This window comes from Pantoea sp. SM3 (genome assembly GCF_000963995.1).
Taxonomy (GTDB): Bacteria; Pseudomonadota; Gammaproteobacteria; order Enterobacterales; family Enterobacteriaceae; genus Pantoea; species Pantoea rwandensis_B.
The window spans coordinates 57672-115342 of record NZ_JZRD01000022.1 but is presented as its reverse complement, the minus strand read 5'-3'; the positions used below and the strand labels follow the sequence as shown (position 1 = coordinate 115342).

Sequence of the window (57671 nt, the reverse complement as noted above, 5' to 3'; positions counted from 1 at the left end):
GCGGCACAGTTTAATGACGGCAAACAATTCGTCACACTGCCAAAGCCGGTTGCTGGTGAGCCACAGGTACTGGAGTTCTTCTCCTTCTTCTGCCCGCACTGCTACCAGTTCGAACGCGTCTATCACGTGAGTGATGCCGTGAAAAAGAACCTGCCAGCAGACACTAAAGTGACTAAATATCACGTTGATTTCCTCGGCGGAGACTTTGGTCCTGTTGTGACTCAAGCCTGGGCGGTAGCGATGGCGCTGGGCGTGGAAAGCAAAGTCACTGCACCGATTTTCGACGGTATTCAGAAAACCCAAACCATCACCGATGCGGCTAGTCTGAAAGCCACCTTCATCCAGGCGGCGGGTATCTCGTCAGAAGATTATGATGCAGCGTGGAATAGCTTTGCGGTGAAAGCATTGGTTGCACAGCAGCAGAAAGCGGCGTCCGATCTTAATCTTCAGGGCGTGCCAGCCATCTTCGTGAACGGCAAATATATGGTGAACAACGGCGGTCTGGATACCAGCTCTATGGACAATTTCGTTGCCGATTACGCCAACGTAGTGAAATTCCTGGTTGAGAAGAAGTAATTAAGCGCGAATAAACGCCGGCGATGTCGGCGTTTTACGCCCTTACTGATGACGTAATCATGATATCCCTGTTAACCCTCCGCTTAATATCCACATGGACGATCACCTTTTCAAAAAGGCGCACTTCATCACGGTAAGTTAATAACAAATTGAAAAACAATAACTTTTATCTGTAAAATGATTGCAATAAGCGTAAATAACAATACGTTATGAATTTTACGCACAAAGTTATCCACAGACCGATCCTTGCGATCCACTCCGCGTAACGACGAAAAAGATCCTGACAACCCTGCTCTGATTCAACATTCCTCTCTGGTTGTGGCATCCTTATAGCCCTCATTATCGCAACGAAGAAAATACGAACCTATGGCGCAAATTGCAGAAAATCCCCTGATTCTGGTAGACGGATCCTCTTATCTCTACCGGGCGTATCATGCCTTTCCGCCGCTGACCAACAGTGCAGGCGAGCCCACGGGCGCGATGTACGGTGTGCTCAACATGCTGAAAAGTTTGCTGATGCAGTATCAGCCGAGCCATGTGGCCGTGGTCTTCGATGCGAAAGGTAAAACTTTCCGCGATGAATTATTCGAGCACTACAAATCGCATCGTCCGCCAATGCCCGACGATCTGCGTGCACAGATCGAGCCGCTGCACGAGATGGTCAAAGCGATGGGATTACCGCTGCTGGCGGTGACTGGCGTTGAGGCTGATGATGTGATTGGTACTCTGGCACTGGAAGCAGAAAAGCAGGGCCGTGCGGTGCTGATCAGCACTGGCGATAAAGATATGGCGCAGCTGGTCACGCCGGGCATTACGCTGATTAACACCATGACTAATACCGTATTGGGCCCGGAAGAGGTCGAGCAGAAATATGGTGTGCCACCTTCACTGATTATCGATTTCCTCGCCATGATGGGTGACAGCTCGGATAACATTCCGGGTGTGCCTGGCGTAGGTGAGAAGACTGCACAGGCGCTGCTGCAAGGCTTAGGCGGTATGCAGTCAATTTATGACAATCTGGATAAAGTGGCGGACCTCTCGTTCCGTGGCGCGAAGACCATGGCAGCGAAGCTGGAGCAGAACCGCGAGGTCGCATTCCTGTCCTATCAGCTGGCGACCATTAAGACTGACGTTGAACTGGAACTGGGTTGCGAGCAACTCACCGTCAACGAGCCGGACGTTGAAAAACTGCAGAATCTCTTCGGCCGCTATGAATTTAAACGTTGGATCAGCGATTTACAGGACGGTAGCTGGCTGCAAGGCAAAAAGAGCAATGTGCAGGCACAGAAATCACTGGCTACTGAATCTGCGGTTGAGGCTGTTGAAACAGCCAGCGTGCTGTCATCTGACGGCTACGTCACTATTCTCGATGAGGCAACCTTCGCCGAGTGGCTGCAAAAATTGAAAAAAGCAGAACTCTTTGCCTTCGATCTGGAAACCGATTCTCTGGATAGCTGGAGTGCCAACATTGTCGGCCTCTCCTTTGCGGTTGCGCCGGGTGAAGCGGCTTATCTTCCGGTGGCTCATGATTATCTTGATGCGCCAGCCCAACTGGATCGCAATGATGTGTTGAAGCAGCTAAAACCGTTACTGGAAGACGCTAAATCTGCAAAAGTCGGCCAGAATCTCAAATACGATCGTGGCGTGCTGAAGAACTACGATATTGAGCTGAACGGCATTAAATTCGACACCATGCTGGAATCCTATTGCCTGAGCAGCGTCGGCGGTAAACATGATATGGATAGCCTGGCTTCGCGCTGGCTGAACCATAAAACCGTCACCTTCGAAGAGATTGCCGGTAAAGGAAAAAATCAGCTGACCTTCAACCAGATTGCCATTGAGCAGGCTGCTCATTACGCAGCAGAAGACGCAGACGTCACGCTGCAGCTGCATCTTAAAATGTGGCCGAAGCTGGAGCAGGAAGCGGGTCCCAAACAGGTCTTTACTGATATCGAAATGCCGCTGGTGACTGTGATTTCACGCATTGAGCGCAACGGCGTGTTGATCGATCAAAACATTCTGGCCAAACACTCGCAGGAGCTGACCACGCGTCTGGCGGAACTGGAGTTGAAAGCGCATGAGCTGGCAGGTGAGCCGTTTAATCTCTCCTCCACCAAGCAGCTGCAGACCATTCTGTTTGAAAAGCAGGGCATCAAGCCTACCAAGAAAACCCCTGGCGGCGCACCCTCTACCAGCGAAGAAGTGCTGGCTGAACTGGCGCTCGACTATCCGCTGCCCAAAGTGATTCTGCAACATCGTGGCCTGTCTAAGCTGAAGTCGACCTATACCGACAAACTGCCTTTGATGATCAATCCGATGACTGGCCGCGTGCATACCTCCTATCATCAGGCGGTCACGGCTACCGGGCGTCTCTCATCTACCGATCCCAACCTGCAAAACATCCCAGTGCGTAACGATGAAGGTCGTCGTATTCGTCAGGCCTTTATTGCGGGTAAAGATAATCGCATCGTCGCGGCTGACTACTCGCAAATTGAGCTGCGCATCATGGCACATCTGTCGCAGGATAAAGGCCTGCTGGATGCGTTTGCGCAGGGTGAAGACATTCACCGCGCAACGGCGTCAGAAGTCTTTGGAGTCGCGCTGAGCAAGGTATCAGGTGAGCAACGCCGAAGTGCCAAGGCAATTAACTTTGGCTTGATTTACGGCATGAGCGCCTTCGGTCTGTCGCGCCAGCTCAACATCGGCGCAGGCGAAGCGAAAAAGTATATGGATCTCTATTTTGAGCGTTATCCGGGCGTACTGCGTTACATGGAAGAGACGCGCACTCAGGCGGCAGAGAAGGGTTATGTGGAGACACTGGATGGTCGCCGTCTGTGGTTACCGGATATCAGCTCCAGCAACGCTATTCGTCGTAAGGCAGCAGAGCGCGCGGCGATTAACGCCCCGATGCAGGGCACCGCAGCGGATATTATTAAACGCGCGATGATCGCCGTGGATGGCTGGTTGCTGCAACAGCAGGATGATGCCGTGAAAATGATCATGCAGGTACACGATGAACTGGTGTTTGAGATCCATAAGGATGCGGTTGAGAGTGCCAGTGCGACGATCCGTCAGCTGATGGAGGGCAGCATGAAGCTGGATGTTCCACTGCAGGTTGAAGTCGGAACGGGCGATAATTGGGATCAGGCGCACTAAGAAAACATTGTCGGCGGTATATCCATGCCGCTGACATCGTCATAAGAAAAAAGTTTACTTAATCGGTTCAGCAACGATGTAAAGCCGCTTGTTAAATGCGCATTTTGTAACTGCCTATCGGCTAAGCATTTTTTTAGTAATTAAACTACACGCCTTAAGCCAAAGTGTGACGAACCCGGTAAAAAAGATGTGGAATCCTGAAACTTAACAACAAAAAACCCTTTGTTGGTCAGGAAAAATCAGGTAAAGTTCATCGCGTAGGGTACAGAGGTAAGATGTTCTATCTTTCAGACCTTTTACTTCACGTAATCGGATTTGGCTGAATATTTAGCCGCCCCAGTCATTTATGACTGGGGCGTTTTTTATTGGGCTTTTTCTGAAAAGCGGGTCGTAAACCCGCGCTTCACATTACGCAGAAGGGGCTTCTTCATCTTCTTGCGCCGGTTCCAGTTCACTGAACCAGCTATCCAGTTTCTGACGAACGATATCAACGCCGATCTTCTTGAGTGATGAGAACATCTCTACCTGCACATCACCCATAAAGCCTAATGCTGCCTCACGCACCAGTTTGAGCTGCGCTTTACGTGCACCAGATGCCAGCTTATCTGCTTTGGTTAACAGCACCAGTACAGGGATGCCGCTCTGGACTGCCCACTCAATCATATTCTGGTCGAGATCTTTCAGCGGATGGCGAATATCCATCAGCACCACCAGGCCTTTCAGTGCCTGGCGCTTCTGCAAATATTCAGACAACGCACGCTGCCATTTACGTTTCATCTCTTCCGGGACTTCGGCGTAGCCATAACCGGGTAAGTCGACCAGGGTTTTCCCCTCGACGACCTGAAACAGGTTGATGAGCTGAGTACGACCTGGCGTTTTACTGGTACGCGCAAGGCTTTTCTGGTTGGTGATGGTATTCAGCGCGCTGGATTTGCCTGCGTTAGAGCGTCCGGCAAACGCGACCTCAATGCCCACATCTGCCGGTAAATGGCGAATATCCGGGGCGCTGAGCACGAAGTGGGTCATGTGATAATTCAAAGCAGACAAAGTAAAGCTCCAGCAAAGTGATTCGGTCAATTGGGCTGATTATACCTGTTATGGCGCAAAAGTGCCCGATAGCGTCTTAACGCGCCATTTTGTAAGAGATCGACGATAATTACTGCCAGCCATTACCGATTAATAGAATGTTCACATGTTATATAGTGTAATATTTTCAATAAAATAAGTAGATTTTGAAAATTACCGCTCTAAATTAAAGACATGTCTCACTTGTTCATTTTACTGATTGGTCTACATTTGGTGTCAGTGCACGGCAGCACCCATCAGGATGATGCGCTCAGGAGTGTCGGGGATGACCAGGAGCATGGCAGGATGTGATTCAGGTATGAGTCGGACAAGGAAAAGGATTACTCGCAGGAGCGATGAGGCGAAGGAGCAACCGGGACGTTGAGAGCTGTAAAGGATTTATACCGTTATTCCTTCAGTAGAAGGTGCGAAATAAGGCGATAGCATAGGCTATCGCCTTTTTTCTTTGTCATCTTTCTGCTAGATTTCGCCGCAATTCTATACTGAAGAAAAATCGCCGAGACCGGACACCATGAAGCAACCTGCACCAGCCCAGCGTGGCAAACCTGCTGCTAAAGCCAAACGCAAATCGCGTGAAGAACTGAACCAGGAAGCACGCGATCGTAAACGCGATAAAAAGCACAGCGGCCATAAAGCGGGCAGCCGTGCGAACCCGGAAACCAAAGGCGCTGGCAAAGGCCAGGGTCAGAAAAATGCCGATCCACGTACCGGCAGTAAAAAACCGGTTGCGCTGGTGGCCGATGGTAAAACCGTACCGGAGAAAAAGCCGGTAGCGAAAGCCAAGCCGAAAGCGGAAAAAGTTCGTCTGACGCCGGAAGAAGAGCTGGCGAAGCTGGAAAACGATGAACGTCTGGACACCTTACTGGATCGTCTGGAAAGCGGTGAGACACTCAGCGCTGAAGATCAGGCATGGCTCGATCAGACGCTGGATCGCATTGACGAACTGATGGAAACCCTCGGTATCGCGTTGGATGACGGTGCTGAAGATGAACAAGCCGAAGTCGATATGATGCGCTTGTTAAAAGGCAACTAAGTCATTTTTGATCGGCGTGCGCTTTTGCGCATGCCGCGCTAAACAGGTATTCGCTGATGCTTTGGCCTGGATCAATTTTAGCGCTGCTGCTGACATGTTATCTCCTGTGGTTATTGTTTAAACTTCGTCGCCTGTCGCGTCTGAAGTCGCGTTTACGCCGGCGTACGGCTCACCGCTATCTCTCCTCTTCTGCAACGCGATCCTCTCTCAAACGACGTCACCGTAAGGAGTGAGCATGTCATCGCAGCAGATTGAATGGGACCAGCGGCTGATTGAAAAATACAATTACGCGGGTCCGCGTTACACCTCATACCCCACTGCGCTGGAGTTCAATGAGAACTTTGGCGAGACAAGCTTCCAGTCTGCGGTTGAACGCTATCCTCAACGTTCCCTGTCGCTGTATGTCCATATTCCGTTCTGCCATCGCCTCTGCTACTTCTGCGGATGCAATAAGATTGTGACGCGCCAGCTGCACAAGGCCGATCGCTATCTGGATGTGCTGGAGCAGGAAATTCGCCAGCGTGCGCCGCTGTTTGCCGGACGCCGCGTCACGCAGTTGCACTGGGGCGGTGGTACACCAACGTTTCTCAATCAAGTTCAGGTCAGCCGGCTGGTGGCGCTGCTGCGTGGCCATTTTGATATTGCTGATGATGTTGAGATGTCTATCGAGGTCGATCCACGCGAAATTGAGCTGGAGATGATCGATCATCTGCGCGCTGAAGGTTTCAATCGCCTGAGTATGGGTGTGCAGGACTTTAATAAAGCGGTGCAGGAGCGCGTCAACCGCGTGCAGGATGAAGAGACTATCTTTGGGCTGGTTGAACGTGCGCGTGCGCGAGGGTTCCGCTCAGTGAGCCTGGATCTGATTTACGGCCTGCCGCTGCAGACGCCCGAAAGTTTTGCCTTCACCTTACAGCGAGTCATCGCGCTTAATCCCGATCGACTCAGCGTATTCAATTACGCGCACATGCCGATGCTGTTTGCTGCACAACGCAAAATCAAAGATGAAGAGCTACCTGGTGCGGAACAGAAGCTGCAAATCCTGCAGCAAACCATTGGCACCTTGACCGATGCAGGCTATCAGTTCATCGGGATGGACCACTTTGCTAAACCGAATGATGAGCTGGCCATCGCGCAGCGTGCGGGTGAACTGCACCGCAATTTTCAGGGGTACACCACGCAAGGCGAAACCGAGCTGGTGGGATTCGGTGTCTCGGCGATCAGTATGCTGGGAGACAGTTATGCGCAGAACCAAAAAGAGCTGAAGGCTTACTATGCCAGCGTAGAGCAGAGTGGGAACGCGCTATGGCGTGGTTTGACACTGAGTGACGATGACTGCCTGCGCCGTGATGTCATCAAGACGTTGATCTGCAATTTCTCATTAGATTTTGCGGCAATTGAAGCGCAATGGCCCATCACTTTTGAAGCCTATTTTGCGGAAGATTTAGCGTTACTGGCGCCATTGATGGCGGATGGCTTGCTGGAACAGCGTGGTCGTCGCCTGCAGGTCACAGGAATTGGGCGTTTACTGATTCGCAATATTTGCATGTGCTTTGATCGCTATCTGCGTCAAAAGGCTCGCATGCAGCAGTTCTCGCGGGTGATATAAAAATCAGGGGAGCATCGCGCTCCCCTGGTTCTCACTTATTCCATTCCCAGCTCTTTCAGTTTACGCGTCAGAGTATTACGACCCCAACCCAGTAAACGTGCGGCTTCCTGCTTGTGACCCTGAGTGTGACGCAGAGCGGTGGTGAGCAGAGTGCGCTCCATCTCCGGCTGCGCTTCAGAGAGCAGGTTTTGATGACCGGAACGCAGCGCGCGGTCCGCCCATTGTGCCAGCAGGGTGGCCCAGCTGTCCGGCAGCGACTGCACCGGATTGTCCGGCGTGCTTGACTCAAACAGCTCTGGTGGCAGATCCTGAATCAACACTTCCTGGCCTGCAGCCATCACGGTTAGCCAGCGGCAGGTATTCTCCAGCTGGCGCACGTTACCGGACCAATGCAGACGCGTCAGCGCTGTTTCCGTCTCCGGATGCAGAATCTTCGCCTCAACACCCAACTCACGCGCGGCGACTTGCAGGAAATAACGCGCCAGACGTGGGATATCCTCGCGACGTTCGCGCAATGGCGGCAAGTGCACACGAATCACGTTCAGACGATGGAATAAATCCTCACGGAACTTGCCTTCCTGCACGCGCAGTTCGAGATTTTGGTGGGTTGCCGCGATAATACGCACATCCACTTTCACCGGTGCATAGCCGCCCACGCGGTAGAACTGGCCATCGGCCAGCACGCGCAGCAATCGGGTTTGCACGTCGAGCGGCATGTCACCTATTTCATCAAGAAACAGCGTGCCCCCATCGGCCTGTTCAAAACGGCCCTGACGGATCTGATTCGCCCCGGTAAAGGCCCCTTTCTCATGCCCGAACAATTCGGATTCGATCAGGTCTTTTGGGATCGCCGCCATATTCAACGCGATAAACGGTGATTTGGCACGCGGGCTGTGGCGATGCAGTGCATGCGCCACTAACTCTTTACCGGTACCCGATTCACCATTAATCAGCACGCTGATGGAAGATCGCGACAGACGGCCAATGATGCGAAACACATCCTGCATCGCCGGCGCTTCGCCGATAATGTCCGTAGTCGGGCCGCTCACCGGTTGATTACGCGGCTGCTGCTGCTCCTGATAATGGCTGATCGCACGTTCAACCAGCGCGACCGCTTCATCAATATCAAACGGCTTTGGCAGGTAATCGAACGCGCCTTGTTGATAAGCGCTGACGGCGGCATCAAGATCCGAATGCGCCGTCATAATGATGACCGGCAGCATCGGGTGACGCTGTTTAATCTGTTTCAGCAGCGCCAGCCCATCCATGCCCGGCATGCGAATATCCGATAACAATACATCTGGGGTTTTACTTGAGAGTGCATCCAGCACCTCATTGCCGCTGTCAAATGTCGCGCAGCTCAAACCGGCTCCAGTGAGCGCACGTTCAAGCACCCAGCGGATGGAGCTATCGTCATCGACGATCCAGACTATCCCTCGTTGCATAGAAACCTCACTGGCGAATAGGCAGGTAAACCGAGAATTCGGTGTGTCCTGGCCAACTGTTAAATTCTATTTTTCCTGAATGCTGATCGATCAGGCTGCGGGCAATGGAGAGACCTAAACCGGTTCCTCCTTCACGACCACTCACCATCGGATAGAACAGCGTGTCCTGTAGCTGAGCAGGAATCCCAGGGCCATCATCTTCAATATCGATACGCGCCACCAGACGATAACGGGTGCCGTGCAGCGTCAGCTGAAACGCGGTACGGGTACGGATCACGATAGTGCCGCCTTCGTCACCCAGCGCCTGCAGCGCATTACGCACCACGTTGAGCAGCACCTGTTCAATCTGATCGGGATCGTGTGGCAGTTCGGGCAGGCTCGGGTCGTAATCACGCACCAACGAGACATTGTCCGGCAGCTCCATCGAGACCAGATTCACCACGCGCTCCGCCACCTGATGAATGCTTTGTGTGACGTGCATACCGGGCTGTTGGGGTCCCAGTAAACGATCAACCAGATTACGCAGGCGGTCCGCCTGTTCGATAATAATCCGGGTATATTCATGCAGCGAAGGATCGGGCAGAGCACGCGTTAATAACTGCGCGGCGCCGCGTAATCCTCCGAGCGGGTTTTTAATTTCATGCGCCAGTCCGCGCACTAAATCACGTGCGGCGACCTGCTGAGCATGTTGCAGCTGTTCCTGGCTGAGACGGCGTTGATTATCCATCGGCGCCATTTCCAGCAGGATAAGGCCATCGGGTAGACGCTGCGCGGTCAGCGACATAATGTGCGCGCGGCCATCGACCACTAACGTCACTTCGCTGTCGGTAAAGCCCTGGCCTGCTCCAAGACTCTCGCTCATCACCTCAATATTCAGCGAAAAATAGCCGGTTAATTCCGGTAATGGCGTGCCGAACAATTTGCGTGAGCTTTGTGCCAGTAATTGCTGCGCAGCCGGGTTGGCATAATGGATAACCAAATCGTTATCGACCAGCAAAATACTGTTTATTAGAGAGTTAAGAATCTGCCCCGCGTCGGGCAATGTACCAGTTGCCATACAGCGTTCCTCTGCACTAAATTAGTGCATTATAGCCTTTTGGGACTGAAAACTATCATTCGAACGATGAATTCGCGGTGAAAAAAGCCCATCCGGAGATGGGCTAAAGTTTCCACGGCAACAAAAAAACGTTCAGGTTATTTACGCCGCTAATAAGCGGCGTGAAATGCGCTGAAATTTTTTAAATTAAACGCTGTAGTACAGTTCGAACTCAACGGGGTGCGGAGTCATGCGCACGCGGTCAACTTCTGGCTTACGCAGTTCGATGTACGCGTCGATTGCGTCATCAGTGAACACGCCGCCACGGGTCAGGAACTCGCGGTCTTCGTTCAGTGCGTTCAGTGCTTCTTCCAGAGAGCCTGCAACTTTTGGAATCTCAGCTTCTTCTTCCGGAGGCAGGTCATACAGGTTTTTGTCCATCGCATCGCCAGGGTGGATCTTGTTGATAACACCATCAAGACCCGCCATCAGCAGCGCGGTGAAGGCCAGGTACGGGTTAGCCGCTGGATCCGGGAAGCGTGCTTCGATACGACGTGCTTTCGGGCTCGCAACCACTGGGATACGGATTGAAGCAGAACGGTTACGTGCTGAGTAAGCCAGCATAACAGGTGCTTCGTAACCCGGGACCAGACGCTTGTACGAGTTGGTGGTTGGGTTAGCCAGGGCGTTGATCGCTTTAGCGTGCTTGATGATACCGCCGATGTAGAACAGAGCAGTTTCAGACAGGCCGCCGTACTTGTCGCCAGAGAACAGGTTCACGCCACCTTTTGACAGGGACATGTGGCAGTGCATACCAGAACCGTTATCGCCGAACATTGGCTTAGGCATGAAGGTTGCTGTTTTTCCGTACGCGTGAGCAACGTTGTGCACCACGTATTTGTAGATCTGAATTTCGTCAGCTTTTTTGGTCATGGTGTTGAAGCGGGTAGCCACTTCGTTCTGACCTGCTGTTGCAACTTCGTGGTGGTGAGCTTCAACCACCAGACCCATCTGCTCCATGGTCAGACACATAGCAGAACGGATGTCCTGAGCTGAGTCGACAGGTGGAACCGGGAAGTAACCGCCTTTCAGACCTGGACGGTGACCTTTGTTTCCGCCTTCGTATTCTTTACCGGTGTTCCATGCGGCTTCAATATCATCGATAGCGACGTGTGAACCTGAAGTATAAGAACCGAAACGGATGTCATCGAACAGGAAGAACTCTGGCTCAGGTCCAAACAGCACGGTATCCGCGATGCCTGAAGAACGCAGGAACTCTTCTGCACGTTTAGCAATGGAGCGTGGGTCACGGTCGTAGCCCTGCAGCGTGCCTGGCTCGAGGATGTCACAACGGATGATCAGCGTTGGATCTTCGAAGAACGGATCCATAACCGCAGTGGTCGCATCCGGCATCAGCACCATGTCTGATTCGTTAATGCCTTTCCAGCCACCGATGGATGAGCCATCGAACATTTTGCCTTCTTCGAAGAAGTCAGCGTTAACCTGGTGAGCAGGGATAGTAACGTGCTGTTCTTTACCTTTGGTATCGGTAAAACGCAGGTCAACAAACTTAACTTCGTGCTCGTTCATCATCGAGAGGACGTGTTCAGCGGACATACTTAAACTCTCCTGGAAATGGTCATAATCGTCATGGTGAGAGAACTTCGTTGCCTGGAATGTGTCACGCTTACTGACCACCCCTAACCAAGATCTCGGCAAGCTCTTTTCAACCGTTGTATAACTGTCGTTTTCGCTTGAAAAATATAAAGCGAATTCTGTGCCAACTTTATTACAATGGTAAAAATGGCGCTGTGACGCGCTCTTTCGTGAGTCGGTGACTGCACCAGTATGGATGATGTGCACTAATTTGGTGCTTCACAAATCAATTATCGCCCCAAAAAGGTGCAAAATCCCATCACAGTGCAGATTAATGCACCGTTATTGGTGCTAAAAAACAGCACTAAGAGAAACTTTAAGGGAATACTGTGATCATGTTCAGTCTTTCGCTTAATCCGTGTACAATACCGCGTTATTTCTATAATGCCTGAGGCAAAGCTGTGATCGAAAATTTGCGTAACATCGCCATCATCGCGCACGTTGACCATGGTAAGACCACCCTGGTTGACAAGCTGTTACAACAGTCCGGTACTTTTGATGCTCGTACCGAAGCGACTGAGCGCGTAATGGACTCCAACGATTTGGAGAAAGAGCGTGGGATTACCATCCTCGCAAAAAACACCGCCATCAAATGGAACGACTACCGTATCAACATCGTTGATACCCCAGGACACGCCGACTTCGGTGGTGAAGTGGAACGTGTTATGTCCATGGTGGACTCGGTGCTGCTGGTTGTAGATGCGATGGATGGCCCTATGCCGCAAACCCGCTTCGTAACCAAAAAAGCCTTTGCTCATGGTTTGAAGCCGATTGTAGTCATCAACAAAGTTGACCGTCCGGGCGCGCGCCCTGATTGGGTTGTTGATCAGGTGTTTGACCTGTTCGTTAACCTCGACGCGACTGACGAGCAGCTGGACTTCCCTATCATTTATGCGTCAGCGCTGAATGGTATCGCCGGTCTGGATCACAACGACATGGCAGACGACATGACCCCGCTGTACCAGGCGATTGTGGATCGTGTTTCTCCACCACAGGTTGAAGTTGAAGCCCCACTGCAGATGCAGATCTCGCAGCTGGACTACAACAACTACCTGGGCGTTATCGGCATTGGCCGCATCAAGCGCGGTAAAATCAAGCCGAACCAGCAAGTCACTATCATTGATAGCGAAGGCAAAACCCGTAACGGTAAAGTCGGTAAAGTACTGGGCCATCTGGGTCTGGAACGTATCGAGAGCGCCGAGGCTGAAGCAGGCGATATCATCGCTGTGACCGGTCTGGGCGAGCTGAACATCTCTGACACCATCTGCGACACGCAGAAGGTTGAAGCGCTGCCAGCCCTGAGCGTCGATGAACCAACCGTTACCATGTTCTTTAACGTCAACACTTCACCTTTCTGCGGTAAAGAAGGTAAGTATGTGACTTCGCGCCAGATCCTGGAGCGTCTGAACAAAGAGCTGGTACACAACGTGGCACTGCGCGTTGAAGAAACCGAAGATTCAGACGCATTCCGTGTGTCTGGTCGTGGTGAGCTGCACCTGTCTGTTCTGATCGAGAACATGCGTCGTGAAGGTTTCGAGCTGGCGGTATCCCGTCCGAAAGTTATCTTCCGCGAATTCGAAGGCCGTAAACAAGAGCCATTCGAAAACGTGACCCTCGACATCGAAGAAACCCACCAGGGTTCAGTGATGCAGGCGATGGGTGAGCGTAAAGGCGATCTGAAAAATATGGATCCAGATGGCAAAGGCCGTGTACGTCTCGACTACATGATCCCAAGCCGTGGCCTGATCGGCTTCCGTAACGAATTCATGACCATGACTTCAGGTACCGGTCTGCTGTACTCCACCTTCAGCCACTACGACGATGTGCGTCCAGGCGAAGTGGGCCAGCGTCAGAACGGTGTACTGATCTCTAACGGCCAGGGTAAAGCAGTCGCATTCGCACTGTTCAGCCTGCAGGATCGCGGTAAGCTGTTCCTGGGTCACGGTGCTGAGGTTTATGAAGGCCAGATTATCGGTATTCACAGCCGTTCTAACGACCTGACAGTTAACTGCCTGACCGGTAAGAAACTGACCAACATGCGTGCGTCAGGTACTGACGAAGCGACCACTCTGGTTCCACCGCAGAAAATGACGCTGGAGCAGGCTATCGAGTTCATCGATGATGACGAACTGGTAGAAGTGACTCCGCAGTCAGTCCGTATTCGTAAACGTCACCTGACCGAGAACGACCGTAAGCGTGCGTCTCGCGGCGGTAAAGAGTAAGCGAAACAGTCTGATATTTAAGCCCCGCATCGCGGGGCTTTTTTGTGCCTGCAACCCGCTGCAACGCTCGCTTTGTGAAAGTTGTCCCCGATTCCAGAACGCTTATTTCCTCCTCATCGTACCTGTTCAGTAATGCTTTTTGCCGCTAGAGTGAATGATCCAGGGAATAGAAGGAGAGGCGTCATGCTGTACATCTTTGATTTAGGCAATGTGATTGTTGATATCGATTTTAATCGCGTGCTCGGCGTCTGGAGTGACCTGGGACGTGTGCCGCTGGCGACATTACAAAGTCGCTTCCAAATGGATGAAGCATTCGAGAAACACGAACGTGGTGAGATCAGCGATCCCGAGTTTGCGGCACGTATCTGTGATCAACTGGATATCGCCTTGAGCTATCCGCAATTCACCGCGGGCTGGCAGGCGGTGTTTGTCGGTGTGCGTCCGGAAACGCTGGCGATCATGAACACACTGCGCGCTAATGGCGAGCGTGTGGTGATCCTGTCCAACACCAATCAGTTGCACTTTGAGTTCTGGCCAACGCAATATCCGGAAGTGCAACAGGCAGCCGATCACGTCTATATGTCGCAAGACATAGGCATGCGCAAGCCTGAGGCGCGTATCTATCAATATGTGCTTGAGCACGAAGGCTATACCGCCGATCAGGCGGTGTTCTTTGATGATAATCGCGCCAACATTGATGCGGCCCGCGCTCTGGGGATTGAGAGCGTGCTGGTGGAAGACGCGAAAACTGTGCCGGACTGGTTCGCGAGCCGTCGCTGAGTGGTAACACGTAACCATTTGCGCCATTCGGCGCACGCGTTTTTCCTGTGGGTCAAACTGCTGTGGCGCCGCGTTGATGAAGACAACATGACGACGCAGGCCGGGAATCTGGCCTACGTCTCATTGCTGGCTTTGGTGCCGCTGATCGCCGTGGTGTTTGCGCTTTTTGCCGCTTTCCCGATGTTTTCGGAGATCAGCGTCCAGCTTAAACACTTCATCTTCAGCAATTTTATGCCGGCAGCCGGTGACGTTATCCAGCGCTACCTCGATCAGTTTGTGGCCAACGTCAATAAAATGACAGCGGTGGGGATTGTCGGATTGATCGTGACCGCGCTGTTGCTAATGCACTCGGTGGACAGCGCACTCAATGCGATTTGGCGCAGTACTAAACCACGGCCAATGGTTTACTCCTTTGCTGTCTACTGGATGATCCTGACGCTGGGCCCGATACTGGCCGGTGCCAGTCTGGCCATCAGCTCTTACTTGTTATCGCTGCGCTGGGTCAATGTCACTGGCGTGACCAGCCTTATCGATCAGGTATTACGAATCTTCCCTCTGGTGCTCGCTATCCTCGCGTTCTGGTTGCTCTACAGCATCGTCCCGACGCGCCGTGTGCCAACGCGTGATGCACTGGTCGGGGCGATTGTCGCCGGACTGCTGTTTGAGCTGGGCAAAAAAGGGTTTGCGCTCTATGTTACGATGTTCCCTTCGTATCAATTAATTTACGGCGTACTGGCAGTCATCCCGATTCTGTTTTTATGGGTTTACTGGACCTGGTGTATTGTGTTGTTAGGCGCGGAAATCACCGTCACCCTTGATGACTATCGCCAGCTAAAACAGCAGGAACGCGAAAAAGAACGAGAGGAAACATGATTGCTTTGATTCAGCGCGTCAGTCGCGCCAGCGTCGTGGTGGATGACGCGACGGTGGGTGAGATTGGCGCCGGTTTGCTGGTGTTGTTAGGTGTGGAGAAGGGCGATGACGAACAAAAGGCCCAGCGGTTGTCTGAACGTGTGCTGGGTTATCGCATCTTCGGTGATGAGAACGACAAAATGAACCTGAACGTACAGCAGGCCGGTGGCAGCGTGCTGGTGGTTTCGCAATTCACTCTTGCCGCCGACACCAACAAAGGCATGCGTCCCTCATTCTCAGGTGGTGCCGAACCGGCGGAAGCCGAACGTCTCTATTACCATTTCAGCGAGTGTTGCCGGGCACAGGGTGTGACCACGGCGAACGGTCGTTTTGCTGCCAACATGCAGGTTTCACTGGTGAATGATGGTCCAGTGACCTTCTGGTTGCAGGTGTGAGGTTTTCAGCCGAGCGGCCAGGGATCAGCCACGCAAGCTCCGAACGAGAGAATCACTTTATGTATCATCTTCGTGTGCCGCAAACGGCGGAAGAACTGGATACTTATTATCAGTTCCGCTGGGAAATGTTACGTAAGCCGCTGCGTCAGCCGCAGGGCTCTGAGCGTGATGCCTGGGATGCGCTGGCGCATCATCAGATGGTGGTCGATGAGCAGGGCGATCCTGTTGCGGTTGGCCGTCTCTATATCAATGCGGAAAACGAAGCGGCCATCCGCTTCCTGGCCGTACACCCTTCGGTGCAGGGCAAAGGATTAGGGACGCTGGTGGCGATGACGCTGGAATCCGTTGCGCGTCAGGAGGGGGCGAAGCGTGTGACCTGTAGCGCGCGTGAAGACGCCGTGGAGTTCTTCGCCAAGCTGGGCTATGTCAATCAGGGTGAAATCACCGCGCCACAAACCACGCCGGTGCGCCATTTCCTGATGATCAAACCGGTGGTGACACTGGATGATATCCTGCACCGCGCTGACTGGTGTGGTCAGTTGCAGCAGGCCTGGTACGAGCATATTCCGCTCAGTGAGAAAATGGGCGTGCGCATTCTGCAATATACCGGGCAGAAGTTCGTTACTACCATGCCAGAAACCGGCAACCAGAACCCGCATCACACGTTATTCGCTGGCAGCTTGTTCTCACTGGCTACGCTCACAGGCTGGGGGCTGATTTGGCTATTACTGCGCGAGCGGCATCTCGGCGGCACTATCATCCTTGCCGATGCTCATATTCGTTACAGTAAGCCCATTAGTGGACGTCCGGGTGCGATTGCCGACCTGGGATCACTGAGTGGCGACCTTGACCGTCTGGCGCGTGGTCGTAAAGCGCGCGTGCAGATGGAAGTGGAACTGTTTGGTGATGATGAGCTGGGTGCGGTGTTTGAAGGGGTTTATATCGTACTGCCAGCCGATGCAGATGGTGCATTAGAAGAGGGTGGCTCGGGTGCACGCATTAATTAATGCGTGCAGATTACGTTGTAGCCATCTTCAACCTCAATCGGTAGCAGCGTGAAGAATGGCGCATCGGTGAGCGACAGGTTGTCGCTACTGATACGCGGCATTCCTCGCACCGCAGCCTTTTCTGAAAACCTATTGAACCTGACCCGCATGCATCGTCTGCTGCACCGATTGCGTATCGGTGGTCACTGACACATTCCCCTCAACGCTTTGGCGCAATGGCGCGGCAGCACTCAATGAACCTTTCACCTGCAGCAAAAGATTACTGTTGCCGCTAAGAGGCAACGCAGGCCAGCCCCAGTTTTGCAACACATTGGCTGGCACCGCCTGACCTTTGAGATTCAGTGTCAATGGGCGCTGTGCATCCTGCCCAACGCTCGCGGTGCCCTCCAGCAAACCATTGCCGTTAAAGGCGCTCATTTCTGTCACCTGAATTTGCTGATCGTTAGCATTAAAGGCAATGGAAGGATGGCGCAGATCGGTGCGATTAAACGTTGCTTCCGCCGCGTTAAAGCTCGCTTTACCGCCCCAGATTCCCCACTGATGCTGGCGTGCCAGTAGCAGGTTATCGGCGTTACCATCCAGCGCGGTCATCTGGAATGGGAAAGCAGGGTTGATGTCGATCACCAGATTTCGATTGGCCGTAGCGTGTGTCACCAGCACGCTATCCAGCCATGATGGCAATGCTTGCTGCCAGCGATCGCGCCAGTTCTGCGGTAAGGTATATTCCAGCCCGGCAATGGCTAAATCATTCAGCGTCAGGCGTTTATCGCTGCGCGTCCAGTTGCCGCTGGCACGGATCACGCCATTGGCCCAACGTGAACTGAACTGGGCCAACTCAATGCCCTGCGCCGAGAAGTTGGCATTCACAATCGGATCGTTAAGCTCAAAGCCACCATTAATGAAGTTACCGGCATTCATCGACAGAGAGCCATCATCGCTTTGCCAGTCATCTCCACGCAGCGTGATGTTCTTCAGGGTTAAATCGAGGTCGGTGACAGCCCAATCCGGCCCTTGCAGTCGCGCATCGGTCATATCCAGGCGATTGATGCTCACTGACGGCACGTCGCGCAGCGGATTGAGGAAATCACTCAGATTTTGATGGGTCTGCAGGCGGATATCGTTAAGACGTAGCTGATCAATCTTCCAGTTACCCTGCGTGTCGCGCTCGGCGTTGCCGGTCATCGAACCACGCGCGAGATCGGCCCCAATATTGCTGAATATCATGCGGTGCTGCTTCACACTTCCCTGCAGCAGCACATTGTTGCCCGGAACACCATTCAGCGTCAGCTTGCCTGCACTCATCTGGAACTGTGCATCGCTGCCCAGCATATCCGTCGGGGTCGGTTTCCACGGGATAATTCCGCCATTAACCCGTTCAGCGATCATCGGCAGCATGCTGTGCGGGCTATCAATGCGCACGTTATTCAGTTGCAGGCGATTGGCCTGGATAGGCAGCGTGGTATCGGGCGTCTGATTCGCGAGGTTAATCTCGCCATCACGCACGTCGATGCTATCAAAATGCAGCCAGTCACTGAATTGCACCAGTGCCAGTCCGAGGTCGACGCGCTTGGCCACCAACACCGCTGGCTGACCATCGTGCCCAAAGCTGAAATCATCCAGCATGATGTGCGAGGGAGAAGAAAAGTTATGCTCAATCTTGCTGAGGGAGAGATGCCAGGCGGTCTTGTCACTTACCCAACGGCTAAACCAACCTGCGCCCCACTGGGTCTGCAGCAAGACATACAGGACAACCAGCCCCAGCAGAATCAGCAGCAGTAAGGTAAGGAAAAACTTGCCTAAAAATTTCATCGCATCCATCCATCCCGATATTTATCCGGTAAGAGGTTGTTATGCCTGAATTACCGTTACAGCTCAACAGCCTGGATGTAAAAGCGGATAAATAACAGGCAGGCCGTAGCCTGCCTTAAGGGTTACTTTTCCTGTGGAAAGACGAGGTTAAGCACGATTGCGGTGATACCACCGGCAGCAATGCCTGAGGAGAGCAGGGTTTTCAGCCAGTCCGGGGCGAATTGCAAAATCAGCGGTTGCTGTGAAACACCCAGGCCAACGGCCAGCGACAGTGCGATGATCATAATGGCGCGACGGTTCAGCGGCTCGCGCGAAACGATGCGTACACCCGATGCCGCAATCGTGCCAAACATCACGATGGTGGCACCACCCAGCACTGGCTCAGGAATGTGCTGCACAAAACCACTCACCGCCGGGAACAGACCGAGCACAATCAGCATCAGCGCCACGACAAAACCCACATAACGGCTGGCAACGCCGGTCAGCTGAATCACGCCGTTGTTCTGCCCGAAGCAGGAGTTCGGAAACGTATTGAACAATGCGGATACAAATGAGTTGAGGCCGTTAGCCAGCACGCCGCCTTTCAAGCGCTTCATATACAGCGGACCACTCACCGGTTGTTCTGACACATCCGAGGTGGCAGTAATATCGCCAATGGTTTCCAGTGAGGTCACCATAAACACCAGCATCAGCGGGATCAGCAGGTTCCAGTCAAAACCGAGGCCGTAATATAGCGGTGTTGGTACCGCCACCAGTGGTTGATCGGTGGGCGCGCTGGTGGCAGGTAACATATCCAGCGCCCATGCCAATCCGTAACCGACCGCCATGGCGATCACCAGTGAGGCCACACGCAGGTAGGGATTGCGCTGACGGTTAAGCAGGATAATCACCACCAATACCGCGCCAGCCAGCAGCAGATTTTTTGGCGCGCCGAAAGAGTGATCGCTCATTGCCGCGAAGCCGCCGCCAATCGAGGTCAGGCCAACCTGAATCAGTGACAGGCCAATAATCATCACCACAATGCCGGAAACCAGCGGTGTAATAATACGGCGAGCCAGATGCAGGACGCGTGACAGCACCATTTCGGTACAAGAGGCCACCATCAACGTACCGAACAGCGCGGCCATCATGGTCGGAACATCGGCACCGCCATTTTTCAGCGCCATGCCGCCCATAATCAGCGGTGTCACAAAGTTAAAGCTGGTGCCCTGAATCGACAGTAAACCAGAACCAACTGGTCCCCAGGTTTTGATTTGCAGGATTGAAGCCACACCCGATGCAAACAGCGACATGCTGATAATGTGTTGCGTATCCTGAGCCGGTAAACCCAGCGCCTGGCAAATCAATAGCGCAGGAGTGATGACCGCGACAAACATCGCCAGCAGATGCTGACAGGCCGCAAAGAGGGTTTGCGGTAGCGGTGGACGGTCTTCGAGGCGGTAAATCAGTTCACTCTGTGGACGGGCTGACTGATGAGATTCAGCAGTATTAACGGACATGGTGCGCGTTCTCAATGACAACAAAGGGGCGATTTTAAACGGTTGCGGTGTGAAAGCAATCGTTTGCAATGCCCCTTTTCACTTGCATTGATTTAAAGCGTAAACACGGTACGACTACGGCTATCATCTTCCTGCCAGGCCTGAGCCACTTCACTCAACGGACGCATCTGGAAAGCGACCGAAAAATCACTCTCTGCCGCGGCATTCAACATTTCGCTGATACAGGCAATCAGCTCCGCATCGGATACGCTACCCAGCCCGCTGCCCATTAATGTCAGACCAGATGAGCGCAACAGCTTGCTGTGCAGGGTGATCTCCTGGCCACTCAGCGAGCCGATTTGCACGAAGCGCACCGCTTTCTCTCCCCCCGCAACAGCCGCCTGCATGATATCAAGTGCACTCTGGCCCCACAGGTAATCCAGCACAATATCGATGCCTTCTTTCATCAGTGCGGGCAGTGCGCCGGGCAACTCATCCAGCGTCAGGGTATTGTCCGCGCCTTGGGCACGCAATTGATCCAGTACTTCACGATTGCGTCCGGTGGCGATGATTTTGCCTGCGCCGAGATGCCGAGCTATTCGCACTGCTAATCCACCTGAGGTGCCGGTGGCGCCATTGATCAACACGGTTTCACCCGGCTGCAACTGCGCCCGGCGCGTCAACGCTGCCCAGGAGGACATGCCCGGATTGGCGATGGCGGCAGCCAGCACCGGATCGAGCGAAGCGGGCAGTGGCACAATGGCCGCGGCGGGAACCTGCGTTCTTTCCGCCATGCTGCCCCAGGGCGCATTAAAGGCGAGAAAATAGACCGGATCGCCATTGCTGAGCGTACCGGTACCGTCAATGCCGGTGATAAAAGGATAATGTGTGGTGGCGCTGTAGTGTTTGCCAGAAGCGCGTGCCTTCGCCAGTTGACTGACGGCAGCCGCTTTAACGCTGACAACCACATGCTGTTCATCGGCTTGCGGTTCGGGAAAATCACCGTAAACCGGCTGTTCGCCCGCTGTGGAAACGATAGCTGCTTTCATGCTTTCTCCTTCAGATAATCGGAAATTATGTGTAATATGCACAAATTAGTTCTGCCTCGGGATAACGTCAATGAAAAGTGTGCAAAATACACATAATAATGCAGAGTTCGACGATCTGCATAATGCACTGCTGATGATTGTGGGTACTTTTAATCGCCCGCAACGTGATGAATTACTAATAAAAGAGTCCAATATTCAACTCGATCGTGCGTTATTTCCGCTGCTGATCCAGATTGGCCGCTTTGGACCGATTGGCGTGGTGGAACTGGCAGAGCGCGCCGGACGCGATTACACCACGGTGAGCCGTCAGGTGGCGAAACTGGAAGAGCTGGGGTTAGCGCAACGACAGAAAAATGCCAAAGACAAACGCGTCAACGAAGCAGTCATTACCGCCACTGGCAAAGCGATGACGGATAAAATCGATGCCGCACGGGCGCAGATTTATCAGCATCTGTTTGAGAACTGGCAGGATAGCGAGCGCACCGAGCTGACGCGTCTGTTGCAGAAATTTGTCGGGGATTTTATGGCGATCGATCGTAGCGAGTAAGGGTGGGCATCGTGTCGTGTTGGCTCTTCAGCACGCCGTCTTTTGCCCACTTTTAAGCGTTGCTGTAGCGCTCGGTCTCTGGCAGCCAGCGTTCAATCAACGCCTGCGCCTGTTCTGGATAGTGCTGGTGGATATGGCGCGCCACGCGTTGCACTTCCGGGATCATGCCCTGATCGCGCAGTAAGTCTGCGACCTTAAACTCTGCATTACCGGTCTGGCGCGTACCCAGTAATTCACCGGGACCGCGAATTTCCAGGTCGTGCTGAGCGATGACGAAGCCATCGTTGCTGTCGCGCAGTACCTGCAAACGCTTCTGCGCGGTTTTGCTGAGCGGCGCTTTGTACAGCAGCACACAATGCGAGGCGACTGCGCCACGGCCCACGCGGCCACGCAGCTGATGCAGCTGAGCCAGGCCCAAACGTTCCGGGTTTTCGATGATCATCAGGCTGGCGTTGGGCACGTCTACCCCGACTTCAATCACCGTCGTTGCGACCAGTAACTGAATCTCGTTGGCTTTGAAGGCCGCCATCACCGCCTGTTTCTCTGCCGGTTTCATGCGGCCGTGCACCAGCCCAACCTGCAAGCCAGGCAGCGCAAGTTTCAACTCTTCCCAGGTGGCTTCCGCCGCTTGTGCTTCCAGTACATCTGACTCTTCAATCAGCGTGCAGACCCAGTAAGCCTGGCGACCTTCATGGCAGGCGTTTTTCACCCGCTCAATAATATCGCCGCGGCGACTGTCAGGAATGGCCACCGTGGTGACCGGTGTGCGGCCAGGCGGTAATTCGTCGATGGTGGAGGTATCGAGATCGGCATAGGCGGTCATCGCCAGGGTACGCGGAATCGGCGTGGCGGTCATAATCAGCTGATGCGGATGGAAACCCTGCTCTTCGCCTTTTTCCCACAGCGCAAGACGTTGATGAACGCCGAAGCGGTGTTGCTCATCAATGATCACCAGCGCCATGCCGTTGAATTTCACCTGTTCCTGGAACAGTGCATGCGTGCCGACCACCATCGCTACCTGTCCGCTGGCAATCGCCTCCTGCTGGGCTTCACGTGCTTTGCCTTTTTGCTTACCAGCCAGCCAACCCACTTCAATGCCCAGCGGCGCAAACCACTGGCGGAAATTGTTGGCATGCTGCTCGGCCAGCAGTTCAGTCGGCGCCATCAGCGCCACCTGTTTGCCATGCGCGATGACAACAAGCGCCGCCAGCGCAGCGACCAGCGTTTTGCCCGATCCGACATCACCCTGCACCAGACGCATCATCGGGAAGTCGTTGGCTAAATCGCGTTCGATCTCCTCAACCACGCGTTTTTGCGCGCCGGTGGGTGAGAAGGGCAGCGCGGCCAGCAATTGATTCACCAGATTATGCTTAGCAGGCATCGGCAACGCATGATGACGTTGGGCACCGGCACGAACCGCCAGCATGCTGAGGTTGTGCGCCAGCAGCTCTTCAAGGATTAAGCGCTTTTGTGCGGGATGGCGACCGGTTTCCAGTTCGCTCAGACGTAAATCGGGCGGCGGACGATGCAGCGTGCGCAGGGCATCCGGCAAACTCATCAAGCCACCGCTCAGTTCTGACGGCAGCAGTTCGGCAATCGGGCAACTTTCCAGCAACGTCAGCGCTTGATCGGTGAGATTGCGCAGCGTGGCCTGACGAATGCCTTCAGTGGTGGGATAGACCGGTGTCAGGGTTTCCTGTAGCTCGACGCCGCCCTGTTCGCCCTGCACGCGATACTCGGGATGAATAATTTCAGCACCGCGCTGGCCACGTTTGATTTCACCATAAGCGGTGACGCGGCGGCCTGGCGCCAGACTGTTTTTCATCCCGGCATTGAAATTGAAGAAGCGCATGGTCAGCACGCCGCTGCCATCACTGATCTGGCACACCAGCATGCGGCGGCGGCCAAACGTGATCTCACTGTGCAGCACTTCACCTTCCACCGTGGACCAGACGCCCGGCAGCAGGTCATTAATCTTGTAGAGTTGGGTGCGATCTTCGTAGCGCAGCGGCAGATGCAGCAGCAAATCCTGAATGGTGAACAGGCTGAGTTTAGCCAGTTTTCCCGCCTGACTGGCGCCGACGCCGGTCAGGGTACTGAGCGGTATGGCATCCAGCAGACGGCCTTTCATTTTTTACCTGTGGATTGCATGGTGGCCCACCAGTCGGCATCGGCTTCCACCTCGCCCTGGGCGTTGATATGCGGATAAGGCAGACCTTTTTGCTTCGCCACGCGGGCAAGCACCGGATAACCGCCTTCAAACAGCAAACGCTGCTGTTCATCGGCATCAAGCAGGCTGTGCTGACGTTTGTACATGCCCGCGTTCTGCCGTTGACGCTGCGCTTCATACAGAATCAGCGCGGAGGCAACGGACACGTTGAGCGACTGCACCATGCCGACCATGGGCACAATGATGTCCTGATCGGCGAGCGCCAGCGCTTCAGCGGTGATGCCGGTTTTTTCCTGCCCCATCAGAATGCAGGTTGGTTTGGTGTAATCAATCTCGCGGAAATCCACCGCATTCGCCGACAGATTGGTGGCCAGCACCTGCATGCCTTGATCTTTCAGGTGACGCACGGCTTCCGCGATATGACGATGCGTCTGCACTTTCACCCAACTGTTGCTGCCCGCTGAAGCAGACACCATGGTGCGCATGCGCACGCTAGGCCAGACGGCGTGCACTTCATGGATGCCGACCGCGTCAGCAGTACGAATCACCGCCGAGACATTATGCGGCTTATGGACCTGCTCCATGCAGACGGTGAGGTCGTGCTGGCGCATGGCCAGCATTTCCTGGATACGAGCAAAACGTTGAGCGTTCATGCACTAATTACGGTTACGGTGAACTTTAATCACATCTGGCATCACGCGGATTTTACGCATAATGTTGGCCAGATGGACGCGATCGTTCGCGGTGAGGCGGATAAAGGCGCTGTAAACACGACCGTCGCGCTCTTCCGTGTTAAGACTTTGGATGTTGGATCCCGCGGTGTTGATCGCCGCCGTCAGGTTCGCCAGTGCGCCCTGATGGTTGAACATATCTACCTTAATTTCCGCAACGAACTCCTGATCGATAACTTTATCCCACTCAACCGGCATAAACTTCTCGGGCTCTTTCTGATAGCCACGGATGTTACGACAGGATTCGTGGTGCACCACCAGGCCTTTGCCCGGGCTGACGTGCGCAACAATCGGATCGCCAGGAATCGGACGACAGCACTTGGCAAAGGTAATCAATACGCCATCAGCACCTTTGATCGGCAGCTTTTTGCGTTTGCTGTTGCTTTGCGGCTGCTCAGCACCCGACTGCAGCAGGTTTTTCGCCACGACCACGCTCATGGCGTTGCCGAGGCCGATCTCTGCCAGCAGATCGTCAATGCTGGTCAGCTTCATGCGTTCCAGCTCGTGCTGGATATTCTCCGCCGGAATTTCCGCCAGTTTTTTGCTGCCGCCGAGCGCATGGCTCAACAGGCGACGGCCAAGGTTAACGGAGTCTTCGCGTTTCAGGTTTTTCAGCAGCTGACGAATCTTGGCGCGCGCTTTTGAACTCACCACAAAGTTAAGCCACGCCGCATTCGGGCGTGCGCCTGGCGCGGTGATAATTTCAATGGTTTGGCCGCTGGTTAGCGATTGCGACAGCGGATAAGGCTGGCGATCGACGCGTGCACCGACACAGGCATGGCCAATATCGGTGTGCACGGCGTAAGCGAAGTCTACCGGCGTGGCACCAGCAGGCAGTTCGACGATGCGTCCTTCCGGCGTGAAGACGTAGATCTCATCCGGGAAGAGATCGGATTTCACGCTCTCGATAAATTCAAACGAGCTACCGGCGCTTTGCTGCAGCTCCAGCAGGCTTTGCAGCCAGCGCTGGGCGCGAATCTGTGCGGTCGTGCCGCTTTCACCGGCCTCTTTATAAGCCCAGTGTGCCGCTACCCCCATCTCCGCCATCTGATCCATATCTTCGGTACGGATTTGCACTTCAACGGGCACGCCGTGCGGACCAATCATTGATGTATGCAGTGATTGATAGCCGTTGGCCTTGGGAATCGCGATGTAATCTTTGACGCGTCCAGGACGCGGTTTGTAAAGGCTGTGCATCTGACCGAGCACGCGATAACAGGTATCCAGGTCTTTCACGATAACGCGAAAGGCATAAATATCCATGATCGAGTGGAATCGCTGCTCTTTCAGGTGCATTTTGCGGTAGATCGAATAGAGATGCTTCTCGCGACCACTGACACGGCAGGGAATGCCTGCTTCCTGTAAGCGCCCATCGATTTCAGAAAGGATCTTCTGAATCATCTCTTTACGATTACCGCGTGCCGCTTTCACCACCTCTTTTATCACGCGGAAACGATTTGGATAGAGGGCTTCAAAGCCGAGTTCTTCCAACTCTGTTTTCAGGTGATGAATACCAAGGCGGTGCGCCAGAGGACTGTAAATCTCCAGCGTTTCCAGTGCGATACGACGTTTCTTATCCGGTCGTAACGCACCGAGCGTGCGCATATTGTGCGTGCGGTCAGCCAGCTTGATCAGAATGACGCGGATATCCTGCACCATCGCCATGATCATTTTGCGGAAGTTTTCAGCCTGCGCTTCTTTCTTGTCGCGGAACTTCAGCTTGTCGAGTTTCGACACGCCTTCCACCAGTTCGGCCACGCTTTTGCCAAACAGCTGTTCCATATCCTGGTAAGTGGCGGGTGTATCTTCGATCACGTCATGCAGCAGCGCTGCCATCAGCGTTTCATGGTCGAGTTTCATCTCGGCCAGAATGCAGGCAACGGCAACAGGATGGGTGATGTAAGGTTCACCGCTGGAGCGTGTCTGACCCTCGTGGGCATCACGCGCGACGAGATAAGCTTGCTTGAGGCGCTTGATTTGCTCCTCAGGCAAGTATTTTTCAATCAGTTGATTGAGGCTTTCAAACAGATACAAGGTTGACCTGCGAAGTGCTGTTAACGACGACCTTCAGCGATAGCGGTAACGGCTTGTAACTCAGCGGCTTCCTGCTCTTGCTGCTCCTGACGATCACGCACATCCAGAATCTGGGTAGTGATCAGGCCTTCTTCGATTTCGCGCAGGGCGATAACGGTGGCTTTATCGTTCTCTTCCGGAACCAGCGGATCTTTACCGCCTACCTGCATCTGACGTGCACGACGTGCAGCGACCAACACCAGGTCAAAACGGTTACCAATTTTCTCTACTGCGTCCTGAACGGTTACGCGTGCCATAGGTGTGCTACTCCACAGATGATGAAGAAATGACTGGGCATAATACTGAAAGTGACTTCAGACTGCCAATAGTTTGCTGATTAAAGCATCATGTCGCGATTTTTGGCGACTCATACGCAGACGTTCTGCGCGAATAATGTGTTTCAGGTCGGTCAGTGCCAGGTCGAAATCATCATTCACGATCAGATAGTCGTATTCAGCGTAATGACTCATTTCCGCCACGGCCTGAGCCATACGGCGGGCGATAACCTCTTCGCTATCCTGACCACGGCCACGCAGGCGACGATCTAACTCTTCAGTCGACGGCGGCAACACAAAAATGCTGCGTGCGGCAGGCATTTTCTGACGAATTTGCTGAGCACCTTGCCAGTCGATATCCAGAAATACATCGACACCGGTCGCCAGCACGCGCTCAATCGCGGCGCGCGAGGTACCGTAGTAATTGCCAAACACTTCCGCATGTTCGAGGAAGTCTTCAGCGGCAATCATGGTCTCAAATTCGGGCTTGGAGACAAAGAAATAGTGTTCACCATGAACTTCACCGGGACGCACGCCGCGAGTGGTATGGGAAACAGACACCTGCGTATCGTACAGCGGCTGTGTCTTCAATAAAGCCTGAATCAGACTGGATTTACCCGCGCCACTGGGGGCGGAAACAATATAAAGCGTGCCTTGAGCCATGGTTATCTTGAATTGAGTAAAGAGCGGAGTCGATTTCCTGCACAGTATACACGGCTTAACGGTGCCACGCAGCGTTTGCCGTTGGGCTAAGGTAATTCTTTTTCTGTGAACCCGCGCCAGACAACGCGGTAAGCCGCTGCAAACGGCTTAAAAACCCGGGAATACGTTTGCTCTTTATCACCTTCAGCACTGGTCATTGACCTCATCGCACTCTCCAATAGACAAAAAGGAGAGCAACGATGAAAGGATGGTGGTGGCTGTGTTGCTGGTTTTTCACTGCGGTTTGCGGGGCTGAAGCGCTGTGCCCTAACTGGTCACCGGTGCGCGCCGAACAAGAGATGGTTCAATTACATAGCCAGCTACGGCACTGGGATGATGCCTACTATCGCAAGGGCTCGAGTCTGGTTAGCGATGGGGACTATGACAGCCTGCAGCAACGCTTACTGCATTGGCAGCGCTGCTTCACGCCGGATCAACGGGCTTATCAAGCACAGCCCACAACGGACGGTAGTACTCGACATCCGGTGGCACACACAGGGGTACGGAAACTGCGTGACAAGCTGGCAGTGGCTTACTGGATGCAGGATAAATCGCCACTGTGGATACAGCCGAAAGTTGATGGCGTAGCGGTAACGCTGGTGTATCGACGCGGGCAATTGGTTTCTCTGGTGAGTCGCGGCGATGGCCTGCGTGGGGAAGAGTGGGTAAGCAAAGCCCATCATATTCCGGCAATTCCACCGCACATCGACACCGACCGTGAAGAGGTGGTGCTGCAAGGTGAGCTGTTTCTGCTTATGACCGATCACCAGCAAGCACGTGACGGAGGGCGAAACGCCAGAGCGCAGGTGGCGGGTGCGATGATGCGTCATGAAGCTTCCCCGCTGCTGGCAGATCTTGGTATTTTTATCTGGGCATGGCCCGATGGTCCAATTCAGATGCCCGCTCGACTGGCGCAGTTATCACGCTGGGGATTCGGTTTGGCGCAGGACTGGAGCCGCCCAATCGAGAACGAAGAGGAGGCGGAGGTGTGGCGCGATCGCTGGTTCCGTGCATCTTTGCCGTTCGTCACCGATGGCGTTGTGATCCATCAATCACCCGTCGGTGCCGGGCGGGACTGGCAGCCTGGTCAGGGACACTGGTCCGCCGCGTGGAAATATCAGCCGGTTGAAGTCAGCAGTGAAGTGCTGTCCGTGGATTTCAATGTAGGGCGCACAGGGAAAATTGCCGTGGTGCTGAACCTCATTCCCGTTCAGCTGGATGATAAAACCGTGCGCAGAGTGAATCTTGGATCGCTGCGGCGATGGCGGGAGCTGGATGTCATCGCAGGTGATCAAGTGATAGTCACGTTAGCCGGTCAGGGTATTCCTCGCTTAGAGCGAGTAATTTGGCGGGTGAGAGGGCGCGATTATCCTTTAACACCGCAGCAGGGCGAATTTAATCCGCTGTCTTGTTTGCACTTCAACCAGGATTGCCGGCTGCAGTTTTTATCACGCCTCAGCTGGCTCAGTCAGAAATCGGTGCTGAACATCCCTGGCGTGCAACGGAGTAGCTGGCAGCGGTTACTGAACAGTGGCGTGATCACCCATCTTTTCTCCTGGCTGACGTTAACGCCAGAAGAGGTCGCGCACGACAGCGGGATGTCCTTTGCGCGGGCACAACAGATTTGGCAACGTTTCCAACAGACACGTCAGCAACCCTTTCGGCGCTGGGTGAGCGCATTAGGTCTACCGCTTCCCCGTTCCGCGTTGCAGGCCTTACCGGATAACGACTGGACAGCGTTACTGGCTCGCTCGACAGAAGAGTGGCAGCAGTTACCCGGCATCGGGCGCACGCTGGCAGAGCGGATTGTGACCATGCTGCAGGATGAGGAGTTACAGCAACTTATTCGCTTTTTACAGCAGCAGGAAATTCCTGCTGCACCTTCAATGCTCGGGGTGGGGATAGTTGAAGATCGGCAGGCCAAGGCGGAAGCGCAGCGCTAATAAACGGCCAATGAAGCCGGCCAGCAGCGTAATGATCACCACGGCTTCATGGGGAAGCGGCGTTTTGAGCAGCAGAATGTAGAGCCAACCTGCGGCAAATGCGATACCGGCATAGAGCTCTTTTTGGAATACCAGCGGGATGCGATTGCAGAACATATCACGCAGCACGCCACCAAAAACCCCCGTGATCACGGCGGCAATAGCGGCAATGATCGAGGCATGACCAGAATCCAGCGCGACCTGCGCGCCAATAATGGAGAACACCACCAGGCCAAGCGCATCCAGTACCAGAAACACTTTACGCAGATGATTCATTAAAGGGGCAACAAAAGTGGTCACCACCGCAGCGGCGGCCACTATCATGATGTACTCCGGGTTTTTAACCCAACTCAACGGATAATGCCCGAGCAAGATGTCACGCACCGAGCCGCCTCCGATTGCAGTGACGGACGCAATGATGATGACGCCAAACAGGTCCATTTTGCGGCGACCAGCGGCCAGCGCACCGGTCATAGCTTCGGCGGTGATACCAATAATGTAGAGAACGGTTAATAACATAGAGCACTCCAAAAGATCGGCGGCCAGCCTAAAGATTTCCTCAGCTATCGACCACTGAGTATTTCTAAAGCAGACGTCATCGGATTAGCTGTTTTGATGCCGCACATGCTAACAGGCTTAACCCGCTTGATAAATCAGGAGTGCGTTATGCTTTCGCATTAAAAAATGTGATGTGATCCATGTGATCGTGCAGGTCTGAGAGGTAAGAGGACGGGGAAGAAGAGATGTTAACCGTATCAAAAAAGAAAAAAGCGTGCTGGCGACCAGCACGCGAACGCATCTTCTCAGATGCCCAGAGCCCACCATACAGACTTGTTTTTATTATCCGTTTCTTGCTCGCACGTTAGCGAAACTTTTCAGGCTAAAACGGTATTCTGGCTGGAACCAGGAACGACCGTAGTAGCAGTAGACCAGCATTCTGATGGATACCATGGCCAGGTAGCCCCAGATAGCGCACAACACTGAAGGGGTCAGCCATACGGTAAACAGTGTGACACCCAGGCCTACCAGCACCGATGAGGTTTCTGTGAAGGCGATACGCGAGAATTGTTTCTCACGCTGTAATATGGCGCGATAATGTTGCCCTTGCGGAATAATGATGAAAATCACCGAAATCATTTCCAGCATAATCGCCATTTCCGGTTGATTCATTATTCGGCTATATAAATCACTACCAATAAACAGCACGGCGAATATCATCATGCCACTTAACACATTTCCCCAGTAGAGAATGGAAAGTTCGCTGTTATTAAGGTTTATATTTCTGATAACTGAATTACCAAACCCACGATCGGCAAGCGTATCAATAATCAATAACATCACAATGGCAATGGCGAGTAAATCTAACTCGTTTGCCTGAAGTATTTGTGCCAGAAGTGAAAGCTGTAAAACACCAATGCCGACGATTTTTATGGATGACAAAATTGACCATTTGGCGCTGGCCAAACTTTTTTCTCTTATCGCCATGTTCTGCTCGTTATGGTACATGTACCAATGCAATTAAGGGTTCACCCGGGCGCCTGCCCAGAGTACAGATCACATCAATGCAGCGTGTCCTGACGCAGCCCTGAAATGCCTTTCAGAGTTTGCCACGTAAAGATGCATTCAATTAAATGATGCTCTGAATTTAAAGAGATGCCCCTGGCGCGTAAATATTTCATTGTCTCAGCGGTATCTCCTCCTGTTCGGAGGAAATCCGCAAGATCATTATAAAATCCCTTTGAATTATTATATTCCCCGGCCAGTATCCTACTGGCAATCTCAACAAATTCTTTTTCAGACAACAAAGGATAGGTTGAGCGATCCATGTTATTTCCCTGCTGTTGTTATTATCGGGTATTGCTGTGTGTGAATGAGTTATACCGTGTTTTAATTAAATTAACACCATAAGAAAACTCCTATAAATGAACTTCAGGAATAAATGGTTTCAGACTTTGCATCAGAATAGATAAGGGGACGGCTGAGCGATTAATAAGTTATGTCAGACATTTTGATCGGCGATTAAACAAGTCATTTGAATAAGTAAGAAAAAACACCGATAAATCAGAGGGACTAAGATTTAGGTGACGTGCTCTCACCAGGAATTTTCCTGGTGAGAAGACTTTAGCCAGACTGGTGATTAGCACGAAAAGGAGCAGATATCATCGTTAAACAGTTAAACGCTATTACGTGGAAAAAATTGACTCTTTTATGGATTACTTCCAGCGAAAATTAAAGCATTACGATTTTTATAATGCATTGATTCTAATGAGTTAACAGGTGTAGAAGTTGATCCAGGTCGCGTTTTACCCAGGCAACATCCTGAGAAAATTTTTCATCAGACATAAGGGGTTGGCGATAAACCACCATCACCACTTCGGCTCCCTTTTCGTTAGCAATCACGCGCATCGGCATATAAATCTCCTTACCGCTGCCGGTATCGATCCAATGATCCATGACGCCAAAGGGGTTATGTGGCGTGAAGCGGATTTTCACTGAACCTTCAGGTCCTTTGGCTTTCCAGTAGTTACCCTCTTGCGTGAGCGTACTGGCACTTAGCCCACTGGCCCATTTGGCAAAGCATTCAGGTTTCCAGATGGTTTCATATAAATCTAACCAGTTGCGGGGAATGGTCAGCGTGACTGTTTGAGATGGCAGCATGGAACCTCCGTTAGGCGAATGAAAGGCAGGGAATCCGTAAGGGTGGCTTCTGGAGATGAATGATGACCGCCACAGTAAAATGGCGGTCTTAAGGCCGTACCCTACAGAATGATGAGACTGCCTACAGCAAAGAGTACCTTAACTGAAGGGGATTCCGCTGCAAATGGCAGGATAGTGGAAGTGTGCTGCAACAGAGGTTTCCAGTAAATATCCTGCTATCAGATAAACTTGCCACGTCCCTGAATATCCTTCGTCTCTGCTGTGCCGTCCTGATGGCGTAAAACAAAGCGGTCAGATTGAGCCACTACCGCGCAGCTGTGATTGGGGAAGATGCGCAGCAGAGCCCCACGCGCCGGAGCATGATCTCCGTATTGCAGAAAGCCATGCTCTTCCGAAAGCTTCAGAACGTCGTATTGGTTGCCCTGCTCATCAACGGCGATACCGAAACCGCTGGCGTTAGTGCCGTGCGGACCTTTATCAGAGCTGAGCATCTTGGAGCCGGCATCAATAATCGCGTAATGCGGATTCACCGCCACGACACGTGTTACCACGCTGAGTGCCAGTGCATCGGGCGTGCACAGCCCCAGGCGCCAGGCGGTAAGATCCAGCAGCGCATAATTTCCCGGACGAATCTCGTCGCTGCCTTCAGCCACCGGCGCGGCCAGTGCTGTAGGCGTAGAGCCAACAGAAATGGGGCAATGCGCAAAGCCTGCAGCGATCAATTGCTGCTGAACCTGGTGCATTAATATGATTTCTTGCTGTGCAACTTCAGCAATAGCCTCGGCATGACCTGCGCCGTAAGCATGGCCGGCGTGCGAAACCAGTCCGGCAAAAGGCAATCCCGCTGCTTTAATCTGCTGCGCCAATGCCACGGCGTCACCGCTGTGCGGATCAACCCCCACGCGATGCAATCCCACATCGACTTTAATGGCGATAGAGAGTTCACAGCTGGGCTGCTGGCGATGCGCTTGAGCAATGGCCGTGACGCCGAGAGTACAGTCGGCAATACAGGTGACACGCGCCTGATGTTGCACGGCGACAGCCAGTAATTCAGTGAGTGTATCGGCGTGAACAACGGGATAAGCCAGCAGTACATCACGCTCCCCGCCAAGGATAAAGGCAATACCCTCACTGGGTTTTGACACGGTAATCCCACGCGCACCTGATTGACGTTGCTGCTCGGCAATCCAGACACTCTTATGGGTTTTAATGTGTGGGCGCAGCGCGACACCCGCAGCATCGGCTTTTTGCTGCATGTGTTGCAGATTACGTTGCAGACGCGTCGCATCAATTTCGAGATAAGGCGTCAGTCGGTCAGCGATAAGCGGCCGTAACCAGCCGGCATTGGCATTCTGTTCCATCATGATAATCCGCAGAGTATTCCAGGTGCGGACTATCATTCATTAATGTGCGGCAGAATGCCAGCCGTCAGCTTATCCCTTAGCTGAAGCGCTAGCGTTCTGGAATCCGCCCCCCAGGTCTTCAATCAGCACCACCGCCAGATTGATCTGCTGCGCTTGTAACGCCACCAGTTTCTGATCGGACTCGATGAGTTGGTTCTGAATGGTTAGCACATCAAGGTACGGACGCAATCCTGCGGTGTATTCACGGTTTAAATCATCCCATGCGCTATGAATGAGTTGATTCGCGCTCTGCTGCTGCGCCAGCTGATCCTGAATCGACTGCAGTTGCGTAATGGTATCGCTGATATTACCCAGGGAGCCAATCAGCAGCTTGTTGTACTGCGCCACGGCCAGATCATAGTTAGCGTCACTTTCGGCTAAATCGGCGCGGCGCTTACCGGCATCGAAGATCGGCAGAGACAGACTTGGACCCACGTTAAAGAATCGGCTGGGTGCACCGAAAAATGCATCGCCGAGCAGTGAACGTGTACCGGCTTCCGCCACCAGGTTGATGTTGGGATAGAACTCGGTTTTCGTTGCGGCAATTTGTTTTGATGCCGCTTCTACGCGCCAGCGTGCTGCCACCACATCCGGGCGACGGCCCAAAAGCTCCGCTGGAATATTACCCGGCAGCGTGGCGGCAATTGGGACACTCATTTTCGCCGGTTTCAGTTGGTGCCAGTAATCGGGCCCTTTGCCGATCAGCGTGGAGAGTTGAATGCCAGCATCGGTGACATTCTGTCTGGCTTCGGTCTGAGTTGCTTCAGCGGTTTTTTGCTGCGACAGCGCCTGCTTATATTGATAGTCGGACGTCAGACCGGCGCTGACATACTGCTGCTGAATTTTGGCGATGCCACTGGAACGATCGGCATTCTGCTTTGCCAGTTCAGCGTTCGACCAGGCCAGGTTGAGGTTATTCCAGGCACGCGTCACGTTGACGGCGAGTGTCAACTGGCTGGCCTGACGATCTAACTCACTGGCGCGCGCCTGGCCCAGCGCGGCTTCTGCCGCATCTTTCTTACCGCCCCACAGATCAAAGGTGTAGCTCATGCCGATATTGGCCGTGCGCAGCGTGCTGTAGCTTTTCCCTTGCAGAAGCGGGTCGTCGACTTTTGCCACACGTGAACGCGTGATTCCGGCATTGAGGTCCACATCGGGATAGCGCTCAGCATCGGCGGCAATGACCTGCGCATTGGCTTTATCGGCCTGCGCATTCACCACCTGCAGATCCGGGCTTGAAGTCATGGCATCAGCAATGAGCCGATTCAGCTGTGGATCGTTAAATCCCTGCCACCATTCGGTTTTCGGCCAGTTTGCTGCGCTGAAATGCGCGCCGCTAAGGGATGCATTGGCTTGCAGTGAGTTGGCATCGAGCAATGAGTTATGAGGATGTAAGCCGTGCGGATTGGCACAACCAGCCAGCAGTGCGCTGGCCACGGCAAGCGCCAGCAGCGCGCGTGGTTTAGTGGTAAATAGCAGGTTCATGTTTTTGGTCAGAATAGAAGAGAGCATACCATTACATGAGTCTGTGCAATTTTTGACAAACCTGTTTTTCGTTAAGAATGGTTGGTAAATGTGAGCAGTGCAGAAGGGGCAGCAGGCGAATGCCTGCTGCATCAACAGATTAGACGTAAAGTGACGCTTCACCCGGTGGGCGAGTTTTAAAGCGGCGGTGCAGCCATAAGTATTGCTCAGGTGCGCGCAGGATCTCTTTCTCGATCACTTTATTCATGTATGCCGCGGCAGCCGCTTCATCTTCATACGGATAGTTTTGCAACTCCGGCTGAATGATGAGCTGATAGCCGCTCTTATCGCCGTTGCGGATCAGCACAATCGTTAGCATGGCCGGTTTAGCCAGACGCGATAATACGAAGGTGCCATTGGTGGTAGCCGCTTTTTCGACAGCAAACAGCGGTGCGAAAACGCTGCCTTTTGGGCCGTAATCCTGATCTGGCGCGAACCAGACGGCTTCGCCCTGTTTCAACGCCTGCACCATACCGCGCAGATCGCGACGATCAATCATCGCCTTATTCGATCGCATACGACCTTTCGTCTGTGCCCATTCCATTGCCTGATTATTGTGCGGACGATACATCGCCATCATCGGCTGACACAGCCCGGTGATGCGACCCCCCAGCTCAAGCGACATAAAATGCACGCCAATCGCCATCACGCCACGTTGATCTCGTTGGGCATGTTGCAGGTTATGCAAACCTTCAACATGGAAATAGCGGCGAACGCGCGCATCAGACCAGAACCAGGCAATGCCGGTTTCTGCCAGCGCCATACCAAGGGATTCAAAGTTACCCGCGATCAATACCTCTTTATCTTCCTCATTGATATGGGGGAAGCAAAGTTCAATATTGCGGCGGGTGATGCGCTCACGACGCTTCAGGAAGTGGCGCGACAGCTTGCCGGCAGAGGCGCCAAGCCGAATTAAAACAGGATAGGGAAGCTGCACCAGCAGCCACAGCACACCCAGCCCAAACCAGGTAAACCAGTAGCGGGGATGCAAAAGTTTAGAATTGAACTGCCCGTTTTTCTTCATAACGCCTTCAGGGAGAGAGTGGGTGTATCGCACAAAGAAGGGTGTCCATGAATTCCTGGCGGTACGGCTGTGTTAATTACGACCAGTAGATTAGCAAATAGTGCCCTCAAAGAAACGTAATCTCTGCAATCTCCAGGATTGAGAGGTTTCATTGAGAAGGGGGTTATTCGACATAGGTTACCGAGATTGGGAAATGAATAAGTTATGATAAACAACAGCATGGTTTCATTTGGTGATAGTCCATCAGGTCAATTCAAGGTCACGTTTGGTCAGCAATTGACATGCATAATCATCAAAGCTTTCACAATCTTTACATTGAAAAGCCAGTAAATTGGTCTAGCGGATAAGCTAAAAGTGATGGGCGTGATTATAGATTTACTCCGCCCGCCTACAAGGAGTCTTAAGTTGCTAACGAGAAGAGCGAACAGTGAATGTCTGCTTTAAAATAGGGATATTATCCATATAATAACCATGGTTTATTATATGGAGGTAGCAAAGGATGGCGATACAAGGGAAGTTCATTCTTAACGGTGCAGATATCGCACCACTGACGATTTACGGTGTAGGGACGTTCATGGCTTTTTCAGGCCAGCAAAACTACGTCAACAAAGGTGGATGCGCGCATGTAAAAAGCTTGGGGCCGACGCCGCCAGGCAATTACTACATTGTAGATCGCCCCTGGGGGAGCGCGTCTAATATGGTGCGTGCAGCAGTTGCCGATATTGGCTTATCAATCGTGCGCGGCACAATCGTAGATCATTATGAATGGTTTGCGCTCTATAGAGATGATGGCGTTATAGACGACAATACTTTCTATGAGGGTGTATTACGTGGCAGTTTTCGTTTGCATCCGGGGCAAGTGTCTGAAGGGTGTATAACACTGGTACACAGAACAGATTTTTACAGAATTAAAACTGCAATTTTAAACCAGCCTCAATTTGAGATACCCGGTTCAAATATTAAATCTTATGGAAAAATAGAGGTTATCGATAATGGGGCGACCTGTCCGTAAGTTTACATGGCTTATTGTATTCATAGTCGTATTGATAGGTATGGCTAAGCTGGATTATTACTACAGAGTAAGCGATAACTATATAAGCTCGGATTTTGTATATAAATTAGCTGGTTTATTTGGGGTGTTCCCAGACGGAGAGTCCATGATGAATTTCAAAGATTGGGTTCTCATTCATATATCCATACTGATTTCATTGATTCCATTTTCAATTATTAGGGTTTTTTTTGAATCTGTAATTGAGAGGTGCAATTCGTTCAAGGAAATTTCCAAACGATTTCTTGTTTATTATTTTAAGGTTAATGTGACTGCCCTTGTTGCAATAATTTCATTTAACCTGATTCTTGAATTAATAGATTATATTTAAGGTCTAGAGGGGCGTAAGCCCCTCATTTCATCTTTCATTCCAGGCATCAGAATGCTGTACATTACCATCACAATACTTATGAGTGATTTTCTCATACATTAAAGCGATCGATTCGGTATGGTTTGTTCCGTTCATGCCGGAAATTTTGGTATTTGGCATCCCAGGACTAAATGAAATAACCGTGACCCCTTCCAGTAGCATATTGTAATACTCCTGCTCCTGACCAGCATCATTGATGCGGTACCATTTGAACTCGGCCGCTTCAAGCTTCTGGCCGGTTGTTACAGCCTTGAACAAGTAAGGGCTGGAAGCATCAAAATCCTTTTCGAATGAGATGGGAGCGTGTTTACGTTTGCCAGTCGCCTTCCCGGTTTGGGAATCAACAGGGAGAGTAATGGCATGTGAAAAACCGATAACTTCAATGCTGTTCTCTCTGTGCTGCACATCAACACTGCCTTTGATCAACGTACCACCATCGTCTTTGAGCCACAGATAGGCTGGAATTGGCATGTTCACCCGTCCTATTATTGTTAATCCATCGGGTGCAAGTACGCACCAATAGTTACCCTTGGTTATTGTATGGTTATGTGCGCGAGGCTTCAAACCGTGCGGATGAAGAAAACACATTTTGACGCCCTTGTTGCTTAACGAGCTGTAGTTAAAGGCTTCAAGCAATGAAAGGGGGAGTAATAGACTGAAGAAAGTGTTCATCTTATCTAGCTACAGCCTGAAATTTAATGACTATATCCACTTTGAAAGCAGCTGAAGTGTTAATCATTTCTTCATATCGGATGTGAGTAGCGATGAATGATGTTGCTGGTATCAAAGATAGTATTCACCACGTAATAGATGGGTCCCATAGGTCACCAGTGTAATATCCCCCGTTTCAATCGGATACTTAATCAGTATCATTGGAGTGCTTCCCCCAAAACCTTGGTATAAAGCGTTACCATTGGTAGTGGCGAATGGTTACTTATGATTTTTGACTAATAAACGGAAACTACTCACCAATCCACTCTCTACAAAAGTTGATTTCAATGGGCATGTTCATTAATGGAAAAAATTAAAAAGCCCATTTAACATGGGCTTATGAATTTTTATGGATAATAGTGGAAATTATTCGATATTCTGAATCTGCTCGCGCATCTGTTCAATCAACACCTTCAGCTCGATAGCTGACGCCGTGATATCGGCATTGATCGACTTAGAGGCCAGTGTGTTCGACTCACGGTTGAACTCTTGCATCATAAAGTCGAGACGGCGGCCAACCGCTTCTTTCTTCTTCAGGATGTTATAGGTCTCTTTGACGTGCGCATCCAGACGATCCAGCTCTTCCGCCACATCAATGCGCTGCGCCATCATGACGAGTTCTTGCTCAAGGCGCGTATTTTCCAGCTGCACTTCCGCTTCTTCCAGTTTACTGACCAGACGTTCACGCTGCCACTTCACCACTTCCGGCATCTGCGCACGGACTTTGCTGACTTCCAGCGACACGCCTTCTAAACGCTGCTCAATCAGGGTTTTGAGCGCAGTGCCTTCGCTTTCACGAGCAATGATGAAGTCATCCAGTGCGCCGTCGAGTGCGGTCAGCAGTTCGGTATTGATAGCATCCAGATCCTGTTCCTGAGCTGACATCACGCCTGGCCAGCGCAGAATATCCAGCGGATTGATCGCGCCTTCATCGGTCTGCATCTTCACCCAGTTGGCGGAACGCACCAGCTGTTTCGCCAACGCCTCATTCAGTTGCAGCTCACCTTGCGCACTGGGGTCGGCATCAAAGCGCAGGTTGCACTCGATTTTACCGCGTGTCAGGCGATTACGGATACGCTCGCGAATCACCGGCTCCAGGCTACGAAATTGTTCCGGCAGACGGATGTAGGTTTCCAGATAGCGTTGGTTTACCGAACGGATTTCCCAGGCTGCGCTGCCCCAGTGGCCTTTTGCTTCGCGGCGGGCGTAAGCGGTCATGCTGCGGATCATAAGCTTGTACTCATTTTCAGGAATGTTCCTCGCATTATAGTGATGGCAGCCAAACCATGATAGGCATAAGCGCAATGAGCTAACGCAGCGCGCAACTTTCGGTGAAAAGGATGACGTATCCACCTTTCACACCCTATGATGTCCTGTGTGATACCTAAACAGTCTGAGGCTATGATGCTGAATAAATTGGCGATGCCGTTGGCGTTCGTCTTCTTTCTGGCCGGATGCCAGACAACCGCTGCACCTCCTGAACAGATCCCACCGAATACCGCTCCTGTTGCTGTGTGCGGCTCAGGGGACATCATGATGCAAACCACCCTGTGGTTCGGGATGAACAAGCCGAAAGGCGGCGTCATCAGCAGCAGCGAATGGCAGCAATTTGTTGATAATGATGTCACACCACGATTCAAAGACGGGCTTTCAGTGTATGACGGTAAAGGCCAGTGGCTGGGAGAGGGTGGAAAGCTGGCGCGTGAAAACAGCAAAGCGTTAATGCTGATACATCAGCCGGACCGTGCAAGTTCTGACAGCATCAATGCGCTGCGCGACATTTATAAAAAGCGCTTCGATCAGGAGTCGGTGATGCGTGTCGATTCGCTGGTGTGTGTCGCGTTCTAAAGCAGAACAGGGCCGCTTTGATGGGCGCGGCCCAGTAAAGAGCGGCTAACTGGCCGCTCCGCTGTGATTAAATGAACAATCCTGCAAACGCGGCTGACAGCAGGCTCACTAGCGTGGAACCATAAACCAGCTTCCAGCCAAAGCGCGATACCACATTGCCCTGGCGCTCATTCAGTCCTTTAATCGCTCCCGCCACGATGCCAATTGAGGCAAAGTTAGCAAACGACACTAAAAACACGGACAGAATGCCGAGACCGCGCGGTGAAATTTCCGCAGCGACTTTCTTCAGCTCAATCATGGCCACAAATTCATTGGCCACCAGTTTGGTCGCCATGATGCTTGCCGCTTGCAGGGCTTCGGCAGAAGGAATGCCAATCAACCACGCAAACGGATAGAAGACATAGCCAAGCAGTTGCTGGAAGCTGTAGCCAAATACCGCGGCAAACAGAGCGTTAATGGCGGCGATCAGGGCGATAAAACCAATCAGCATCGCCAGAATAATCATCGCCACTTTAAAACCTGCCAGAATGTATTCGCCCAGCATCTCAAAGAAGCTCTGGTCTTCGTGCAGCTTATCCAGTGCAATGCGTTCTTCATTTTCCGGGCGTGTCGGATTGATGATCGACAGGATAATAAAGGTACTGAACATATTCAGTAGCAGTGCGGCAACCACATATTTTGCATCAATCATCGACATGTAAGCACCGACAATCGATAGCGACACCGTCGACATCGCGGTCGCGGCCATGGTGTACATGCGCGGTGCGGAGATATCGCCGAGGATACCTTTATAGGCGATGAAGTTCTCCGATTGACCCAGAATCAGCGTACTCACGGCATTGAATGATTCGAGTTTGCCCATCCCGTTCACCTTCGACAGCAGGGTACCGACCAGACGAATCAACAACGGCAGAATACGCCAGTGCTGCAAGATGCCGATCAGGGCGGAGATGAACACAATCGGACAGAGCACGCCGAGGAAAATAAACGCCAGTCCCTGTTTCGCCATATTGCCGAACACAAAATCGGTACCTTGCGCAGCAAAGGTCAATAAGGTTTCAAAGAAGCCGCCGACAGCGGTCACCACAGACTGGCCGCCCGCAGAATGCAGGAAGAACCAACCCAGTGCCGCTTCAACCACCAGCAATTGAATAATAAAGCGTGGGCGAATCAGTTTGCGGTCATGGCTGACCAAAAGCGCAAGGGCGAAGATCACCACCAGCGCCAGCAGGAAATGGAGTATTGCTGTCATCATTTGTCTTTTTATGAGAGGAAAGGGCGCATTTAGCCACAGCTGAGGCGAAATTTCATCCGGGAAAAGTGCCGCATGTAGGCAGGACAGCCGCGCACGAAGTCCGTATAATGCGCAGCCAAACCTAAGTAAGCCGGAGAGAAACCATGCGTCCAGCAGGCCGTAACGCATCTGAAGTGCGTCCCGTCACCCTCACTCGTCACTACACCAAACATGCAGAAGGATCCGTGCTGGTTGAGTTCGGTGAAACCAAAGTGCTGTGCACCGCCACCGTTGAAGAGGGTGTGCCACGTTTCCTCAAAGGCAAAGGTCAGGGCTGGGTCACTGCGGAATATGGCATGTTGCCGCGTTCCACCCACAGCCGTATGGCGCGCGAAGCGGCCAAAGGTAAGCAAGGTGGCCGTACGCTGGAGATTCAACGTCTGATTGCTCGCTCGCTGCGTGCCGCGGTGGATTTGGATGCGCTGGGCGAGTTCACCATCACACTGGACTGCGACGTGATTCAGGCTGACGGTGGCACGCGTACGGCGTCGATTACCGGTGCATGCGTCGCGTTAGCCGATGCGTTGAATGCGCTGGTTGCGGCGGGCAAGTTAAAAGCCAGCCCATTAAAAGGCATGGTGGCGGCGATTTCAGTCGGTATCGTTGGCGGTGAAGCGCTGTGCGATCTGGAGTACGTGGAAGATTCTGCGGCTGAAACCGATATGAACGTTGTCATGACTGAAGATGGCCGCATGATTGAAGTGCAGGGCACCGCCGAAGGCGAGCCGTTTAGCCATGAGGAATTACTGCAGCTGCTGGCGCTGGCGCGAGGCGGCATTGAGCAGTTGATTCAGGCGCAAAAAGCAGCGCTAACAAATTGATATAACAGGCGACCATAGAGTCGCCTTTTCTTTATTTGAGGAGTGAGAAATGAAAGCCTGGCAGCGTCAGTTTATTGAATTCGCCCTGAACAAAGGGGTGCTGAAGTTTGGTGAGTTCACCCTGAAATCGGGTCGTAAAAGCCCGTACTTCTTTAATGCCGGTTTATTCAATACCGGCCGTGACTTAGCGCTGCTGGGACGTTTCTATGCGCAGGCGCTGGTGGATGGCGGCGTTGATTTTGATCTGCTGTTTGGCCCGGCCTACAAAGGGATTCCGATTGCCACCACCACGGCCGTCGCACTGGCCGATCATCATGATCGCGATGTGCCTTACTGCTTCAATCGTAAAGAAGCCAAAGACCATGGTGAAGGCGGCTTGCTGGTCGGCAGCCCGCTGCAGGGTAAGGTGATGCTGGTGGATGATGTGATCACTGCGGGTACCGCCATTCGTGAATCGATGGATATCATCAGCGCGCACAATGCCACATTGGCGGGCGTCATGATTTCGCTGGATCGCCAGGAGCGCGGCCGTGGTGATATCTCCGCCATTCAGGAAGTGGAACGTGACTATCAGTGCAAGGTCACGGCGATCATTACGCTCGCGGAACTGATTGATTATCTGGAAGAGAAGCCGGAAATGGCAGACCATCTGGCGAAAGTGCGGGCGTATCGTAAAGAGTACGGTATCTAACACCGCGGCTTTATCACGGTCGCCATCGCTGGCGACCGGATGATGAACCACGGTGCTTTATCGCGTACCCAATCATGGGCGCGCCTGATGAATCGCTACACTAACTGTGCCGCAATCAGTGGCCAGCGGCTCTCAAAATCAGCTGTTGGACGATAGCGGAATTCAGAACGCACATAGCGGGAAAGCAATCCTTCGCAGAATGCCAGTAATTGGCTCGCCAGCAGTGTTTCATCGGTCTGGAAACCTTCACCGTCACGCATTTTCTTCTCGCGCATCACCTGACGCAGTTGCACCTCGATGCGTTCGAACAGCTGGTTGATGCGCCCTTGCAGACGATCCTGTTCAAACATCAGCGCATGGCCGGTCAAAATGCGCGTCAGCCCCGGATTACGCTCACCAAATCCCAGAATCAGCTGCACGATTAAACGCAGTCGTGCGTGTGTTTCTTTCTCATCTTTCAGGATTAGATTGATGCGGGTAATCAGACTGTCTTCAATAAACTCGATCAGGCTATCGAACATACGCGTTTTGCTCGGGAAGTGACGGTAGAGTGCCGCTTCCGAAACGCCTACATTGGCTGCCAGCTTGGCGGTGGTGATTCGCTGACTGCCATCGCCCGACTCCAGCATTTGCGCTAGCGCCTGCAAAATCTCTTCGCGACGATTCCGTTTCGCGGCTTTTTTTTCTGCCATGACCTTCAAGACCCCTGAAATTCACCAAAAACAGGCAATACTGCCTCGTCAGCCACAAGCGGTTTGGCCCGTGGCGACGAGAGATAAAAAGATGGCTTGCGAAAAGTGTCGCGTGTTACTGACGACCGGAGTGGCCGAAACCGCCGGCGCCGCGATCGCTGGTGTCAAAATCTTCCACCAGGTTGAATTCGGCTTGTACCACAGGCACAAAGACAAGTTGTGCCAAACGGTCGCCAGGCTGCAGCGTAAAGCTATCCTGACCACGGTTCCAGACGGAGACCATCAGTTGGCCCTGATAATCGGAGTCGATTAAGCCCACCAGGTTGCCCAGCACGATCCCATGCTTATGGCCCAGACCTGAGCGGGGCAAAATCACAGCGGCCAGCGCAGGGTCAGCAATGTGAATTGCCAGACCGGTTGGCACCAGCGTGGTCATGCCTGGGGAGATCTCCAGTGCACCATCAAGGCAAGCACGCAGATCGAGACCCGCAGAACCCGAGGTGGCATAAGTTGGCAGTGGGAATTCGTTACCCACGCGCGCATCCAGAATTTTAACGTCGATTTTTTTCATCATAACGGCTGACAATCTCGTCTATTAATTGTTGGCCAAGGAGCGTCTTATCACTGAGCGGTAAGACTTTCTCTCCTTCCTGCCAAAAAAGGTGAAGAGCATTGGTGTCGCTATTGAATCCCTGTCCTGTCTGCGCCACATCGTTCGCGCATATCAGGTCCAGATTTTTTCTCACCCGTTTTTGCCGCGCGTATTCTTCCACATTCTGGGTTTCGGCAGCAAATCCCACCACATAAGGGCGATGTTTCTGCAATGCCGCTACGCCTGCGACAATATCCGGGTTCTTCACCAACTGCAGCGTGACGTTATCATCGCCACCCTGTTTTTTGATTTTCTCTGCGGCAATGTTTGCCGCCCGGTAGTCTGCCACGGCAGCGCTGGCAATGAAAATATGTTGTTGGCTGATTTGCGCCATCACCGCCGCTTCCATTTCCAGTGCACTCCCCACATCAACGCGCGTCACGCCAGCGGGCGTGGGCAGTGTGACCGGGCCCGCCACCAGTGTCACCGTTGCGCCACGTTTTGCTGCGGCGGCGGCAATGGCGAACCCCATTTTACCGGAGCTGTGATTGCTAATGTAACGAACCGGGTCCAGCGCCTCACGGGTTGGACCGGCGGTGATCATAATGTTGAGATGTTGCAGATCGTTGACGGGCGCGGCCCACTCCAGCGCATGGGCGACAATTGCCAGCGGATCAAGCATGCGGCCGGGGCCCACATCGCCGCAGGCCTGGCTGCCGCTGTCTGGCCCCCAAATCAGAACGCCTCGCTGATTGAGACGCTGAAGATTTTCCTGGGTGATCGGCGCGCGGTACATCTGTTGGTTCATGGCCGGCACGATCGCCAGAGGTGCTGCGCTGGCGATGCAGGCGGTGGTCACCAAATCGTTAGCCATCCCTGCCGTGATACGTGCGATCAAATCGGCGGTCGCGGGGGCCATTACAATCAGATCAGCCCATTTCGCCAGCTCGATATGGCCCATCGCGGCTTCAGCGGCAGGGTCGAGTAAATCATCCAGCACCGGGTATCCGGAAACGGCTTGTAAGCTGAGCGGGGTGATAAAGGCTTTCGCTGCATCAGTCATCATGACTCGCACCTCTGCGCCACGATCGCGCAGACGACGAACCAACTCGGGTGTTTTATAAGCAGCAATACCGCCGCTGACGCCGAGCAGAATTTTTTTTCCGGCTAATCCCGTCATGTTCTTTGCCTCAACTCAAAACGGATTGCCGCTGTGATGCGGCAGATGCAGGCAACTTTATCACAAAATCCATCGACCGCCTTTTCACGGCCTGCGCCCTTTGCGAGATGGCTCTGAAATCGCGACTGGCTTGCTGGTATGCCTCCTGGCAAACACGCAAAATCGCCCTGACCCAGGAAGGAGAATGTCATGACGGAACTGGCCCCACGAGAAAAACTGGCCATCACAGGCGCTGAATCATTGAGCGATGCAGAACTGCTGGCGATTTTTTTGCGCACCGGCAGCCACGGTATCCCTGTGATGGTACTGGCGCGACAAATGCTTAACGAGTTTGGCTCGCTATATCGCATCATGACCGCAAATGAAGCAGAACTGAGCGTGATTAAAGGCGTAGGCACGGCCAAAATTACCCAACTGCATGCGGTTGCTGAACTGGGGCGACGTTTTTTCGCCAGTCAGCTGGCGCGAGAAAATGTGATGGAGAATCCACAGGTGACAAGGCATTACCTGCAAAGTGTGCTGGCGCATCAGGAGCGAGAAGTTTTTATGGCGCTGTTTTTGGATAATCAGCATCGGGTTCTGCAGGCGCAAAAAATGTTCAGCGGCAGTATTGCCAGTGTTGAAGTCCATCCACGTGAAATTGTGCGTGAAGCGTTAAAACTCAACGCGGCCGCCGTGATTCTGGCGCATAATCATCCCTCTGGTGTCGCTGAACCGAGCCGTGCCGATCGCGATATCACCGTTAAAGTCGGGCAGGCTTGCGCGCTGCTGAATATTCGCTTACTGGATCATTTGGTGATCGGTCATGGCGAGTTTACCTCTTTCGCAGAACGCGGATGGCTGTAAAACATCCGCCCGATTGAGCAGAAATGATGCATTTTCACGCGATCCATCGGGATCTTTATTTGTTCGGGACTTGAGCACTCGGGCTGAGCGGCGTATACTACGCCACCTTTGAGAATCTCGGGTTTGGCGTTTGGGCCAGCTTAGCGGGTTCACATGGAACTCGCCTGGGCGGGCTAAGGCCTGACGAGGCGGCCAAAACCTAGTTTTTAAAGCTCGAGCTGATTTGATTTTTGGAGAATAGAAATGTCACGAGTCTGCCAGGTAACTGGAAAGCGTCCGGTGACGGGTAACAACCGTTCCCACGCAATGAACGCGACGAAACGCCGTTTCCTGCCGAACCTGCACTCTCACCGTTTCTGGGTTGAGAGCGAAAAGCGCTTCGTTACTCTGCGTGTATCTGCTAAAGGTATGCGTGTTATTGATAAAAAGGGCATTGATACGGTTCTGACCGAAATCCGCGCCCGTGGTGAGAAGTACTAAGTACTAAGGAACTGAATCATGGCTAAAGGTATTCGTGAGAAGATCAAGCTGGTTTCCTCTGCTGGTACAGGTCACTTCTATACCACCACGAAGAACAAACGTACTAAACCAGAGAAACTGGAACTGAAAAAGTTCGATCCGGTTGTACGTCAGCACGTGATCTACAAAGAAGCTAAAATTAAGTAATTTTAGTGTTCTTGCGAAAAACCCGGCTTCGGCCGGGTTTTTTGTTTCTGCGCTTTGTTGAGGAGAGGACATGCCTGAATTACCAGAGGTAGAAACCAGCCGACGTGGTATTGAGCCACATATGGTAGGCGCGACCATTTTGCATGCGATTGTGCGTAATTCACGCCTGCGCTGGCCGGTCTCGCACGAAATCCATGCGCTAAGTGACCAGCCGGTGCTGAGCGTGCAACGGCGCGCAAAATACCTGCTGCTGGAACTGCCACACGGCTGGATTATCATTCACCTCGGCATGTCTGGTAGCCTTCGAGTCCTTCCTGGTGAGCAACCCGCCGCAAAACACGATCACGTCGATTTGGTGATGAGCAACGGCAAGGTGCTGCGTTATACCGATCCACGCCGCTTTGGTGCGTGGCTGTGGACCCCTGATCTGGAAGGCAGCAGTGTACTTACACATCTCGGTCCTGAGCCGCTTAGCAACGAGTTCGATGGTGCTTATCTGTTTGAAAAGTCGCGCGGCAAACGCACGGCCATTAAACAGTGGCTGATGGATAACAAAGTGGTGGTTGGCGTGGGCAACATTTATGCCAGTGAATCACTGTTTACCGCCGGGATCTTACCCGATCGACCGGCGATGAGTTTGAGTCATGATGAAGCGGAGTTGATGGTGGCGACAATCAAGGCCGTATTGCTGCGTTCGATTGAGCAGGGCGGTACCACGCTACGTGATTTCCTGCAAACGGATGGAAAGCCTGGCTACTTTGCTCAGGAATTGCAGGTCTATGGCCGAACGGGCGAACCCTGCCGAGCCTGCGGTACGCCAATCGTCAGTGGCAAACATGGCCAGCGCAGCACCTTCTGGTGCCCTCGCTGCCAGCATTAATCAGGGCTGCGCCAGTTTTACCAGCAATGCCTGATGCACTACGGCAGGCAGAAATGCCTGCACATCACCTTTATGACGCGCCACTTCCTTCACCAGCGACGATGACACGAACGAGAATCCTTCGGACGGCATCAGAAACACACTCTCCAGTGAAGGAAGCAGATGACGGTTCATCTGTGCCAGCTGCAGCTCATATTCGAAATCTGACACTGCACGCAGTCCTCGCACCAGCACATTGGCATTTTGCGCTTTGGCGAAGTTCGCCATCAAATCGCTAAAACCCAAAACCTCAACATTGGCTAAGTGCTGAGTAGCCTGCCGAGCCAAATCTACGCGCTCATCGAGTGTAAACAGCGGCTTTTTGCTGGGGCTGGCGGCAATGGCAACCACGATGCGATCAAACATCTGCGCCGCGCGCGTCACAATATCCACATGGCCCAACGTGATGGGATCGAACGTGCCGGGATAAATCGCTTTGGTGCTCATACGCGACCTTGTATTGAGGTGTGATGCAGCGCCCAGAGCGCTGAGTATTTGTTAAAGGTGTATTGTGCGTTCACGACGGCCAGAATCCAGCCCTGCTTGCCGTCGAGGAATCCGGCACGCAGCAGCAACGTCTTAAGGAATGCGCCCAACGTGTGGCTGAAAATCGAGAAGATGCCACAACGCTTGCCTCGCTGAAAACGTTCTTGCGCCCAGGCTTCGGCATAATTCATCTGTTTGCGTTGGAAAGCGATCAAATCGCGGCAGGTGAGATGCTGGAGATCGCCTGGTAACGCCACCACCGATACGCCCTGGGTTTCCAGCGATTCGTGCACCAGATTGTCATTGTAATTGAGTGCGCGAGGATAGAGGCGCATCACGCGATCCGGATACCAGCCACTATGGCGCATAAAGCGGCCAAGAAACAAATTGCTGCGTCCCAGGCTATAAACGGTATCGGAGGGGGGCTGCTCAAGTACGTTTTCAATCGCGCGGCGTAACTCGGGTGTGACACGTTCATCGGCATCCAGCATCAGAATCATATCGCCGCTTGCATGAGCTTGTGCACGCTGGCGCTGCTTGCCGAAACCCGCCCAGCCTTCAGCCTGATGCACCTGCGCGCCGTGCGCGCGGGCCACTGCTACGGTGTTATCCTGGCTGCCTGAATCCAGCAGCACAATCTCATCTGCCCAGCTCACTGAGGCCAGCGCCTCCGGCAGCAATTCAGCTTCGTTTTTGGCGATCATCACCACGGAAAGACGTTGGCGTTGTGGCATGCGTTAATGAGCTCGTGGCGGCAAATGTGGTTCGAGTAACTGTAGCAGACGCTGCAATGCGCCCTGATTTTGATGCAGCACTTCGACAGCGTGGCGACCGTAATAGCGGCGGTAATCATCATCCTGCAGCAGGTTGGCCACCTGTTTCTCCAGCGAAACCACGTCGGTGACGGTGATCAGGCCTTCTGCCTGCTGCAATTTGGCGCAGATATCTTTGAAGTTCCAGATATGCGGACCCATCAGCACCGGAATAGCATGGGCGGCCGGTTCCAGCGGATTATGACCGCCGCGTTCTACCAGACTGCCACCAACAAAGGCGATATCGGCGATGCCGTACAGCAGCATTAATTCACCCATGGTGTCGCCAATCACAACCTGCGTTGCGCCAGACGGAATTTCACCGCTGCTGCGCAGAGTGAAACTGAAACCGCGCTTTTGCGTCAGTTCACAGGCATCTTTGAATCGTTCAGGATGGCGTGGCACCAGAATCAGCATCAGATCGGGGAACTGCTGCAGCAGACGACGATGCGCATCGAGGATGATGGTCTCTTCGCCTTCGTGCGTGCTGGTTGCGATCCACACCGGGCGGCGCGATGCCCATTGACGGCGCAGGGTGACCGCACGGGCCGCCAGTTCTGGCGTTACAGAGATATCAAACTTCAGGCTACCGGTGACGGCGAGATGCGTTCGTTTAAGGCCGAGACTGAGGAATCGCTCAGCATCCTCGTTGTTCTGCGCTGCTATCAGCGTAATGCGCTGCAGCAAATCACGCATAAAGCCACCGAGTTTTTTATAGCCTTTGGCCGAACGCTCTGACAGACGGGCGTTGGCAATGACCAGCGGAATTTGGCGCTGGTGCAGAATGCGGATGATGTTCGGCCACAACTCGGTCTCCATGATGATCACCAGACGAGGATCAACGGTATCGAGGAAACGGTTAATCGAACCGGGTAAATCATAGGGCAGATAGACATGATGCACATCTTTACCAAACGCGGACTGAGCGCGTTCGGAACCCGTGGGCGTCATGGTGGTCACGGTGATGGGCAGTGTGGGATAGCGATGGCGCAATGCGCGCACCAGCGGCACGGCAGCGAGCGTCTCACCCACAGAAACGGAATGCAGCACGATACCGTGCGGTTCAACTTTGCCCGCGCAGTAGCCGTAACGTTCCGCCCAGCGTTTACGATAGGCCGGTGCTTTTCGACCGCGCAGCCACAGGCGCAGCCAGATCAGTGGCTGTATTAAATAGAGCAGGGCTGTGTATAGAGTTGTCATAGTTATCGTTACGACAGATTCGCGTCAAAAAACACATGAAAGGCGGCATGTTATCAGAAACTGACCGCCTGCTCATACCACTTCGTCAGCTGGCCTTCAGCACCTGCTGATAGAGTGAAGTCAGCGACTGCGCCAGCCGCTGCGGACCAAAAGGTTCGATTCTGCGGCGTGCGGCTTCACCCATGGCAGAATTCTGCGAAAGTGCAGGTGTGGCGACAATGGCGTCATTTAATGCCTTGATATCTAATGCATCACAAACGAAGCCTTCCTGGCCGGCTTGAATAAATTCTGCGCCGCCACAGCCGGTGCTGGTAATCACGGCCAAACCGCAGGCCATCGCTTCCAGCACCACATTCGGAAAAGGATCATAAAGCGTGGGCAACAGTAAGGCGTCAGCGGCGTGATAATAGGGCTGCACATCCTGCTGCACGCCAACAAAGCGCAAGCGATCGAGGCAATTAAGCTGGTTAGCCAACTGCTGATAGCGTGAAAGTTGCTTGTCCTGGCCAACCACAACCAGATAGCGATCGCTGTGGGCGAGTGCTTCGATGGCGGCTTTCAAGCCTTTGCGCTCAAAGCCTGAACCCACGTAGATCATCACCGTGGCATCTTGTGGCAGCGTCAATTGCTGGCGCATGGCGTAGCGCTGAGCTTCTGTTGCTGGCTGGAAACGCTGGCTATCAATGGCGTTGTGAATAACATGGATTTTGCTGGCATCTAGCGTGAAATGACGCAAAATATCTTGCTTCACCATCTCAGAGTTACAGATTACTGCTTTTAAAGATGCTGCATTGAACATCTCTGCTTCAGCCTGCAAAACATAGCGATGATAAGGACTCAGGCTGGCGCTCAAACGCTGCCAGGGTGAGACGATACGCGCACGTTGTTCCAGCCACACGCGATGGACGCCATCACCGGCGCGAAAAATATCGCAGCCCGCAATGCGTTCGTGGCTCTGCACGATATCGAACTTTTCACGTTCCCAGCATGCACGAGCCGCGCGGGCAAAACCGCGTTCGCGCGATACGCGTCCAAATTTGGCGGGATTGCAGATGTGCAAATGCCAGGCTGGATTGGGTGTGCCCTGCCAGCTACGTGTGATGATATTCAGATCGAGCTGCTCGCTATCCAGTGCTTCCAGCGCCCGCGAGATGAAACGCTCGGCACCGCCATCCGGACGATATTTCTGCCGGACAATCGCCAGGCGTAACTTAGTCATGCAAAAAACTCCTGGCGGCGGCTACCACATCATCCACCGGAATGGCTGAGAGATAGCGCTGTTCTGTTTTAGTATTGATGTCGTCTGGCGAAGGCAGCGGTGCATAATCACCGGCCCAGATCACGCGATTGTTTTCACCCCACGGACGCCAGTGTTGCAGTTTGGTGGGGCCAAACAGCGCAAGACAGGGCGTATCAAGTGCGGCGGCCATGTGCATGGGGGCGGAATCCACACCGATAAACAGTTGTGCGGCATCAATCAATGCCGCCAGTTGCGGCAATGAAAACTGCCCAGCAAGTGAAACCACATTCTGGCTGTGGCACAGCGACTGAATGTGGGCAATCATTGCTTGCTCTTTCTGGTCTGGGGCAGCGGTAAGAACAAGGGTATGGCCGTCAGCCGCGAGCGTATCAATCAGCTGCGCGACCTTTTCATCTTCCCAGCATTTAAATACCCAACGCGATGTCGGCTGTAACACGATAAACGGCCCGCTGACCTTTTGATGAGCCAATGCATCCTGCACTTTCTGTTTATCTGCCGCACTAAAGTGCATTGAGGCTTTTGCACCTTCCGCGCTGATACCTAGCGGCTCAAGCGCCGCCATATTCTGCTCGACGGTATGCAATTGATTATGTGTTTTTGTCGAAACCAGATAGTTATGGCACCAACGCCACAGGGCGTGATCACGTTTGGCGTAGGCAAACCCAATACGCACCGGAGCAGCTGAAAAACGCGTGATAATCGCGCTACGCCACTGGTCGGCGAGGTTAATCACAAGGTCATAATGACTGGCACGCACAGCTGAAAGCAGAGCCATCTCGTGGCGGAACTTCTGCCAGCCGCCCTCTTTTTTCCAGTTGCGGTCAATGATGTGCAACTGGCGAATCGCGGGGTGCGCTTCCAGCATCGGCCGCGTCTCTTTGTACAACAGGACGTCGATGTTGGCCTGGGGATAGCGTTGGCGGAGCGCATTGATAACGGGCGTGGTCAGCAGCATATCGCCGTGATGGCGCAGCTTGATCAGCAGAATGTTTTTCGGTGCAAATTGGACTGGAATCGGGCTTGCCATACTCAAATGATCTCAAATTTCAGTGAGCTGATTGTAGGGCAAACCCCTATAGGGCGAAAGCCAGCCGCGACGCTTATTTGTTACGCCAGCGATAAATGCGACTCAGCCATAACAGCAGTTGATACCACTGCCGCGCGCCGCGTGCATTACGCAGCATCCGTTTATGGGTTTGCGTGGCAAACAGATCCGTAATCATCGCCTGACGTGCGCTCTCTTCCGGTTCACGGCGAATGGAATGGCAGACGCTGAGCGCTTCACGCGTAATTTGATAATGAAATACGGGATAGATTTTAACTTTATCGCGATAGCGTGCATTGATCTCTTCCAGCATCTGCGCAATTTTCAGGTAATGGCGTTGATATTCGACATTTCGTTGACCGGTGCGTTTGCGGTTGCTAATGGAAGCATCGTGCAGGTAGTAGCGGTAGAGCATTTGATCGGTGTAGCGCACGCGTTTGGCGTTGAACATGAACTCTGTGGTCCAGGGAATATCCTGATGATGCAATCCCGGTTCGAAAGTGAGATGGTTTTGTTCAATCAGATCACGGCGATAAATACCTAGCCATACAACATGCATATATCGATGGGTTTTCAAGGCTTTGTTGAGCCATTCTGGTCCACTTAACACCGCTGTGCTGGTTAAGCGATCCAGTGGGATGAGCGGTTTGGTTGTTTGGCTGGCTTTGAAAAACCACTCCGCATTGCACTGTGCGGCGTCTAAATCATCCCGTTCTGCCATCTCCACCAGCGTTTGATACATCGCTGGGTTCATGGTGTCATCGGCATCCGGAAAAGTAACGTATTTCCCGCGCGCCATTGCGAGCCCGGCATTGCGCGCACGCGACACGCCGCCATTGGCTTGGTGAATGACCCGAATGTGCGGGTATTGCAGTGCGTATGCATCTGCACGTTCACCCGATTCATCCGTAGACCCATCATCGACGATGATAATTTCCATCTGAGTCAGAGTTTGTGCGAGGAGTGCCTGTATGAAATCATCGAACATACTGCCCGCATTGAACATCGGGGTGATAATGCTAAGCAAGGGCGGTTGAGTTGAATACATAAAATGGAATGCTCAAAATCAGTCTAATTGAAGAAATAATAAAGAAGCACGCGCCGGAATGCCCAGTGGTTCTGCGTTTCTTCTTTGTCTAATGACTGAGGCGCTGCTTAACGCTGGTTAAATTTGCAGTAATACTCAGCCAGCGTTTGGCCTTCAAATCGTGGTGCTAGCCAGCTAAAGAGTGCTTCCAGGTCTTCATAGAGCTTTTCTATGTCACGCTCATTCTTAAATGTAGGACTACCATCAGGCATAAATTCTGAGCTATGCAACATAAATTCCGTGTAATTATTGCCTTCTGCCAGCGACATTTCGACCACACGTTGCATATCCGCAAGATTACCGCCGGACGGGCGCAGCCAATGTACGGCGGGGCTTTTTTGCTTGCCGCGAAGTCGATACAGACTTTGTTTGAAGGTATTCATCAAAGGCGAGTATTTGTATTGAATACTCATAGGGATTTCGAGCAGTGAAGAGTTGCCGCTGCGTGAGATATCCTGCGGATCGATGAAATAAGGTTTGAACGGAAAATCTGTATAGTTAGTGCCGCCTTTACCCTGTGGCGCGCCGCGTGTGTAGGACCAGTTCACGCGCGGGGTAACGGAACAATCCACCTGATAGCCTAATTCGGTGAGAATGGCGGCATAGCGTTCATCAAATGCCCAGCGCCCTGCACGATGGCTCAGCATTTTGGTCTGGAACTTTTCTTCCAACAGATCAGTCATATAAACGACTTTATCGCGCAGCACGGTATCCGGGTATTCGACCAGGAAAGGCTGCCAACGCCAGTCATCATCGGTGAGTGGAGCTTCTGGCGGACTGTTCCATGCATGCAGATGCATGCCAATCTCACCTTGTTTGCGCGCGATGACATCTTTACCGAATTCCACAAAAGCAGGATCCATCGCCATTTCATAGTTGGTCAGCCAGGTGGGTTTAAAACCATAACGCTCGCACAGGTCCTGAAAACGTGGCAGATAGCCGGTATTTTCGGTGGTGATTGAACGGTGATTGCGCCAAAGGTTGTCGCCTTCAGTGTCAATGGTAATAAGGAACGCGTGCCGGGTCATGTTCGCCGCCTGAAGCCAATAAAATCGCAATGTTACGCTGAGCCATTCAGTGACGCAAAACTATTTGCCCGGGCAGGAAACAGGCGAAAAGCACGAAGGATCTGCGCTACTATCCTGGCCAGGACTGCAGGCAATCACATGTTATTTCATTCAGACAGGTAGAATATTTTGTCAAAACGCATACTCATGGTGATAGATGGATTGCCGGGCGGCGGCGCTGAAAAAGTGGTTCTGACGCTGGTCACCGGTATGCTGGCACAGGGGCACCGTGTATCACTGTTTTCCCTGCGAAAAGTGTGCGAATACCCCTTGCCGCAGGGAGTGGATTATCAGGTCATTCTGGACACCAATCGTCGACCCTGGCGCAAACTCACCGAGCTGAGTCGTCGGGCCCGTTTGCTGGACGCAGCAATACAACAGGCGGAGAAAACGGCAGGTGAATTTGATCTTGTGGTGTCTCATCTGCACAAAACCGACCGTATTGTGCGTCGAAGTCGCGCGCTGGATGCGAAGAAAACCTGGTTCTGCCTGCATGGCGTGTTTTCAGCCTCCTATCTTGGGCATCGCACCGGATTATCACGCTGGTTAAAGGCGCGTAAAATCCAGCAGGTTTATCAGGGGCGTAACGTGGTCGGCGTTTCACCCGCCGTGCTGGAGGATTTGAAAGAGGCCTTTGCTGTGAAGCTCACAGGCGAAGCGGTGATTGGCAATCCGTTCGATATTGCACTGATTCGGCAGTTGGCAGCAGAGCCCGCCGAAGTGCCTGAGTCTGGTTTTCTGGTGCATGTCGGGCGCTTCCACGAAACTAAACGGCATGACCGCCTGTTAAAGGCTTACGCATTAAGCAATATTCAGTTGCCGTTGGTGTTATTGGGGCAGGGATCGGCACAGCGTAAAGCCGCTTTAGAAGCTCAGGCACAAGCGCTGGGGATTGCCGATCGTGTTATTTTCCAGGGCTTTACACAAAACCCTTATGCATGGATCAGCCGGGCGACAATGCTGATCGTCAGTTCGGATAGCGAGGGTTTTGGTAATGTGCTGATCGAAGCCGTATTGTGTGGCACGCCTGTCGTCAGTACGCGTTGTCCGGGGGGCCCGATGTGGCTGTTGAAAGGTGATTTAGCGCGCTGCCTGGCGGATCTCGATCCTGAATCGCTGGCAGCAGCAATGTGTGACATTTATCAGCACCCGCCGTTGTTAGCAGCGGATGCCTTTGCCGAATTTGATACGGAGGCAATCTGTCAGCAATATCTGGCGCTGATTAAGTGAATCCATGGGAGGCCCAAAAGCCTCCCTGTGAATCCTTAATCCCAGCTCAATACCACTTTTCCTGAACGCCCGGATCGCATCTCGTCAAATCCCTGCTGGAATTCATCGATGTGGTAGCGATGTGTGATGATGGGCGTTAAATCGAGGCCGGATTGAATCAACGCTGCCATTTTGTACCAGGTTTCAAACATCTCGCGGCCATAGATGCCTTTGATGAACAGTCCTTTGAAGATTACCAGATTCCAATCGATCGCCATCTCGCCCGGCGGAATGCCCAGTAGAGCGATTCGCCCACCATGGTTCATCACCTCCAGCAGGGTGCGGAACGCGGGAGGCGCGCCAGACATCTCCAGCCCGACATCGAAACCTTCGGTCATACCCAGTTCAGCCATCACATCGCGCAGATTTTCCTGCGCCACATTTACGGCGCGTGTCACACCCATCTGGCGTGCCAGACCGAGGCGATATTCATTGATATCGGTGATGACCACATTGCGTGCGCCTACATGTTTGCACACCGCTGCAGCCATAATACCAATGGGGCCAGCGCCAGAGATCAGCACATCCTCGCCGACCAGATCAAACGAGAGCGCGGTATGCACGGCGTTGCCAAAGGGATCGAAAATCGCTGCCAGCTCGTCAGAGATATTGTCGGGAATCTTGAAAGCGTTAAATGCAGGGATGACCAGGTACTCAGCAAAACAGCCTTGACGATTGACGCCGACACCCACGGTATTGCGGCACAAGTGAGTGCGACCGGCGCGGCAATTTCGGCAGTGACCGCAGGTGATATGGCCTTCGCCGGACACACGATCGCCAAGGGCAAAGCCTCTTACCTCTTCGCCCATACCGACGACTTCGCCGACATATTCATGACCAGTGATCATCGGAACGGGAATGGTTTTACGCGACCAATCATCCCAGTTGTAAATGTGAACATCGGTGCCGCAAATTGCGGTTTTACGAATTTTAATCAGCAGGTCGTTGTGACCAGTTTCCGGAATCGGTGCATCCTTCACCATCCAGATACCTTCTTCGGCTTTGAGTTTGGCCAATGCTTTCATCGTGCTGCTCCTGCGATCACGCCCAACTGTCGGCCAATGCGAGTGAAGGCGGCAACGGCATGTTCCAGTTGTGCCTGCGTATGACCTGCAGATATCTGAGTGCGGATGCGTGCCTGACCTTGCGGCACCACCGGATAAAAGAAGCCTGTGACGTAGATGCCCTCTTTTTGCAGCAGGCTGGCAAACTGCTGAGCCACTTTTGCATCGCCAAGCATCACCGGAATGATGGCGTGGTCAGCACCCGCCAGCGTAAAGCCGGCTGCGGTCATCTTCTCGCGGAAGAATCGGGCGTTATCCCAAAGGCGCTGGCGTAACCCATCGCCTTCACTGAGCAGGTCTAACACCCGCAGCGAGGCGGCGACGATGGTAGGTGCCAGGGAGTTGGAAAATAGGTAAGGGCGTG

General features: G+C 52.9%; 54 protein-coding genes (2 of these 54 cut by a window edge). 20 read left to right on the top strand and 34 right to left on the bottom strand.

The features are described from left to right. Positions 1 to 576, top strand: the 3' portion of a protein-coding gene (gene dsbA / locus VI01_RS14655) for a thiol:disulfide interchange protein DsbA (RefSeq protein WP_038644001.1). Its footprint begins 54 nt before the window's first position; the window shows 576 of its 630 coding nt (coding positions 55-630); its start codon lies off the left edge, out of view; it ends in the stop codon at positions 574 to 576. Positions 577 to 942: 366 nt separating this feature from the next. Continuing rightward, a complete protein-coding gene (gene polA / locus VI01_RS14650) occupies positions 943 to 3732 on the top strand; it encodes a DNA polymerase I (RefSeq protein ID WP_045815740.1) in 2790 nt (929 codons plus the stop codon). 408 nt (positions 3733 to 4140) lie between these two features. On the opposite strand, the gene yihA is transcribed toward polA, so the two are convergent. Then, positions 4141 to 4779 carry a ribosome biogenesis GTP-binding protein YihA/YsxC gene (gene yihA, locus VI01_RS14645; protein WP_045815739.1) on the bottom strand — a complete coding sequence of 213 codons (639 nt, stop codon included), beginning with the start codon at positions 4777 to 4779 and terminating at the stop codon, positions 4141 to 4143. A gap of 550 nt (positions 4780 to 5329) precedes the next feature. Here yihA and yihI point away from each other — a divergent pair. Then, the gene (gene yihI, locus VI01_RS14640) at positions 5330 to 5851 is read left to right on the top strand and encodes a Der GTPase-activating protein YihI (protein ID WP_045815738.1); all 522 of its coding nucleotides are present in this window, start codon (positions 5330 to 5332) and stop codon (positions 5849 to 5851) included. A 235-nt stretch (positions 5852 to 6086) separates the two neighbouring features. Beyond that, on the top strand, positions 6087 to 7460 hold the full coding sequence (gene hemN / locus VI01_RS14635) for an oxygen-independent coproporphyrinogen III oxidase (protein ID WP_045815737.1): 1374 nt from the start codon (positions 6087 to 6089) through the stop codon (positions 7458 to 7460). 35 nt (positions 7461 to 7495) lie between these two features. On the opposite strand, the gene glnG is transcribed toward hemN, so the two are convergent. From glnG to glnA, 3 genes are all read right to left on the bottom strand, one after another. Continuing rightward, complete coding sequence (gene glnG, locus VI01_RS14630; RefSeq protein WP_034823905.1) at positions 7496 to 8905, bottom strand: nitrogen regulation protein NR(I); 1410 nt, start codon at positions 8903 to 8905, stop codon at positions 7496 to 7498. Between the two features lie 7 nt (positions 8906 to 8912). Continuing rightward, complete coding sequence (glnL, locus tag VI01_RS14625; RefSeq protein ID WP_034823903.1) at positions 8913 to 9962, bottom strand: nitrogen regulation protein NR(II); 1050 nt, start codon at positions 9960 to 9962, stop codon at positions 8913 to 8915. A 186-nt stretch (positions 9963 to 10148) separates the two neighbouring features. Next, positions 10149 to 11558, bottom strand: coding sequence for a glutamate--ammonia ligase (gene glnA, locus VI01_RS14620; protein WP_045815736.1), 1410 nt, complete (start codon positions 11556 to 11558; stop codon positions 10149 to 10151). A gap of 440 nt (positions 11559 to 11998) precedes the next feature. Here glnA and typA point away from each other — a divergent pair, with 440 nt between their 5' ends. From typA to fabY, 5 genes are all read left to right on the top strand, one after another. Further along, on the top strand, positions 11999 to 13819 hold the full coding sequence (typA, locus tag VI01_RS14615; protein WP_034823899.1) for a ribosome-dependent GTPase TypA: 1821 nt from the start codon (positions 11999 to 12001) through the stop codon (positions 13817 to 13819). A gap of 183 nt (positions 13820 to 14002) precedes the next feature. Continuing rightward, positions 14003 to 14599 carry a glucose-1-phosphatase gene (gene yihX, locus VI01_RS14610; protein ID WP_038644008.1) on the top strand — a complete coding sequence of 199 codons (597 nt, stop codon included), beginning with the start codon at positions 14003 to 14005 and terminating at the stop codon, positions 14597 to 14599. Further along, positions 14600 to 15472, top strand: coding sequence for a virulence factor BrkB family protein (locus VI01_RS14605; RefSeq protein WP_045815735.1), 873 nt, complete (start codon positions 14600 to 14602; stop codon positions 15470 to 15472). Further along, complete coding sequence (dtd, locus tag VI01_RS14600) at positions 15469 to 15906, top strand: D-aminoacyl-tRNA deacylase (protein ID WP_038644012.1); 438 nt, start codon at positions 15469 to 15471, stop codon at positions 15904 to 15906. The genes VI01_RS14605 and dtd overlap by 4 nt, the downstream gene beginning before the upstream one ends. Before the next feature lie 59 nt (positions 15907 to 15965). Further along, positions 15966 to 16913, top strand: coding sequence for a fatty acid biosynthesis protein FabY (fabY, locus tag VI01_RS14595; protein ID WP_038644013.1), 948 nt, complete (start codon positions 15966 to 15968; stop codon positions 16911 to 16913). A gap of 129 nt (positions 16914 to 17042) precedes the next feature. Here the strand turns inward: fabY and VI01_RS14590 are convergent, their stop codons facing one another. The 3 genes from VI01_RS14590 to VI01_RS14580 form a co-directional block, all read right to left on the bottom strand. Next, positions 17043 to 18722, bottom strand: coding sequence for an AsmA family protein (locus tag VI01_RS14590; protein WP_038649774.1), 1680 nt, complete (start codon positions 18720 to 18722; stop codon positions 17043 to 17045). A 122-nt stretch (positions 18723 to 18844) separates the two neighbouring features. Further along, positions 18845 to 20221, bottom strand: a complete 1377-nt coding sequence (locus VI01_RS14585) for an NCS2 family protein (protein WP_045815734.1) — start codon at positions 20219 to 20221, stop codon at positions 18845 to 18847. Positions 20222 to 20313: 92 nt separating this feature from the next. After that, a complete protein-coding gene (locus VI01_RS14580; RefSeq protein ID WP_045815733.1) occupies positions 20314 to 21249 on the bottom strand; it encodes a zinc-binding alcohol dehydrogenase family protein in 936 nt (311 codons plus the stop codon). Between the two features lie 70 nt (positions 21250 to 21319). Between VI01_RS14580 and VI01_RS14575 the strand changes: the two genes are divergently transcribed. Next, positions 21320 to 21796: a MarR family winged helix-turn-helix transcriptional regulator gene (locus VI01_RS14575; protein WP_045815732.1), complete on the top strand. Its 477-nt coding sequence runs from the start codon at positions 21320 to 21322 to the stop codon at positions 21794 to 21796. 52 nt (positions 21797 to 21848) lie between these two features. Here the strand turns inward: VI01_RS14575 and recG are convergent, their stop codons facing one another. From recG to gmk, 5 genes are read right to left on the bottom strand one after another with little or no spacing between them, the layout of a single operon-like run. Continuing rightward, positions 21849 to 23927, bottom strand: coding sequence for an ATP-dependent DNA helicase RecG (gene recG / locus VI01_RS14570; protein ID WP_045815731.1), 2079 nt, complete (start codon positions 23925 to 23927; stop codon positions 21849 to 21851). Then, positions 23924 to 24619, bottom strand: a complete 696-nt coding sequence (gene trmH / locus VI01_RS14565) for a tRNA (guanosine(18)-2'-O)-methyltransferase TrmH (protein WP_034823857.1) — start codon at positions 24617 to 24619, stop codon at positions 23924 to 23926. The genes recG and trmH overlap by 4 nt, the downstream gene beginning before the upstream one ends. Before the next feature lie 3 nt (positions 24620 to 24622). Continuing rightward, positions 24623 to 26731, bottom strand: coding sequence for a bifunctional GTP diphosphokinase/guanosine-3',5'-bis pyrophosphate 3'-pyrophosphohydrolase (spoT, locus tag VI01_RS14560; protein ID WP_045815730.1), 2109 nt, complete (start codon positions 26729 to 26731; stop codon positions 24623 to 24625). A 20-nt stretch (positions 26732 to 26751) separates the two neighbouring features. Further along, positions 26752 to 27027: a DNA-directed RNA polymerase subunit omega gene (gene rpoZ / locus VI01_RS14555; RefSeq protein ID WP_034823855.1), complete on the bottom strand. Its 276-nt coding sequence runs from the start codon at positions 27025 to 27027 to the stop codon at positions 26752 to 26754. A 57-nt stretch (positions 27028 to 27084) separates the two neighbouring features. Then, entirely contained in the window at positions 27085 to 27708 is a 624-nt protein-coding gene (gene gmk / locus VI01_RS14550; RefSeq protein WP_034823854.1) for a guanylate kinase, read from the bottom strand. Positions 27709 to 27947: 239 nt separating this feature from the next. Here gmk and ligB point away from each other — a divergent pair, with 239 nt between their 5' ends. After that, entirely contained in the window at positions 27948 to 29690 is a 1743-nt protein-coding gene (gene ligB, locus VI01_RS14545) for an NAD-dependent DNA ligase LigB (RefSeq protein ID WP_045815729.1), read from the top strand. Here the strand turns inward: ligB and VI01_RS14540 are convergent. The 7 genes from VI01_RS14540 to lpxP form a co-directional block, all read right to left on the bottom strand. Then, positions 29631 to 30248 carry a trimeric intracellular cation channel family protein gene (locus VI01_RS14540; RefSeq protein ID WP_038644022.1) on the bottom strand — a complete coding sequence of 206 codons (618 nt, stop codon included), beginning with the start codon at positions 30246 to 30248 and terminating at the stop codon, positions 29631 to 29633. The two genes, ligB and VI01_RS14540, sit on opposite strands and share 60 nt — an antisense overlap. Before the next feature lie 321 nt (positions 30249 to 30569). Continuing rightward, positions 30570 to 31214, bottom strand: coding sequence for an oligosaccharide flippase family protein (locus VI01_RS14535; RefSeq protein ID WP_038649777.1), 645 nt, complete (start codon positions 31212 to 31214; stop codon positions 30570 to 30572). A gap of 74 nt (positions 31215 to 31288) precedes the next feature. Continuing rightward, positions 31289 to 31555 (bottom strand): hypothetical protein, encoded by a 267-nt coding sequence (locus tag VI01_RS14530; RefSeq protein WP_034823852.1) that lies wholly within the window; start codon positions 31553 to 31555, stop codon positions 31289 to 31291. A gap of 436 nt (positions 31556 to 31991) precedes the next feature. Then, positions 31992 to 32387: a hypothetical protein gene (locus VI01_RS14525; RefSeq protein ID WP_034823851.1), complete on the bottom strand. Its 396-nt coding sequence runs from the start codon at positions 32385 to 32387 to the stop codon at positions 31992 to 31994. A 218-nt stretch (positions 32388 to 32605) separates the two neighbouring features. Further along, the gene (locus VI01_RS14520) at positions 32606 to 33748 is read right to left on the bottom strand and encodes an alanine racemase (protein WP_369801880.1); all 1143 of its coding nucleotides are present in this window, start codon (positions 33746 to 33748) and stop codon (positions 32606 to 32608) included. Between the two features lie 72 nt (positions 33749 to 33820). Beyond that, the gene (locus tag VI01_RS14515; protein ID WP_231638540.1) at positions 33821 to 35302 is read right to left on the bottom strand and encodes an efflux transporter outer membrane subunit; all 1482 of its coding nucleotides are present in this window, start codon (positions 35300 to 35302) and stop codon (positions 33821 to 33823) included. Positions 35303 to 35414: 112 nt separating this feature from the next. Next, positions 35415 to 36338 carry a kdo(2)-lipid IV(A) palmitoleoyltransferase gene (lpxP, locus tag VI01_RS14510; RefSeq protein ID WP_045815728.1) on the bottom strand — a complete coding sequence of 308 codons (924 nt, stop codon included), beginning with the start codon at positions 36336 to 36338 and terminating at the stop codon, positions 35415 to 35417. A gap of 499 nt (positions 36339 to 36837) precedes the next feature. Here lpxP and VI01_RS14505 point away from each other — a divergent pair, with 499 nt between their 5' ends. Beyond that, complete coding sequence (locus tag VI01_RS14505) at positions 36838 to 37350, top strand: DUF2778 domain-containing protein (protein ID WP_045815727.1); 513 nt, start codon at positions 36838 to 36840, stop codon at positions 37348 to 37350. A gap of 394 nt (positions 37351 to 37744) precedes the next feature. On the opposite strand, the gene VI01_RS14495 is transcribed toward VI01_RS14505, so the two are convergent. Continuing rightward, positions 37745 to 38227 (bottom strand): type VI secretion system tube protein TssD, encoded by a 483-nt coding sequence (locus tag VI01_RS14495; protein ID WP_045815745.1) that lies wholly within the window; start codon positions 38225 to 38227, stop codon positions 37745 to 37747. Between the two features lie 606 nt (positions 38228 to 38833). Further along, positions 38834 to 39697, bottom strand: a complete 864-nt coding sequence (locus tag VI01_RS14490) for a YicC/YloC family endoribonuclease (RefSeq protein ID WP_045815725.1) — start codon at positions 39695 to 39697, stop codon at positions 38834 to 38836. A 174-nt stretch (positions 39698 to 39871) separates the two neighbouring features. Between VI01_RS14490 and VI01_RS14485 the strand changes: the two genes are divergently transcribed. Continuing rightward, complete coding sequence (locus VI01_RS14485) at positions 39872 to 40315, top strand: DUF3574 domain-containing protein (RefSeq protein ID WP_038649786.1); 444 nt, start codon at positions 39872 to 39874, stop codon at positions 40313 to 40315. A 67-nt stretch (positions 40316 to 40382) separates the two neighbouring features. Here the strand turns inward: VI01_RS14485 and VI01_RS14480 are convergent, their stop codons facing one another. Continuing rightward, the gene (locus VI01_RS14480) at positions 40383 to 41567 is read right to left on the bottom strand and encodes a NupC/NupG family nucleoside CNT transporter (protein ID WP_045815744.1); all 1185 of its coding nucleotides are present in this window, start codon (positions 41565 to 41567) and stop codon (positions 40383 to 40385) included. 146 nt (positions 41568 to 41713) lie between these two features. Here VI01_RS14480 and rph point away from each other — a divergent pair, with 146 nt between their 5' ends. Both rph and pyrE read left to right on the top strand, forming a co-directional pair. Next, on the top strand, positions 41714 to 42430 hold the full coding sequence (gene rph / locus VI01_RS14475) for a ribonuclease PH (protein ID WP_034823841.1): 717 nt from the start codon (positions 41714 to 41716) through the stop codon (positions 42428 to 42430). 49 nt (positions 42431 to 42479) lie between these two features. Further along, on the top strand, positions 42480 to 43121 hold the full coding sequence (gene pyrE / locus VI01_RS14470) for an orotate phosphoribosyltransferase (RefSeq protein ID WP_034823839.1): 642 nt from the start codon (positions 42480 to 42482) through the stop codon (positions 43119 to 43121). Positions 43122 to 43216: 95 nt separating this feature from the next. On the opposite strand, the gene slmA is transcribed toward pyrE, so the two are convergent. From slmA to coaBC, 3 genes are all read right to left on the bottom strand, one after another. Continuing rightward, positions 43217 to 43813, bottom strand: coding sequence for a nucleoid occlusion factor SlmA (gene slmA / locus VI01_RS14465; protein WP_038644034.1), 597 nt, complete (start codon positions 43811 to 43813; stop codon positions 43217 to 43219). A 115-nt stretch (positions 43814 to 43928) separates the two neighbouring features. Further along, a complete protein-coding gene (gene dut / locus VI01_RS14460; RefSeq protein ID WP_034823835.1) occupies positions 43929 to 44387 on the bottom strand; it encodes a dUTP diphosphatase in 459 nt (152 codons plus the stop codon). Next, positions 44365 to 45585: a bifunctional phosphopantothenoylcysteine decarboxylase/phosphopantothenate--cysteine ligase CoaBC gene (gene coaBC / locus VI01_RS14455; RefSeq protein WP_045815724.1), complete on the bottom strand. Its 1221-nt coding sequence runs from the start codon at positions 45583 to 45585 to the stop codon at positions 44365 to 44367. The genes dut and coaBC overlap by 23 nt, the downstream gene beginning before the upstream one ends. Before the next feature lie 189 nt (positions 45586 to 45774). On the opposite strand from coaBC, the gene radC reads away from it, so the two are divergent. The 4 genes from radC (at position 45775) to mutM (ending at position 47977) form a co-directional block, all read left to right on the top strand. Then, positions 45775 to 46431: a DNA repair protein RadC gene (gene radC / locus VI01_RS14450; protein WP_045815723.1), complete on the top strand. Its 657-nt coding sequence runs from the start codon at positions 45775 to 45777 to the stop codon at positions 46429 to 46431. 243 nt (positions 46432 to 46674) lie between these two features. Next, entirely contained in the window at positions 46675 to 46911 is a 237-nt protein-coding gene (gene rpmB, locus VI01_RS14445) for a 50S ribosomal protein L28 (RefSeq protein ID WP_007885297.1), read from the top strand. A gap of 18 nt (positions 46912 to 46929) precedes the next feature. Next, the gene (gene rpmG, locus VI01_RS14440; protein WP_001051798.1) at positions 46930 to 47097 is read left to right on the top strand and encodes a 50S ribosomal protein L33; all 168 of its coding nucleotides are present in this window, start codon (positions 46930 to 46932) and stop codon (positions 47095 to 47097) included. 70 nt (positions 47098 to 47167) lie between these two features. After that, positions 47168 to 47977 carry a bifunctional DNA-formamidopyrimidine glycosylase/DNA-(apurinic or apyrimidinic site) lyase gene (gene mutM, locus VI01_RS14435; RefSeq protein ID WP_045815722.1) on the top strand — a complete coding sequence of 270 codons (810 nt, stop codon included), beginning with the start codon at positions 47168 to 47170 and terminating at the stop codon, positions 47975 to 47977. Here the strand turns inward: mutM and coaD are convergent, their stop codons facing one another. The 7 genes from coaD to VI01_RS14400 all read right to left on the bottom strand — a co-directional run bounded on the left by coaD (position 47978) and on the right by VI01_RS14400 (position 54935). Next, positions 47978 to 48463 carry a pantetheine-phosphate adenylyltransferase gene (gene coaD, locus VI01_RS14430; RefSeq protein WP_045815721.1) on the bottom strand — a complete coding sequence of 162 codons (486 nt, stop codon included), beginning with the start codon at positions 48461 to 48463 and terminating at the stop codon, positions 47978 to 47980. Then, positions 48460 to 49236 (bottom strand): glycosyltransferase family 2 protein, encoded by a 777-nt coding sequence (locus tag VI01_RS14425; protein WP_045815720.1) that lies wholly within the window; start codon positions 49234 to 49236, stop codon positions 48460 to 48462. The genes coaD and VI01_RS14425 overlap by 4 nt, the downstream gene beginning before the upstream one ends. A gap of 3 nt (positions 49237 to 49239) precedes the next feature. Further along, positions 49240 to 50514 carry a lipid IV(A) 3-deoxy-D-manno-octulosonic acid transferase gene (waaA, locus tag VI01_RS14420; RefSeq protein WP_034823818.1) on the bottom strand — a complete coding sequence of 425 codons (1275 nt, stop codon included), beginning with the start codon at positions 50512 to 50514 and terminating at the stop codon, positions 49240 to 49242. Positions 50515 to 50599: 85 nt separating this feature from the next. Next, entirely contained in the window at positions 50600 to 51733 is a 1134-nt protein-coding gene (locus VI01_RS14415) for a glycosyltransferase family 4 protein (RefSeq protein WP_045815719.1), read from the bottom strand. After that, positions 51726 to 52802: a putative lipopolysaccharide heptosyltransferase III gene (gene rfaQ / locus VI01_RS14410; RefSeq protein ID WP_045815718.1), complete on the bottom strand. Its 1077-nt coding sequence runs from the start codon at positions 52800 to 52802 to the stop codon at positions 51726 to 51728. The genes VI01_RS14415 and rfaQ overlap by 8 nt, the downstream gene beginning before the upstream one ends. Positions 52803 to 52875: 73 nt before the next feature. Continuing rightward, positions 52876 to 53868: a glycosyltransferase gene (locus tag VI01_RS14405; protein ID WP_045815717.1), complete on the bottom strand. Its 993-nt coding sequence runs from the start codon at positions 53866 to 53868 to the stop codon at positions 52876 to 52878. 107 nt (positions 53869 to 53975) lie between these two features. Continuing rightward, positions 53976 to 54935, bottom strand: coding sequence for a polysaccharide deacetylase family protein (locus VI01_RS14400; protein WP_045815716.1), 960 nt, complete (start codon positions 54933 to 54935; stop codon positions 53976 to 53978). Positions 54936 to 55121: 186 nt separating this feature from the next. On the opposite strand from VI01_RS14400, the gene VI01_RS14395 reads away from it, so the two are divergent. Continuing rightward, positions 55122 to 56204: a glycosyltransferase gene (locus VI01_RS14395; protein ID WP_045815715.1), complete on the top strand. Its 1083-nt coding sequence runs from the start codon at positions 55122 to 55124 to the stop codon at positions 56202 to 56204. A 35-nt stretch (positions 56205 to 56239) separates the two neighbouring features. On the opposite strand, the gene tdh is transcribed toward VI01_RS14395, so the two are convergent. Both tdh and VI01_RS14385 read right to left on the bottom strand, forming a co-directional pair. Next, entirely contained in the window at positions 56240 to 57268 is a 1029-nt protein-coding gene (tdh, locus tag VI01_RS14390; RefSeq protein WP_045815714.1) for an L-threonine 3-dehydrogenase, read from the bottom strand. Continuing rightward, positions 57265 to 57671 carry the final stretch of a glycine C-acetyltransferase gene (locus VI01_RS14385; RefSeq protein ID WP_045815713.1) on the bottom strand. Its footprint extends 802 nt past the window's final position, so only the last 407 of its 1209 coding nucleotides appear in the window; its start codon lies off the right edge, out of view; it ends in the stop codon at positions 57265 to 57267. Before VI01_RS14385 ends, tdh begins: the two co-directional genes overlap by 4 nt.

Excerpts from the sequence above, each read along its gene's own strand:
- VI01_RS14425 (WP_045815720.1), bottom strand. The coding sequence starts at position 49,236 with ATGCCACAACGCCAACGTCTTTCCGTGGTGATGATCGCCAAAAACGAA.
- VI01_RS14580 (WP_045815733.1), bottom strand. The coding sequence starts at position 21,249 with ATGAAAGCAGCTATCGTTTCCACAGCGGGCGAACAGCCGGTTTACGGT.
- dtd (WP_038644012.1), top strand. The coding sequence starts at position 15,469 with ATGATTGCTTTGATTCAGCGCGTCAGTCGCGCCAGCGTCGTGGTGGAT.
- lpxP (WP_045815728.1), bottom strand. The coding sequence starts at position 36,338 with ATGAAGAAAAACGGGCAGTTCAATTCTAAACTTTTGCATCCCCGCTAC.
- rpmG (WP_001051798.1), top strand. The coding sequence starts at position 46,930 with ATGGCTAAAGGTATTCGTGAGAAGATCAAGCTGGTTTCCTCTGCTGGT.
- VI01_RS14505 (WP_045815727.1), top strand. The coding sequence starts at position 36,838 with ATGGCGATACAAGGGAAGTTCATTCTTAACGGTGCAGATATCGCACCA.
- rpmB (WP_007885297.1), top strand. The coding sequence starts at position 46,675 with ATGTCACGAGTCTGCCAGGTAACTGGAAAGCGTCCGGTGACGGGTAAC.
- coaBC (WP_045815724.1), bottom strand. The coding sequence starts at position 45,585 with ATGACGGGATTAGCCGGAAAAAAAATTCTGCTCGGCGTCAGCGGCGGT.
- hemN (WP_045815737.1), top strand. The coding sequence starts at position 6,087 with ATGTCATCGCAGCAGATTGAATGGGACCAGCGGCTGATTGAAAAATAC.
- VI01_RS14590 (WP_038649774.1), bottom strand. The coding sequence starts at position 18,722 with ATGAAATTTTTAGGCAAGTTTTTCCTTACCTTACTGCTGCTGATTCTG.
- VI01_RS14530 (WP_034823852.1), bottom strand. The coding sequence starts at position 31,555 with ATGGATCGCTCAACCTATCCTTTGTTGTCTGAAAAAGAATTTGTTGAG.
- radC (WP_045815723.1), top strand. The coding sequence starts at position 45,775 with ATGACGGAACTGGCCCCACGAGAAAAACTGGCCATCACAGGCGCTGAA.
- waaA (WP_034823818.1), bottom strand. The coding sequence starts at position 50,514 with ATGACAACTCTATACACAGCCCTGCTCTATTTAATACAGCCACTGATC.
- rfaQ (WP_045815718.1), bottom strand. The coding sequence starts at position 52,802 with ATGGCAAGCCCGATTCCAGTCCAATTTGCACCGAAAAACATTCTGCTG.
- VI01_RS14395 (WP_045815715.1), top strand. The coding sequence starts at position 55,122 with ATGGTGATAGATGGATTGCCGGGCGGCGGCGCTGAAAAAGTGGTTCTG.
- VI01_RS14520 (WP_369801880.1), bottom strand. The coding sequence starts at position 33,748 with ATGGAACAGAATGCCAATGCCGGCTGGTTACGGCCGCTTATCGCTGAC.
- slmA (WP_038644034.1), bottom strand. The coding sequence starts at position 43,813 with ATGGCAGAAAAAAAAGCCGCGAAACGGAATCGTCGCGAAGAGATTTTG.
- ligB (WP_045815729.1), top strand. The coding sequence starts at position 27,948 with ATGAAAGGATGGTGGTGGCTGTGTTGCTGGTTTTTCACTGCGGTTTGC.
- fabY (WP_038644013.1), top strand. The coding sequence starts at position 15,966 with ATGTATCATCTTCGTGTGCCGCAAACGGCGGAAGAACTGGATACTTAT.
- gmk (WP_034823854.1), bottom strand. The coding sequence starts at position 27,708 with ATGGCTCAAGGCACGCTTTATATTGTTTCCGCCCCCAGTGGCGCGGGT.
- VI01_RS14585 (WP_045815734.1), bottom strand. The coding sequence starts at position 20,221 with ATGTCCGTTAATACTGCTGAATCTCATCAGTCAGCCCGTCCACAGAGT.
- glnA (WP_045815736.1), bottom strand. The coding sequence starts at position 11,558 with ATGTCCGCTGAACACGTCCTCTCGATGATGAACGAGCACGAAGTTAAG.
- VI01_RS14490 (WP_045815725.1), bottom strand. The coding sequence starts at position 39,697 with ATGATCCGCAGCATGACCGCTTACGCCCGCCGCGAAGCAAAAGGCCAC.
- dut (WP_034823835.1), bottom strand. The coding sequence starts at position 44,387 with ATGATGAAAAAAATCGACGTTAAAATTCTGGATGCGCGCGTGGGTAAC.
- pyrE (WP_034823839.1), top strand. The coding sequence starts at position 42,480 with ATGAAAGCCTGGCAGCGTCAGTTTATTGAATTCGCCCTGAACAAAGGG.
- VI01_RS14535 (WP_038649777.1), bottom strand. The coding sequence starts at position 31,214 with ATGGCGATAAGAGAAAAAAGTTTGGCCAGCGCCAAATGGTCAATTTTG.
- trmH (WP_034823857.1), bottom strand. The coding sequence starts at position 24,619 with ATGAACGCTCAACGTTTTGCTCGTATCCAGGAAATGCTGGCCATGCGC.
- VI01_RS14575 (WP_045815732.1), top strand. The coding sequence starts at position 21,320 with ATGAAAAGTGTGCAAAATACACATAATAATGCAGAGTTCGACGATCTG.
- yihX (WP_038644008.1), top strand. The coding sequence starts at position 14,003 with ATGCTGTACATCTTTGATTTAGGCAATGTGATTGTTGATATCGATTTT.
- coaD (WP_045815721.1), bottom strand. The coding sequence starts at position 48,463 with ATGAGCACCAAAGCGATTTATCCCGGCACGTTCGATCCCATCACGTTG.
- VI01_RS14485 (WP_038649786.1), top strand. The coding sequence starts at position 39,872 with ATGCTGAATAAATTGGCGATGCCGTTGGCGTTCGTCTTCTTTCTGGCC.
- glnL (WP_034823903.1), bottom strand. The coding sequence starts at position 9,962 with ATGGCAACTGGTACATTGCCCGACGCGGGGCAGATTCTTAACTCTCTA.
- VI01_RS14525 (WP_034823851.1), bottom strand. The coding sequence starts at position 32,387 with ATGCTGCCATCTCAAACAGTCACGCTGACCATTCCCCGCAACTGGTTA.
- VI01_RS14400 (WP_045815716.1), bottom strand. The coding sequence starts at position 54,935 with ATGACCCGGCACGCGTTCCTTATTACCATTGACACTGAAGGCGACAAC.
- recG (WP_045815731.1), bottom strand. The coding sequence starts at position 23,927 with ATGAAAGGCCGTCTGCTGGATGCCATACCGCTCAGTACCCTGACCGGC.
- VI01_RS14405 (WP_045815717.1), bottom strand. The coding sequence starts at position 53,868 with ATGTATTCAACTCAACCGCCCTTGCTTAGCATTATCACCCCGATGTTC.
- polA (WP_045815740.1), top strand. The coding sequence starts at position 943 with ATGGCGCAAATTGCAGAAAATCCCCTGATTCTGGTAGACGGATCCTCT.
- VI01_RS14480 (WP_045815744.1), bottom strand. The coding sequence starts at position 41,567 with ATGACAGCAATACTCCATTTCCTGCTGGCGCTGGTGGTGATCTTCGCC.
- tdh (WP_045815714.1), bottom strand. The coding sequence starts at position 57,268 with ATGAAAGCATTGGCCAAACTCAAAGCCGAAGAAGGTATCTGGATGGTG.
- VI01_RS14515 (WP_231638540.1), bottom strand. The coding sequence starts at position 35,302 with ATGCTCTCTTCTATTCTGACCAAAAACATGAACCTGCTATTTACCACT.
- mutM (WP_045815722.1), top strand. The coding sequence starts at position 47,168 with ATGCCTGAATTACCAGAGGTAGAAACCAGCCGACGTGGTATTGAGCCA.
- VI01_RS14540 (WP_038644022.1), bottom strand. The coding sequence starts at position 30,248 with ATGTTATTAACCGTTCTCTACATTATTGGTATCACCGCCGAAGCTATG.
- rpoZ (WP_034823855.1), bottom strand. The coding sequence starts at position 27,027 with ATGGCACGCGTAACCGTTCAGGACGCAGTAGAGAAAATTGGTAACCGT.
- glnG (WP_034823905.1), bottom strand. The coding sequence starts at position 8,905 with ATGCAACGAGGGATAGTCTGGATCGTCGATGACGATAGCTCCATCCGC.
- VI01_RS14495 (WP_045815745.1), bottom strand. The coding sequence starts at position 38,227 with ATGCCAATTCCAGCCTATCTGTGGCTCAAAGACGATGGTGGTACGTTG.
- rph (WP_034823841.1), top strand. The coding sequence starts at position 41,714 with ATGCGTCCAGCAGGCCGTAACGCATCTGAAGTGCGTCCCGTCACCCTC.
- yihI (WP_045815738.1), top strand. The coding sequence starts at position 5,330 with ATGAAGCAACCTGCACCAGCCCAGCGTGGCAAACCTGCTGCTAAAGCC.
- VI01_RS14415 (WP_045815719.1), bottom strand. The coding sequence starts at position 51,733 with ATGACTAAGTTACGCCTGGCGATTGTCCGGCAGAAATATCGTCCGGAT.